Below are 56,841 nucleotides of genomic sequence, written 5' to 3'. Positions count from 1 at the left end.
TCAAGTCCGTGGCCGTCAAGGCCCCCGGCTTCGGCGACCGCCGCAAGGCGATGCTGCAGGACATGGCGATCCTCACCGGCGGCACGGTCATCTCCGAGACCGTCGGCCTCAAGCTGGAGAACGCCGACCTGTCCCTGCTCGGCCGCGCCCGCAAGGTCGTCGTGACCAAGGACGAGACCACCATCGTTGAGGGTGCCGGCGACGCCGACATGATCGAGGGTCGCGTCCAGCAGATCCGCAAGGAGATCGAGAACTCCGACTCCGACTACGACCGCGAGAAGCTCCAGGAGCGCCTCGCCAAGCTGGCCGGCGGCGTCGCCGTCATCAAGGCCGGCGCGGCGACCGAGGTCGAGCTCAAGGAGCGCAAGCACCGCATCGAGGACGCCGTGCGCAACGCCAAGGCCGCCGTCGAGGAGGGCATCGTCGCCGGTGGTGGCGTGGCCCTCATCCAGGCCGCCAAGGACGCGTTCGTCAACCTCTCCCTCGAGGGCGACGAGGCGACCGGCGCGAACATCGTGCGCGTCGCGGTGGACGCCCCGCTCAAGCAGATCGCCATCAACGCGGGCCTCGAGGGTGGGGTCGTCGCCGAGAAGGTGCGCTCCCTCCCCGCGGGCCAGGGCCTCAACGCCGCCACCGGCGAGTACGAGGACCTGCTGGCCGCCGGCGTCAACGACCCGGTGAAGGTCACCCGCTCTGCCCTGCAGAACGCGGCCTCCATCGCCGGCCTGTTCCTCACCACCGAGGCCATCGTGGCCGACAAGCCGGAGAAGGCCGCTGCGCCGGCCGGCGGTGGCGAGCCCGACATGGGCGGCATGGGCTTCTGAGCCCAGCCCCTGGCGCCAGCCGCCAGGACTGATCACAGACGAGGGGCGGCATCCCGGACGGGGTGCCGCCTCTCGGCGTCCCCGGGCCCCTTGGCGTCCCCCCAGATTTTCATCAGGTGAGACGGTGCCGGATTCGCGACATCTGTCGCCCTGGTCGGGTCATAGTGGAGGCGGCCGGCGGGAGAGAGCCGGCCGCGCGACTGGGGGGTTGCAGATGGGCCACACGGCAATGCGCGTGGTGGACGAGCGGAGGGACCTGCTCGAGGTCGGCCAGCGGCTCGTGCAGGAGTTCCGGGGACGGCGCTGTGCAGGGGCGGTGCTGTCCGAGGTGACGATCTGCCGGGCGGTGCTCGTGCGGTCCGGTGTGCGCGCCGGCCTCGCCGCCGCCACCGAGGCCATGGCGCGGTGTCGGCTGCAGCGCCGCGCCGAGGCCGACGCGGCCGAGGAGCTGGCGCGCCGCCGGGCGGCGCGGGTCGGCTGACCGGCGTCGTCGCCCGGGCTTGAACTCCAGCGACCCACGTGTTCACCGGGCGTCGTCACGGTGCGGCGGGCCCGCCGACCTCTCGGACGGGAGCCTGCGGCGCGCGGCGTGGCTCCGCGTCGCGCAGCCGCTCTCGACGGCGAGGGGTCAGTTCGGGCTGGCGTCCCCGGCGCCGGTGAGCGCCCGGCGCGCGTGCCGGGACGCCCGCAGCAGGTGCTCCGCCAGCGCGGTGGCGTCGACGGTGGCGAAGCGCGCGGTCGGCAGGGCGACGGTCAGGGCGGCGTGCTCGCCGTCGATCACGCCGAGCGAGGCGCCGATCGCCGTCACCCCCGGCTCGCTCTCGTCGTGGTTGAGGCCGTAGCCGTGGGCGCGCACCACCGCGAGCTCGCGGTGCAGTGCCGGCAGGTCGTCGATCTGCTCCCCGGGCCAGGGCGTGAGGCCGCCGGCGTGGAGGGCGTCGACCGCGGCGTCGTCGAGGTCGGCGAGCATCGCCTTGCCGCCGGAGGTGCAGTACGCCGGCATGTGCGCGCCGGTGCGCAGGCCCACCCGCAGCGGCTGGGTGCCCTCGATGCCGTCGGCGAAGCGGACCTCCGTGCCGTCGCGAACCATGAGGTGCACCGTCTCGCCCACCTCGGCGTAGAGGTGCTCCAGGTAGGGGCGGGCCCGTTCGGGCAGCGGGGGAGCCGCCGTCGTCCGGCCCAGCCCGAGCAGCTCAGGGCCGGGGTGGTACAGGCGCCGGTCGCCCTGGACCGCGAACCCGCGGTGCGCGAGCGTGGAGAGCAGGCGGTGCGCGGTCGACGCCGCGACGTCGAGCTCGCGACCGGCCTCGGTGACGCTCAGGGTGCCGCGCTCGGCGAGGAGCGTCAGCAGCGTCAGGGCGCGGTCGACCGCCTCGATGCGGTACGGATCACTTTTCTGCTGCACGGAACGAAGGTAGCGGCTTATTGCGTTCAGTGGAAGCCTGTGCCTAAAGTCCTACCAACCTTGTGGCGGCCGTCACGACGTCTGCCCGGTCGACCACCCCGCGCTCTCGAGGAGGAGGCACTCATGTCGACAGACCAGGTCATCATGGCCGGTGGAGGAATCGGTGGCCTCGGCGCGGCCCTCATGCTCGCGCGCCGCGGCGTGAAGGTGCGCGTGCTCGAGCGTGCGCCGGAGTTCGGTGAGGTGGGCGCCGGCCTGCAGCTCGCCCCGAACATCACGCGCATGCTCAAGGAGGTCGGGGTCTTCGACAAGATCGCGCCGCTCTCCGTCTTCCCCAAGCGCCTGGTGTTCATGAACGCCAAGACCGGCGAGGAGCTGACCCACCTCGACCTCGCCGACGCGGAGAAGCGCTACGGCGCGCCCTACATCGTCCTGCACCGCTCCGACCTGCTCAACGCCCTCCTCGAGGCCGCGCAGGCCGAGGAGAACATCACCCTGCAGACCAGCGCCAAGGTCGAGGACGTCGAGGACCACGGCGACCGGGTCGTCGTGCGCACCGCCGACGGCGCCGAGCACACCGGCGAGCTGCTGCTGGGCGCCGACGGCCTGCACTCGCGGGTGCGCCGCGAGATCGTCCAGGACGAGCCGATCTGCTCCGGCTACGTCGCCTACCGCGGTGCCGTGCCCGTCGAGGACGTCGACCGGCGCATGTCCATGGACGAGGTCGTCGTCTGGATGGGCCCGGGCATGCACCTGGTCCAGTACCCGGTGCGCGCGGGCAAGCTGTACAACCAGGTCGCCGTCTTCCGCAGCCAGGAGTACCTCGAGGGCAAGGAGGACTGGGGCACGCCCGAGGAGCTCGACCGCACCTACTCCGAGATGTGCGAGTCGGTCCGCGTGGCCATCCCGTCCCTGCACCGCAACAACCGCTGGCCCATGTTCGACCGCGAGCCGATCTCCACGTGGACCAAGGGCCGCGTCTCGCTCCTGGGCGACGCCGCGCACGCCATGCTCCAGTACCTCGCCCAGGGCGCCGGGCAGTCCCTGCTCGACGGCGCCGCCCTCGCCACCGCCCTCCCCGCCCTCGGCGAGGGCAGCTGGGACGGCGAGGCGCTCGCCGGCGCCCTGCGCCAGTACGAGGACGAGCGCGTGGCCTTCGCCGGCCACGTCCAGTCCACCGCCCGCGTCTGGGGCGACATCTGGCACGTCGACAGCTACGTGCCGATGATCCTGCGCGACGAGGTCTTCCGCAGCCGCGACGTCCACGACTACTCCTTCGTGGACTGGCTGTACGGTCCCGTGCAGGACGACGCCGCGGCCGCCGCCGAGCCGGTCGCGGAGCCGGCCGTCGTCGCGGAGCCGGCCGCCGCCGTCGAGCCGGCTCCCGCCGCGCCCGCCCCGGCGACCCCCGCCGCCGCCCCGGCGGACCAGACCACCCGCACCCCCGCCCACGCCTGAGGAGGAGATCAACGATGACCACCACCGACGAGCCGATCGACCACGCGTCGGTCCAGAACCAGATGACCCAGGGCGACAGCCCCGAGCTGGCGCAGCTGTACCGGGACTTCGAGGCCGAGAACCTCATCCCGCTGTGGACCCAGATCGACGACCTCATGCCCATGCACCCCCAGCCCAAGGCGGTGCCGCACGTGTGGCGCTGGTCCACGCTGTACCCGCTGGCCCAGCGCTCCGGGGACCTGGTGCCGGTCGGCCGCGGCGGCGAGCGGCGCGCCATCGCGCTGGCCAACCCGGGGCTGCCCGGCCGGGCCTACGTCTCCCCGACCCTGTGGGCGGCGATCCAGTACCTCGGCCCGAAGGAGACGGCGCCGGAGCACCGCCACTCCCAGAACGCGTTCCGCTTCGTGGTCGAGGGCGAGGGCGTGTGGACGGTCGTCAACGGCGACCCGGTGCGCATGTCCCGCGGGGACTTCCTGCTCACCCCGGGCTGGAACTTCCACGGCCACCACAACGAGACCGACCAGCCGATGGCCTGGATCGACGGCCTCGACATCCCCTTCTCCTACGCCAACGACGTCGGCTTCTTCGAGTTCGGCTCCGAGCGGGTCACCGACTACGCCACCCCGAACTTCTCCCGCGGCGAGCGGCTGTGGTGCCACCCGGGCCTGCGCCCGCTCTCCGGCCTGCAGAACACCGTGTCCTCCCCGATCGGGGCCTACCGGTGGGAGCACACCGACCGGGCCCTGACCGAGCAGCTGCTGCTCGAGGACGAGGGCCAGCCGGCCACGGTCGAGCAGGGCCACGCCGCGGTCCGCTACGTCAACCCGACCACCGGCGGCGACGTCATGCCGACGATCCGGGCGGAGTTCCACCGCCTGCGCGCCGGCACCGCCACGCCGACCCGCCGCGAGGTGGGCTCGAGCGTGTTCCAGGTCTTCGAGGGCCACGGTTCCGTGGTGCTCGACGGCACCGAGCACAAGCTCGACAAGGGCGACCTGTTCGTCATCCCGTCGTGGGTGCCGTGGTCGCTCCAGGCCGAGGAGCAGTTCGACCTGTTCCGATTCTCGGACGCCCCGATCATGGAGCGTCTGCACTTCGACCGCGTCCACGTCGACGGAGGAGACCGATGAAGCTTGCCACCCTGCGCCTGTCCGAGGGCCGTACCGTAGCCGTCCGCGTGGACGGTGACACCGCCGTCGAGACCGGGCACGCCGACGTCGGCGAGCTGCTGCGCGCCGGCGGGCTGGAGGCCGCGGCGTCCGCGGACGGGCCCCGCCACGACCTCGCCGGCGCCGACCTGGCCTCGGTGGTGCCGGCGCCGGGCAAGATCGTGTGCGTCGGGCTGAACTACCGCAACCACATCCTCGAGATGGGGCGCGAGCTGCCCGAGTACCCCACGCTGTTCACGAAGTTCCCCGAGGCCCTCATCGGCCCGCGCGATGAGATCCAGATCCCGCCGGAGTCGGACAAGATCGACTGGGAGGGCGAGCTCGCCGTCGTCATCGGCAAGACGGTGCGGCGGGCCTCCGCCGAGGAGGCCGAGGCCGCGATCGCCGGCTACGCCGTCCTCAACGACGTGACCATGCGGGACTGGCAGTACCGGTCCCCGCAATGGTTCCAGGGCAAGGCGTGGGAGAACAGCACCCCGTTCGGCCCGGTGCTGGCCACCGCCGAGGAGATCCCGGCCGACGCACAGATGGTCACCCGGCTCGACGGCGAGGAGCTCCAGCGCACCCCGATCGACGACCTGGTGTTCAACGCGGTGGACCTGGTGCGCTACATCTCCACGATCTTCACGCTCAACCCCGGTGACGTCATCGCCACCGGCACCCCCGGCGGGGTGGGCCACGCCCGCAAGCCCGCCCGCTACATCAGCGCGGGGCAGACGCTGACGACGACGATCGACGGGATCGGCGAGCTGGTCAACGTCGCGGTCGCCGAGCAGGTCGACGCGGTCGCGGCGGCGGGGGAGGCGGCCCGGGCATGAGCGTGACCTCGGAGGAGGCCGCCCGGGAGGCCCTGCGCCAGCGCCAGGGCGCCGGGGCGCGGTACGACTCCCCGGCCGCCCCGGCCCGCGAGCTGGCCTGGGCCCGGCGCGGGACGGCGTACTTCGCCCGCAAGCTCAACGAGCTGACCGACGCCGAGCTGTACGAGCCGAGCCTGCTGCCCGGCTGGACCCGGGCGCACCTGGTGGCCCACGTGGGCTACAACGCCCGGGCGCTGACCCGGCTGGTCGAGTGGGCGCGCACCGGGGTGGAGACGCCCATGTACGCCTCCACCGAGCAGCGCAACGCCGAGATCGAGCGGGGGGCCACCCTGCCCGCGCGGGCGCTGCGCAACCTCTTCGCCCACGCCGAGGTGCACCTGAACGTCGAGTGGCGCGACCTGACCGACGCCGGGTGGGACGCCCAGGTGCGCACCGCCCAGGGCCGGCTGGTCCCGGCGCGGGAGACGGCGTGGATGCGCACTCGTGAGGTGTGGGTGCACGCCGTCGACCTGGACAACGGCGGGAGCTTCCACGACTTCCCGCCCGACCTGCTGGCCGAGCTGCTCGCGGACGTCCAGCGCTCCTGGGCCCGGCGGGAGGAGCGCGTCGACCTCACGCTCGCGCCCACCGGGGGCGAGCCGGTGGTCATCGGCGACGGCGGCCCCACCGTGTCCGGCGCCCTGCCGGACCTCGTGCGATGGCTGACCGGCCGCGGCGCGCGGCGGCTGACCGGCTCGGACGGGGAGATCCCGGACATCCCGCGCTGGTTCTGACCGGAGCGGAAGGGGACGGCCGGGCGGGTCTGCGGACCTGCCCGGCCGTCCCGCGTCCGGGGTCGCTGCCCGGTGCCGGCAGGCCTCGCGCCGGGAGCCATGGGGATGCCCCGCACGCGCCGGCCGGTCGCTGCGGGCCGAGACCCCTGGGCGGTGTCGGTGGCCTTGGTTAGCCTGGGCGACAGGTGTCCCCGTCCGGGCGCCGGACCCGTCGACGGCGAAAGGTCCCACCGTGCAGCCGACCCGCCCGCCCCGCCCGTCCGCCCTGGCCCGTCTGCGGGGCGCGCTCCTGGCCATCCCGCTCCTCGCCCTCGCCGCGTGCACCGAGAGCACCCGCAGCGCCCCCGAACCGAGCCGGACGCCGGACGCCCTCACCTCGACCGACCCGGAGGGCTTCGTCCGGGCCGAGGGACGCCACCTCGTCCTGGGCGAGGAACGCGTGCGCCTGAAGGCGGTGAACTTCTCGAACTTCTACCACCGCGATCTCGCCGGCGCGGACCTGCTCTCCTCGGCCCACCACTCCGCGGCCGACTTCGCCCGGGTGCGGGAGCTGGGCTTCAACAGCATCCGCTTCGCCATCGACGGCGACTGGCACGCCGACGCCCCGGATCTCTTCTGGGACTGGCTGGACCAGAACGTCGCCTGGGCGCGCGAGCACGGGCTGCGGCTCATCCTCGACCTGCACACCCCCGTCGACAGCTTCTGGCTCGACCCGACCAGCGACCGGGTGAGCTTCGACCTGTGGACGGACCCCGACGCGCGCCGCCGCAACGTCGACCTGTGGCGCGAGGTCGCCACGCGCTACGCCGACGAGCCGGCCATCGCCGCCTACGACCTCCTCAACGAGCCGGTCACCGTCGACGAGACCGGGCAGCAGTGGCGCGACCTCGCCCGCGATCTCGTCGCCGCCGTGCGCGCGGTCGACGACAACCACCTGCTCATCGTCGGCGGGCTCTACGGGGTGGCGGGCCGTTACGGCATCGATCCCGCCGAGGCACACTTCCTCGTCGACGACGACAACGTCGCCTACGACTTCCACTTCTACGAGCCGGTCGCCTACACCCACCAGTACGCCACCTGGGTCGAGGGCCCGGTCCAGGACGGCGGCGCCTACCCCGACCCGCAGGCCATCGTGGCCACCGGCCCGCGGCAGCTGCTCCTCGACAGCCGGATCGTCACGCCCTCGCTACCGAGCGGGACCACCGGGTGGCAGGTCTACGACAGCGGGCCCGTCGAGGTGGCGGACGAGGCCGCCGTCGCCGCGATGCCGATGGTCGTGGCCCAGGGCGGCATGCGCGGCACCGCGTACGTCGACGGCGTGCGCGTCATCGAGTACGGCCCCGACGGCACCGAGCTGCGCCAGATCGTCGACGACCCCCTGGACGCCGACGGCACGGTGGCCTGGTACAGCTGGCAGAGCGGCGGCGTGCCGGCCCGGTTCGCCCGCGAGACCGGCGTGGGCCTCGACGACGGCGCCAGCCTGTCCGTCGGCGACGCCGGGGGCGACGACGCCGTCGCCGGGTGGAGCAACGACCGCCACCTGTTCCCCGTGGTGCCGGGCAACCGGTACCGGATCCTCGGGCACATGCGCGGGGAGGGGGTGAAGCTCGACGGCGACGGCGTCCCGGGCACGGTGGGCCTGCGGCTGGACGTCTACGCCGCGTCCCCGGGGGCGGCGGGGGACGGCTTCCTGCCGCGGGACAAGGCCCTCCTCGAGCACGAGCTGATGAAGCACGTGCGGTTCGGCGCCGAGCACGACGTGCCGATGTCGGTGATGGAGCTCGGGGTCGTCCGCCAGGCCTTCGAGATGGAGGGCAAGGGCGGCGACGGGTGGGTGGCCGATGTCCTCGCCCTGCTCGACGAGCACGACCTCAGCTTCGCCTACTGGGAGTACCACGGCGCCCAGATGGGCCTGTACCTCGGCGCCGACGCGCCGCCCGCCGAGCCCAACGAGCCGCTGCACCGGGTGCTCGGGCGCGAGCTGCGGCGCCGGGCCGCGGGGCTGGTCGGCGCCCGCTGACCCGCCGGTGCACCTCCGGCTACGGGTGGAGGTGGACCTTGTGGTGCTCGATGGCGGCCAGGTCGTCCGAGGTGGTGCGGAGCAGCCGGTCGGCCAGGTCGCGCAGCGCCCGGGCGGCGGCCAGCTCCTCCCCGATCTCGGGGACGTCCTGGTCGTCGGGGTTGAGGCGGGCCCGGCCGTAGCCGTCCAGCGTGCCGCCCGCGGAGGTCGTGAGGACGGCGTGGGCCGTGGTGATCGGCTCGTCCGAACGGACCTCCTCGGCGGTGAAGAGCTGGATCCGGACGTTCCACGTGTGAGCCATGACGGGTCTCCTCTCGCGGGCGACGGCCTTGTCGCCCTTCCATCGTCGGGCACCGGGTTCGACGGCGTCCAGAGACCTTGGTCGGTCGTTCCCGCTCGGATCGCCGACCGGGTTGCTGGCTCGGCTGGCCCCTGCTCGGCCGGGCACGCCCGCGTCGGGAGCGCCTGGCTGGCCGTGCTCCCGCGGTTAGCGGGCCAGCCGGATCTTCTGGTGCTCGATCCGCGACAGGTCGTCGGAGGTGGCCTTGAGCAGCCGGTCGGCGAGGTCGCGCAGGGCCCGGGCCGTGGCCAGCTCCTGGCCGACCTCCGGGTGCGGCTCGTCGTCGGGGTTGCGGCGGGCGCGGCCGTAGCCCTCGACGCGCTGGCCGTCCTCCTTGGTCAGCACCGCGTGGGCGGTGCCGTTGTCGCCGGTGATGACGACGTCGATCGCGATGCTCCAGGTCTCGTTGCTCGTCTCGCTCATCACGCACGCTCCTTCGCCGGTTCCCACCATGGTCCGGCGCGTGCGGGACGGCGTCCATACCCGCCGGCACCCACCGGCGCGGCCCAAGGACGGACGCGCCGTCGTGGCCGCGGCCCAAGGACGCACGCGCCGTCGTGGCGATAGCCCCCGGGCGTCCGGTCAGCCCGGCTCGCCGGTGAGCCGGACGAGCTCGGCGGCGACGTTGCGCCGCGCCGCGTCCTCCCACCGGCTCCGGCCCTGCGGCGTGGCGAAGAGCGGGTCGTGGGCCAGCAGGGCGTGCAGCACCTCGGCGCGGCCGGCGCGGAACAGAGGCTCGGGCACGTGGTCGTACTCCGCCCGGACGGCCGCGGCGTAGCGCCGGTACCGGGTCGGCGAGGCCGCGAGGATCGCCAGGTCGGCGTCGCACAGGGCGGCCCCCGCGGCGTCGTCGGCCGCCGGGGCGTGGCTCGCGGTCAGCCGGACGAGCCGGACGACCTCCGCGCGCTCGTCGGCCGGCAGGTGATCGGCCAGCCAGGCGTCGGCCAGCCGCGCCGAGCCCTCCTCGTCCGCGCCCGGCGCGCCGTCGTAGACGGCGTCGTGAAACCAGGCGGCGAGCACGACCGCGCGGGTGACCGTCGCCCCGGCCGCGGCGAGCACGTCGAGGTGCTCGAGGACGTCGGTCAGGTGGGCGTCGTCGTGGTAGCGCCGGTGCGGCTCGGTCCACCGCGCCAGCAGCGAGGCCCCGAGCGCGTCCCACGTGGCCGCGTCGGCCTCGTGCGGGATGGACGTCCAGCGGCGGGGCAGGTCGTCACGGCGGTGACGCGCCCGCTCGCCCGGCCGGTCGGCCCCGCGCACCCGCAGCCCGGAGCGCCGCAGCCGGGCGAGCAGCTCCCGCCCGCTGACCGGCTCCGCGCCCGCCGCCACGAGCTCGGGAACCCGCTCGACCGGCACGTCGTAGTGGTCGAGGTCGAAGGCCCGCGGCGGGACGGCCGCGGCCCGGGCGAAGGCGTGCAGCTCCTCGAGCGAGGCGTCGGAGACGAGGTGCGCCCACACGGTCCCGTGTGCGGGCCAGCGTGGTGGGTCGACGAGGATGGCCACGGCGCGATGCTACGGCGCACCGCCGGGGCTGCCGAGGCGGCACCGCCGCGGCGTGCCGGCAGCTCTGCTCAGCGTGCGGTCCGCACCACGGCGACCGGGCACTCGGCGGTGCTGAGCACCCCCTGGCTCACCGACCCGAGCATCAGCCCCGTGAACCCGCCGAGGCCGCGGTTGCCCACCACGATCAGGGCCGCGTCAGGCGCCGCCCGGAGCAGCGCCTCGACCGGGTGCTCGCGTGGGCTGTTGAGGGTGACCCTGACGTCGGGGTAACGCTCCGCCGCCCGGTCGACGACGGCCGCGGTGGCCTCCGACTCCTCCTCCAGTGCGGCGGCCTCCGACCGGACCCAGAAGCCCGGGGGCACGTTGAGCGGCAGGCCCGGCTCCTCGTAGGCCGCGTGCACCGCCAGGACGGGTGCCCCGCTCCGGGCGGCGTGCGCGAGGGCGAAGTCGAGGGCCGTCGCGGCGCCGGGGGAGGTGTCGACCCCCACCACCACCGGGCCGGTGCGGTGCTCGCCGCCGCGCACCACCACGACGGAGCTGTGGGCGTGGGCCGCCACCTGCTGGGAGACGGACCCGAGCAGCTTGCCGGTGAGGCGGCCGTGCCCGTGGGCGCCGACGACCACCAGGGCGGCGCCGAGCGAGGCCCGCACCAGCTCGCGCGCAGGACGCCCGAGGAGGAACTCCGACGTGACGGCGAGTCCCTCGTGTGCCGCTCGGATCTGCTCCGCCGCCTGCGCCACGTCGGAGTCCCCGGTCGGGCGCGGCTGCTCCTCGGCGAAGAGCCCGTAGGCGGCGCTCAGCGACAGGTCGGGGAGCACCTGGACGACGTGGAGGCCCGCGGCTCGCCGCACCGCCTCCTGTGCCGCCCACGCCAGGGCCTGCTGGGCCAGGTCGGACCCGTCGAACCCGACGATCACGCCGCTCGCCGAGTGGGGGGTGGCGGCCGGCCGCGGGGCGGGGGCGGGGATGGACGAGGACGACATGGCGGGACCCCTCTCGCGAGGACGGCGGCCCACCGGTGGGCGGCGACCGTGTCGCCGCCGGCGGTCGCCGTCGACCGTCTGTGCCGACAGTCTCCCGCGCGGCCCCGGCCCTGGAAAGGGGCGAAGGTCCAGAGCCCTATCCCGAGAACAGGCTGTGGGCGCTGGCCTCCGCGTCGGCGTACGTCCGCGCCGCCGCGTCCAGCGCGCCGGTGATCTGCTCGAGCGCGGCCTCCACCTGCGCCTGGGCCACCCGCCACTGGTCGGCGCAGGCGCCGAACGCGGCGGACGCGCCGCCCGTCCAGCTGCCCTGCAGCTGGCCGAGGTGCCCGAGCATCGCGGCGACCTCCGCCCGGATCGTGCCCGCGGTGGCGCGCGTCTGCGCCGCCGCCTGGGCGACCTCGGCGCTGTCGACCTGGTAGCGCACCATGGCTGCCTCCTTCGCTCGCACGCACCTCCCGCGGTGCGCTCTCGTCGGCGAGGCTAGGGGTGCACCGGGACGGCGCGCCCCGAGGCGGGGCACGGCTGTGGACCCGCCAGCAGCACGACGCCGCGGCGGCGCCACCGGCGCCCGGGCCCCCGGGTCAGCGCGGGCGCTTGTCCCGCTTGCGGCGCGGCTCGAGCAGCTCGGGCTCACGCTCCATGCCGTGCTGGGGCGGCACCGCCACGGGCGGCGCGGCCGGGCGGTCGCCGTCCGGCTCGGCCGTGTCGGGCGAGGGTGCGGAGCGGGCCTGGCGGCGCTCGCGGAAGGCTGCCTGGGCCTCCTCGCGCTCGGCCCGCATGCCGGCCAGCCGGTCGCGCTGGCTCCGCTCGCGCTCGGCGCGCGCCTGGCGCACCGCCTCCTCGATCCGGTCGCGGGAGCTCTGCGCGACGGCGCGGCGCGCGGCCGGGGCGTCGTCGAGCTGGCGGGGCGCCAGCTGGTCGAGATCGTCCGGCATGGCCTCGAGGGAGGACACCGGCTCCGCCGGCGTCCGGCCCGTCTCGGCCGGGGTGGCGGCGCGAGCGGGCGTCACGGCGCTCGGCACGACCCGGGCGGGGACGACGGCGGCGCCGGCGCCGGGGACCGGGGTGCCCGCGGCCGGGGCGGCCTCGGGCCCGCGCCCGGCGGTCGAGGCCGGTGTGGCCGCGGAGAGCGGGCCGAGGTCGTGGGGGCGGACCACCAGCGGGTGGGCCTCCGCCGTCACCCGCTTGCCCGGGCCCGCCTCGGCGGCGACCAGCCCGTGCGCCGCCTCAGCCTCGGTGACGGAGTCGCCGGGCGCCGGGGTGCCGAGCACGGCGAGCTCGCCGCGCAGGCGCTCGAGCTCGGCGTGGAGGTTCTCCCGGGCGCTGTCCTCCCACTGCTCCCCGAGGGGGCTGAGGAAGATCTGCCGCCGGGCGAGGAGCTTGGTGACGATCGCCATCCGCGCCTCGAGGTAGTGCCGCAGCGGCAGGTGGGCGTACTCCTCGCGCACGGCCTTGCGGTAGGAGCGGTAGTGCTGCGGGTCGGCGGCCAGCACAGCGAGGTCGGCGTCGCACAGGGCGAGGGCGTCGATGTCGCGTGGGTCGGCGTCGTGCCGCTTGAGGTTGAGGATGAGGTAGGCGACCCGGGCGGTGACCTTCTCGGGCACGCCCAGCGCGGCGAGCTCGGTAGTGGCGAGCTCGGCGGAGGCCACCTCGTCCTCGCCGCCGCTGCGGGAGTAGGCCTTGGAGGGCGTCGAGCTGAACACGGCGCCGTGGTACCAGGTCGCGAGCCGGACGACGTCGGGGTGGTGGGTCTCCTCGGCGAGCTCGTCGACGCGCGCGAGGACGTCGACGAGGTGCTTGAGGTTGTGGAAGTGGCGGTCCGGCTCCTGCCAGCGCGCGAGAAGCCTGCTGCAGGTTTCCTCGATCTCCTCGCGGGGCGCGGTGGCACCGACGGCGAGGACGCTGCGGACGAAGGCGGAGGGCAACCATTGTGGTACGTCGGTGACGCCCATGGCTCCGTTCCCTTGACGGTTCGTGTCCAGAGCCCCGAGCGTAGACCGACCCCGCAGGGAATCAAATACGGATGGGGACGGCGTCGTGCGGGGTGGCGGGTCTCACGGGGGAGGGGCCCGGCGAGGCAGGACGGCGATGCTGAGGGCCCGGCGGCCCGAACCCCGACGGCGATGCCGGCACCCGGCAGCGGGACCGGACGGCGACGCCGGCGTGCGACGGCGATCGCGGCCCGGCCCACGGAAGGGTGTCGGGTACGGGCACCGATCCCCGGTATTGTCAGCGGAATGTCATCATCCTTGGACGGGGCGCATGTGCTCCTGACGGGCGCCACGGGATTCGTCGGCCAGGCCGTCCTCGAGAAGATCCTCTCCGCCTACCCGAGCACCCGCGTGAGCGTGCTCGTCCGCCCCCGCGGCGACCTCACCGCGCAGATGCGCATCGACAAGCTCCTCCGCAAGCCCGCGTTCCGCACCTGGCGGGAGGCGGTGGGCGAGGAGGCGGCCGCGGAGGCGGTCCGCGAGCGCGTCACCGTGCTCGAGGGCGACCTGGGCGACCTGCCCCCGCTGCCCGACGACGTCGACGTCGTCATCCACTCCGCCTCGACGGTCTCCTTCGACCTGCCCATCGACGAGGCGTTCACCGCCAACGTCGGCGGCCCGCTGTCGCTGTACCAGGCGCTGCTCGCCACCGGGGCGGACCCGCACGTCGTCCACGTCTCCACCTGCTACGTCGCCGGGCTGCGCAAGGGCGTGGTCGAGGAGCGCGCCCTGGACCACGAGGTGGACCGCGAGCGCGAGTTCGCCTACGCGCTGACCGCCCGGGAGGAGGCCGAGGCCGCCTCGCGCCGCCCCGAGGTGCTGCGCCAGCTGCTGGCGGAGGCCCAGACCGCCCACCGCCGGGCCGGCGCCCGCGCCGTGGCCGAGGCTGCCGAGGAGGCCCGCCAGGAGTGGGTGCGCCACGAGCTCGTCGAGGCCGGCCGCACCCGCGCGAACACCCTGGGCTGGACCGACGTCTACACCTTCACCAAGGCGCTCGGCGAGCGGGTGGCCGAGGACCTGTGGGCCGGCGCCGGCCACCGGCTGTCCGTGGTGCGCCCGACGATCATCGAGTCGGCCCTCAAGCACCCCTACCCGGGCTGGATCGACGGGTTCAAGGTCGCCGACCCCCTCATCGCGGCCTACGGGCGCGGCATGCTGCCGGAGTTCCCGGCGCTCGCGGACACGGTCCTCGACGTCATCCCGGTCGACTTCGTCGTCAACGCCATCCTCGCCGCGGCCGCCGCGCCGCCGGCGCCGGGCGGGGCGAACTACTTTCAGGTCTCCTCCGGGCTGACCAACCCGCTGCCGCTGGGGCAGCTGGTCCGGCTCGTGCGCGAGTACTTCAAGGCCAACCCGCTCACCGACGCCGAGGGCGCCCACGTGGCGGTGCCGGCCTGGTCCTTCCCGCACACCGGCGCCGTCGAGCGGGCGCTGCGCCGCCGGGAGAAGGCCGTCGAGCTCGCCGACCGCGCGGTCGGCCGCCTGCCCGCCACCCCCCGCACCCGCAAGTGGATCTCCGGGCTGCACCGGGCGCGGCGCGACCTGGGCACGCTGCGCAAGTTCACCAACCTCTACCAGCCCTACACCCAGACCGAGGTGATCTTCGACGACGCCCGGCTGCGCGAGCTGCACGCCGCGCTGCCGGCGGAGCGGCAGGACGCCCACGGTTTCGACGTCACCGAGATCGACTGGCGTCGGTACCTGCAGGAGATCCACATCCCCAACGTCCCCGGGCTCATGCGCAGCCGGGGCGGGGCGTCCTCGCCGACGGCGCCGGCGGAGCTGACCGAGCGCACCGACGTCGTGGCCGTCTTCGACCTGCAGCGCACCGTGGCCGCCGCCACGCTGGTGGAGCAGTACCTGTGGGTCGAGCTGGCCGCCAAGCCGGCGACGAGCTGGCCCGCCTCCCTGGCCAACCTCGTCGCGCTGGGCCCGCGCTACCTCCAGGCCGAGCGCCGCGACCGCGGCGACTTCATCCGCCAGTTCATGCGCCGCTACGAGGGCGTCAGCGAGGCCGAGCTGCGCGAGGTGGTCACCAAGCGGGTGACGCCGTCGCTGCGGCGCGGGCTGCTGCAGGAGGCGCTGCGCCGGGTCGCGGCCCACCGGGCCGCCGGGCACCGCACCGTGCTGCTGACCGGGGAGATCGACGTCTTCGTCGAGCCCCTCGCCCCGCTGTTCGACCACATCGAGGCGGGGAAGATGGAGGTCGGCCCGGACGGGCGCTGGACCGGGCACCTGGCCGCCTCGCCGCTGGTGGGCGAGGCCCGCGCGGCGTGGCTGCGCCGCTACGCCCGCGAGGAGGGCCTGGACCTCAGCGCCTCCTACGCCTACGGCGACAGCTATGCCGATCGGTCCTGGCTGGAGGTCGTCGGGCACCCGCACGCGGTGAACCCGGACGCCAGCCTCTACCGTTATGCCAAGTCGCGGCGCTGGCCCGTTCTGACCTGGACCACCACCGCGGAGGGCCGGCTCTCCCCGGTCCTGCGAAGCATCAAGGGGGCGCAGAGGCGATGAGCACGGGAACCGGACAGCGAGGTCCGACGGTGGGGGCGCGCCGCGCCGTGCCGCCGGGCGACTCGGTGCTGCGCGGGCGGGCGCTCATCACCGGCGGCACCTCGGGCATCGGGCTGTCCTTCGCCCACGCCCTGGCCGCCCGGGGCTGCGACCTCGTGCTCGTCGCCCGGGACGCGGCCCGCCTGGACAAGACCGCCGAGCAGCTGCGCTGGCGCTACGGCGTCGACGTCGAGACGCTGCGCGCGGACCTGGCCGACCGCGGCGACGTCGCCGCCGTCGCCGCCCGCCTCGAGGACGCCGACAGCCCCGTGGAGGTCCTGGTCAACAACGCCGGCAGGGGCGTGCACGTGCGCCTCCTCGACCCCGACACCACCGAGCACGAGAGCGCCCTGGACCTCATGGTCCGCGCCGTCCTCGTGCTCGGCGGCGCGGCGGGCCGGGCGATGCGCGCCCGCGGCCACGGCGTCATCATCAACGTCTCCTCCGTGGCCGGGCTGATCCCCATGGGGATGTACTCCGCGATCAAGTCCTGGGTGCGCACCTACTCCGAGAGCCTGGCGCTGGAGCTGGCCGGCACCGGGGTGCGGGTGACCACGCTGCTGCCCGGCTGGGTGCGCACCGAGTTCCACGAGCGGGCCGGCATCCGGGCGAGCTCGATCCCCAGCGGGCTGTGGCTGGAGGCCGACGACGTCGTCGCCGAGTGCCTCCAGGACGTCGAGAAGGGCCGGCTGCGCTCGGTGCCGTCCAAGCGGTTCGCGGTGCTGGCGTTCCTCGCCGAGCACGGCCCGCGCCCGGCCGTGCGCCGGGTCACCGCCCAGCTCTCGCGGAGCCGGCGATGAGCGCCCCGATGAGCCTGCGCCGCTACCGGGCGCGCTGGCACCGGTGGGCCCGGTTCCTCGCCCAGCGCCTCGTGCTGCGCTCGGTGGTGCGCACCACCACCGACGTCCGCGTCGAGGGCACCGACAACCTCGACGGGCTGGCCGGCGGACCGTTCGTCGTCGTCGCCAACCACACCAGCCACCTGGACGCCACCCTGATCGTCACCGGGCTGCCGCGCCGGCTGACCGCGCACCTGGCCGTGGCCGCCGCGGCCGACTACTTCTACAAGCAGTGGTGGGTGAAGGCGCCCACCTCGCTGTTCTTCAACTCCTACCCGGTGCACCGCACCGGCGGCGGGCGCGGCAAGGGCATGTCCGCCCGGCTGCTCGCCGCCGGGGTGCCGATCCTGATCTTCCCCGAGGGCACCCGCTCCCGGGACGGGCAGATGAAGCGCTTCACCCCCGGTGCCGCCGCCCTGTGCGTGGGGCAGAACGTCCCGTGCGTGCCCGTGGCGCTCCTCGGCACCGCCGAGGCCATGCCGGTGGGCCGGTCCTGGCCGGTGCCCGGCCGCCCGCCGGTGCGGATGCTCATCGGCCGGCCCATGCGGCCCCACCCCGGCGAGAAGGCCCGCGACTTCAACGCCCGCGTGCAGGCCCGCGTCGCCACGATGCTCACCATGCAGACCCCCTACGTGCTCGCCGACGGGCCGCAGGGCGGATCGAACCATCCCCAGAACAAGCGGCAGGAGGAGGCTTCGTGAACGGTGTCACGCACCAGAAGTGGTGGGGCTGGGGGGTGGAGGGCGTCGCCTTCCACCACGAGGACAAGCCCAAGCTGGCGCCGTTCGTGCTGGACAAGGTCGGCATCGACCTGCACGCCCCGGGCACGCCGCCGCCGGCCTTCGACGACATCGCCGTGCCCGCCACCCGGCTGGGGGACGAGCTGGCCACCACGCTGCGCCGCGCCGTCGGCGAGGACTACCTCGTCACCGACGACCTCGACCGGGTGGTCCACACCTACGGCAAGGGCCTGGCCGACCTGGTCAAGATCCGCGCCGGCCACCTGCCCCGGGTGCCCGACGTCGTCGTCTACCCCGGCGACGAGGACGAGGTCCGGGCGGTGGTCGACGCCGTCGTCGCCGCCGACGCCGTCCTCATCCCCTTCGGCGGCGGGTCGAACATCTCCGGCTCCCTCACCCCGCCGGCCGACGAGGAGCGCGTCGTCGTCTCCCTCGACCTGGGCCGGATGAACCGGGTGCTCGAGGTCGACGAGGCCGCCGGGCTGGCCCGGGTACAGGCCGGCGTGCTCGGCCCGGACCTGGAGGACCAGCTCGGCGCGCGCGGGTGGACCATGGGCCACCAGCCCGACAGCTTCCGCCACTCCACCCTCGGCGGGTGGATCGCCACCCGCTCCTCGGGCATGCAGTCGGACAAGTACGGCGACATCGCCGACATCACCCGCGGCCTGCGCATGGTCCAGCCCGGCAAGGTCGTCGTGCTGCGCCCGCTGCCCTCGACCTCCTCCGGCCCCAGCGTGCGCGAGATGATCCTCGGCTCCGAGGGACGGCTCGGCGTCATCACCGAGGCGTGGGTCAACGTCCACCGCCTGCCGGAGAACCGCGAGATCATCGCCTACCTGTTCCCGACCTGGGCGGCCGGGCTGGCCGCGATGGCCGAGATCGCGGCCTCCGACGCCGCCCCGTCGGTCACCCGCGTCTCCGACGCCAACGAGACCCAGTTCTCCCTCGCGACGCAGAAGAAGAGCCGCGGGATCAAGGGCAAGGTCTCCAAGGCCCTGTTCGCCGTCCTCGAGCGGCGTGGCTGGGACCTGGAGCAGGCGTGCCTGTCCTACATCGGCTACGAGGGCGGCAAGGAGCGCGTGGCCCGCGAGAAGGCGATCGTCGGCAAGATCGTCAAGGCGCACGGCGGCATCAAGCTCGGCACCGGCCCCGGCGCCCTGTACGACCAGAAGAAGTTCGACACCCCCTACATCCGCGACTTCCTGCTCGACGTCGGCGGCCTCGCAGACGTCTCCGAGACGGCGATGCCGTGGTCGAGGCTCATGGACGTCTACTCCGGCACCGTGCGCGCGGCCCGCGAGGCGTTCGACCGGCTCGGGGTCAAGGGCTTCATCATGTGCCACCTCTCGCACAGCTATCACTCCGGTGCGTGCCTGTACTTCACGTTCGCCTTCCCGCCCGGCACGGACGACGTCGAGGAGCAGCTCGCGCGCTACTGGGAGGTCAAGAGCGCGGTCCAGCAGTCCTTCGTCGACACCGGCGCCACCATCTCCCACCACCACGGGGTGGGCACCGACCACGCGCACTGGCTCGAGGAGGACATCTCCGAGGCGGGCACGGACGTCATGGTCGCGCTGCTGCGCGGGGTGGACCCGGGCCGCAACCTCAACCCGGGCACGCTCATCCCCGCCCAGCGGGAGTGGTGAGCGGGCCGCCGGTGCTGCGGCGCCGGCGGTGAGCTCGGTCGGAACGGCCGGGCGTCCCTTGGTGGGGCGCCCGGCCGTTCGACATTCGCGGCGGCCGCCCGGCCCGTCTTAGTCGGCGTCCGGGGTGCGCGCCGGCGTCGTCCGGGACGACGGCGCGGCCTGGCCCGGTCCGCCCTCCGCGGCGGGCGCCGGGGTGTCGGGCCCTTCGCGGCGCGTGGCCTCGTGGGCGGGCGCCGGCGGGTCACGGAGGACCGCGGCGGCCTCGCCGGTGGCCGGCGGTGCCGGCGCCGGGGCGTCCGGGGGAGCGGGCGCCGGAGCGGGCGGCTTCTCCCGGGGCCCGGCGATCGGCATGGCGACCTGCACGGTGGTGCCGCCGCCGGGGGTGGGCACGATCCGCACGCCGCCGTCGTGGGTGCCCATGATTGCGGCGACGATGGCCAGGCCGAGGCCCGAGCCGCCGGAGCTGCGGGTGCGCGAGAGGTCGACGCGGAAGAACCGCTCGAAGACCCGGTCGGCGTCCTCCCGGGCGATGCCGGGCCCGTGGTCGCGGACCTCGAGCAGCGCCCAGCCGTCCTCGGGCAGTCCGACCGCGATCTCCACCGGGGTGCCGGCCGGGGTGTGCTGGAGCACGTTGCCGACGAGGTTGGCGACGACCTGGCGGATCTTGTTCTCGTCCGCCCGCACCGTCAGCGGCGCCGGCGCGCCGTCGCCGGTCAGCGCGACGACCCGGGCGGCGCGGTCGGGGGCCACGGCGCGCAGGTCGGCGACGGCGTCGGCCGCCACCGCCGTCAGGTCCACCGGGCGCAGGTCCAGCGGGCGGCCCTCGTCCAGGCGGGCGAGCTGGAGGAGGTCTTCCACGAGCGCGCCCATCCGCTTGGCCTCGGCCTCGATGCGGCTCATCGCCTGCCCGACGTCCGCGACCCCGCCCATGCGGTACAGCTCGCCGTAGCCGCGGATGGTCGACAGCGGGGTGCGCAGCTCGTGGGAGGCGTCGGAGACGAACCGGCGCATCCGCTGCTCCGAGGCCCGCTGCGCGGCGAAGGACTGCTCGATCTGGGCGAGCATGACGTTGAGGGAGTGGGCCAGCGAGCCGACCTCCGTCGTCGGCGGCTGGGCCGGGACGCGGCGGGACAGGTCGCCCGCGGCGATCGCGCCGGCGGTGGCCTCGATCTCGCGCAGCGGGCGCAGCGAGCGGCGCACCGCCGCCCAGGCGGCCAGGGCGCCCAGGGCCGCGATGAGCAGCCCGGAGACGACCAGCAGCTTGCCGGTGCTCGCCATGGTGGCGTCCACGGACACCAGGGGCAGGGCCACCGTGACCGCGCCGACTGTGGGGCCGCCGGCGCTGAGCGGGTAGGTCACCGCTCGCCAGTGGATGTGGGAGCCGTTCCCGTCCAGCGTGACCGGCGTGGGGGTGCGGTCGAGGTCGTCGAGGTCGACGGAGGGCAGCCGGGGCGTGCCGAGCTGCTGCTGCAGGTGCGGGTTGGGGATCTCGACGGTGTGCCCGCCCTGGAGCTGGATCGCCAGGTAGTAGTTCGACGGCAGGATCGCCTGCTGGGCGCGGCCCGCGACGAGCTGGTCGACGGTGCGCTCGGCGAGCTCCTCCCCGCGCGAGGTCAGCTCGTCGTCGACCTGCTGGACGAGGTGGGCGTGGAGGACGGTCAGGGTGGTGATCCCCGCGCTGGCCAGCCCGACGAGCAGCAGCACCGTGATGATCGTGACGAGCCGAGCGCTGAGCGGCACGGCGCGCCACCGCTCGCGGGCGGGGTGCCGCTCGCGGGGGTGGTGCCCCTCGCGCGGGTGGCGCCGCATCAGCTCTGCTGGCGGAGCACGTAGCCGACGCCGCGGCGGGTGTGGATCAGGGGGCGGATGTCGGCGTCCGGGCCCAGTCCCAGCGCGGCCGCGGAGTCGAGCTTGCGGCGCAGGTAGGAGATGTAGGACTCCACGATCGCGGCGTCGCCGGCGAAGTCGTAGTCCCACACGTGGTCGAGGATCTGCGTCTTGGACACCACCCGCTCGGCGTTGATCATCAGGTAGCGCAGCAGCTTGAACTCGGTGGGGGAGAGCTCGACGAGCCGGCCGGCCCGGCGCACCTCGTGAGCGTCCTCGTCCAGCTCGAGGTCGGCGTAGCGCAGCACGGCGTCGTCGTCCTCCTCCGCCGGGCGGGTGCGCCGCAGGATCGCCCGGATGCGCGCGACGACCTCTTCGAGGCTGAACGGCTTGGTGACGTAGTCGTCCCCGCCGACGGTCAGGCCCTGGACCTTGTCGGTCATGTCGTCGCGGGCGGTGAGGAACAGCACCGGGATGGTGTCGCCGTGGGCGCGCAGGCGCCGCAGCACGGTGAAGCCGTCCATGTCCGGGAGCATGACGTCGAGGACGACGAGGTCGGGACGTTGCTGGGCCGCCGCGCGCACGGCGGCGTTGCCGTCCTCGGCGGTGACGACGTCGAAGCCGGCGAAGCGCAGCGAGGCGGAGAGCAGCTCGCGGATGCTCGGCTCGTCGTCGACCACCAGCAGCTGGGCCTCGGCCGGCTTCTCCCCGGCGGGGCGGCGCGGGGAGCGGGAGGTGGTGGTGGCGTCCATGGCTCCCAGTGTGGCGCCGGTCGCTGGAGGTTGCCTGGGAGCACGCTGGTGCGAGGCTGGGACGACCCTCGGATCCGGCCGCTCAGATCCGCACGGTGCCCTCGACGACGGTCGCGGTGTCCCCGCCCACCCAGATCTCGCCGTCCTCGGCCGCCACGTGCACCCGCCCGGCCCGGCCCAGCACGGTGCCCTGGGCGGCCAGGTAGGCCGCCGGGGCCTCGCCGGTGTCCATGAGCCAGCGGGCGACGCCGGCGTTGAGGCTGCCGGTGACCGGGTCCTCGGTGCCGGTGCCCATGAGCGCGCGGACCTCCAGGTCGGGGCGCTCGTCCCCGCCGGCGGCGCCGTCGTCCTCGGGGTAGGGGCCGACGACGCCGACGAACAGGTCGCCGAGCCGGCCGAAGTCCGGGCGGATGGCGAGCACCTGCTCCGCGGAGGCCAGACGCAGCCCGATCCACACGGGCCCGTTGACCAGCCAGGAGCTGTCGAGCACGTCCGCCGGGTCCAGCCGCAGCCCCGCGACGGCCCGGGCCAGGGTGGCCTCGTCGACCGGCTCGTACCGCGTCAGCGGCGGCCCGGCGAAGGCCCACCGCCCGTCGCGCTCGCGCAGCTCGACCAGGCCCGCGGCGCACTCCTGGACGAGCCGGCCGGGCGTGCGCGGGGTGCCGCCGGCGGCGCGCCAGGCGTGGGCCGAGCCGAGCGTGGGGTGCCCGGCGAAGGGCAGCTCCTCGTCGGTGGTGAAGATCCGCACCCGGTAGTCCGCCTCCGGCGTGGTCGGCGGCAGCAGGAAGGTGGTCTCGGACAGGTTCGTCCAGCGGGCGAACGCCTGCATGTCGTGGTCGCTGATGCCCTCGCCGTCGACGACGACGGCGACCGGGTTGCCGCGGAAGGGCTCGGCGGAGAAGACGTCGACCTGGGCGAAGCGGCGCGGGTTCATGGTGCTCACGGTAGCGGGGGCCGTCCCGGGCTCAGCGCGCGTCGTGGGTGACGCGCCCGCCCAGCACCGTCGCGGCCACCGGCATCGCCCGCAGGCGGGCGGCGGCCTCCGCCGTCGTCGCCGCCGGGGCGAGGGGGTCGGCGTCGAGGAGGACGACGTCGCCGCGGGAGCCGGCGCCCAGCGTGCCCTGCCCGTCGGTGCTCGCGGCCAGCGCCTCGGCGACCCCCAGCTGCTGCTCGGGGTGCCAGGGGGCGCGCTCGTCGGCGCTGCGGTGCACGGCGGCGGCCATGGCCAGCCACGGGTCCAGCGGGGCCACCGGCGCGTCGGAGCCGAAGGCCAGGGGGACGCCGGCGTCCAGCAGGGTGCGGAAGGGGAAGGCGTCCCCGGTGCGCCCGGCCCAGACCCGTTCGGCGACGTCGCGGTCGTCGAGCAGGTGCGCCGGCTGGACGCTGGCGACCACGCCGAGGCGGGCCATCCGGGCGGCGTCGGCGGCGGTGAGCAGCTGGGCGTGCTCGATGCTGCCGCGCGCACCGGTGGCGGCGAAGGCGTCCAGGGCCAGCCCCACGGCGGCGTCGCCGATGGCGTGCAGGGCGACCGTGAGCCCGCCCGTCCGGGCGCGGCGCAGCAGCCGGGCGAGCTCGTCCGGTCCGACGGACTGCACCCCGTGCGGGTGCCCGGCGTCGCCGGGGACGGGGTAGGCGTCGCGGCAGTGGGCGGTGCGGGTGTTGAGGGCGCCGTCGGAGATGATCTTCAGCGGGCCCATGGTGGCCAGCCCGGCCCCGCCGGGCAGCGGGTCGCCGGTGCGCAGCCCGGCCGCGAGGACCGCCTCGAGCCGGTCGGGGTAGACCCCGGCGCGCACCCGCAGCAGGTCCAGGCCCTGGCCGATCCGCTCGGGCCACTCGCGCTCGTTCGCGGCGAACTCCACGTCCACGACGCCGACGACGCCGCGGGCTGCGGCCTCGGCGAGCGCCTGGCGGTAGCCGGCCGCCGCGTCGGCGCCGGGCAGCGACGGGACCCTGGCGAGGGCAGCGAACCACGGGCCCTCGCGCACCAGCCCGTCGTCGCCGGGAGCGCCGGCCGGCAGGCCGAGCAGGGCGCGCGCGGCGGAGCTGAGCCAGCCGCTGTGGACGTCGCCGGAGCTGAGCACGACCGGGGTGGCCCCGGCGACGGCGTCGAGCGCGCCGAGGGTGGGGGCGTCGGGCCACAGGGCGTCGCGGAAGCCGAACCCGAGCAGGGGGCGCCCGGGCGGGTGGCCGGCGAGGCGGGCGCGGACGAGGTCGAGGACGGCGGCGGCGCTGTCCGCCGTCGAAAGGTCGAGGCGCCCGAACGTGCCGGCCCACTGGCCCAGGTGCACGTGGCGGTCCCACAGCCCCGGGGCGGCCCACCGGCCGGCGGCGTCGAGCACCGGCTCGTCGGGCCGCGGGTCCAGGCGCGGGGCGACGGCGGTGACCACGCCGCCGGCGATGCGCAGGTCGACCGGGGCGTCGGGGGCCGCCGGGGCGGGGGTGTGGCCGGCGCGCGGGGCGACCGGGACGAGCCGCACCCGCCGGAGCAGCAGCGGGGCGGTGCGGGCAGGCGTGCCGGGTGGGACGGTGCCGGGCCGGGCGGCCGCGGCGGGGGAGGACATGGGGCCTACAGGTAGCGGTTGGGGTCGAAGGAGGCGAGCGGGATGATCCGCACGCGCGGCAGGACGGCGTTGAAGGCGCCCAGGTCGTCCTCGAGGTCGTAGATCTTCAGGCCGCGGTCGGTGAGCCCGGCCAGCTCGGAGTTGAGGAACTCGCGGAAGCACAGCACGCCGACCCGGCGGCCGTCGTCGAGGAGGCGTTCGACCTGGGGGATGTAGTCGCCGTCGTGCGAGGCGAGCAGGACGTCCCCGGTGCCCTGGGCGAGGATGGCCTCCATCGTGCGCTGGATGCCGATGTCGACGACCTTCTCGGTGCCGGTGCCCGCCAGCGGGATGGGGCGGAAGTCCATCGCCAGCAGCGCCTGGACGAAGCTCATCGGCATCTGCCCGCTGGTGGCGTTGAGGAAGAACAGCCCGCGGGCGTCCTCGTGCCAGACCTCCTGGGTGAAGTGGAGGATGCGGTCCCAGCGCGGCCGCTCCGCGGGCTCGGGCCGGCGGCCGAGCACGCTCATCCCCAGGGTCGCGTCGATGTTCTCGCCGTCGACGAGGAGGTACGTGGTGCGGTCAGCGCTCTCGGACATGCGCTCAGCGTAGTTGGCGACGTGGCGCGTCCGGCACCATTGCCCGCGGCGAGGCCCCGCATCCGGCGCTGCGGCCGGAGGCGGGGCCTCGATGTCTCACGCCGGTGCGGGGCACCGCACGGCGTCAGTACGTGGTCTTGTCCTCCGCCGGGTCGTTGACCGCGGCGGAGCCCTCGTCGGCCCCGGTGGAGCCGGCAGCGGTGGCGCCGATCTGCTGGGGCGCGCTCGTGCCGCCCTTGAGGGCGGCCAGCCGCGCCTCGATCTCGGCGTTGCGGCCGTAGTCCTCGAGCTCGGCGAACTGGTCCTCGAGCGAGGAGCCCTGCAGCTCGGCCTGGCCGGCGACGTACGCCTCCTCGCGGCGCACCTGCTCCTCGAACCGGGCGATCTCGCTCGTGGGGTCCATGATGTTGATGGAGGCGATGGCGCCCTGGACCTGCTTCTGCGCCTGGGCGCTCTTGGCGCGGGCGACGAGCTGGTCGCGCTTGGACTTCAGCTCGTCGAGCTTGACCCGCATGTCCTGCAGGCCGACCTTGAGCTTTTCCACCACCTCGTTCTGCGAGGCGATCATCGGCTCGGCGGCCTTGGCCTCGTTCTCCGCGGCGATCTGCTTGCCGATGGCGACCTTGGCGAGGTTGTCGAAGCGAGCGGCCTCGGACTCGTTGCCCTGCGCCCGGACCTGCTCGGCCTTCTGCGCGGCGGCCAGCGCCTTCTGCCCCCAGTCGCGTGCCTCGGCGACGTCGGCGGCGTGGTCCTGCTCCGCCAGGCGCAGGTTGCCGATGGTCACCGCCACGGCGTCCTCGGCCTCGGCGATGGAGGAGGTGTAGTCGCGCACGAGCTGGTCGAGCATCTTCTGCGGGTCCTCGGCCCGGTCGAGGATCGCGTTGATGTTGGCCCGGGTGAGCTGGGCGATGCGGCCCAGGATGCTCTGCTTCTCTGCCATGGTGGTGCCCTTCTTGGTTGTCGTTAGCGCTGAGCTGGTGCGGCCGCGCCGCCTGCCAAAAATCACTGCCTGCTCGCTCTCCTCAGAAGCCGCCGCCCCCGCCTCCGCCGCCGAAGCCGCCACCTCCGCCGCCGAAGCCGCCACCTCCGCCGCCGAAGCCGCCGCCGCCACCCCAGCCGCCGCCCCAGCCGCCGTGGCCGCCGCCGAGGAGGATGCCGCCGAGGATGAGGGAGCCGACGTCGATGCCGCCGCGGCGCCCGCCGCCGTAGCCGCCGCCCCAGCCGCCGAAGCCGCTGTAGTCGTCGAACCGGTTGGCGTCGCGCTCTGCGAGCTGCTGGGCGGTGGTGGCCATCTGCTCGGCCTGGATGACGGTCTGCAGCGCGGCGGCCGGGTCGGAGCCGGACAGCCGGGCGGCCTCCGCCGCCAGGCGGCTCGCCTCCGACAGGCGGGTGCGGGCCTCGGAGCCGACCGAGCCGCGGCGGGTGGCGATGAAGTCCGACACGGCCTGGATCTGGGAGTTGACCCGGCCCAGCCGGTCGGCGAGCTGGGCGGCGGCGCGCCGGTTGTTCTCGTCCGCCGCGCGGGCCGGCGCGAGGGCGGCGTCGATGGCGGCCTCCGCGGCGGCCAGGCGCTGCAGCGCGGCGAGCGGGTCGCCGGCGCCGCCGCGGGCCTGGTTGCCCTGCGCGATGGCCGCCTCGGCCTCCTTGCGCCGGGCCCCGACCACGGGGTCGGTGGGGGCGAGCCGGTTGGCGTCGCGCACGTCGGCGGTGATCGAGGCCAGCGCCGTGTCGAGGCGGGCGCCGGCCTCGGCCAGCGCGGCGCCGGCGCCGTGGACGTTCTTGAGCAGGGTGTCCGCCTGCCCGATCGCCTGCTCGGCCACCCGGGCGTGGGTGACGGCGGTGGCCCGGTCGCCCTCCTGGACCTTCGCCCGGCCGTCGGCCACCGACTGCCGCGCCGAGGCCAGCAGCGCCTTGGCCTGGTCGGGGTTCTTCGCGATGGAGGCGAGCGTCGCCGCCGGGTAGCGGGTCGCCAGCTCGGCCAGCTCCACGCGCGCGCTCTCGATCTGCTGGGCCACCTCGGTGGCCCGCTGGTCGAGCTCGTCGAGCACCTGCGGGGCGCGGGCCTGCATGTTGCGCAGCTTGGCGAACTGCTCGGTCTGGGCCCGCAGCGTCTGGTCGATCTCGGTGGTGAGCTGGAGGATCTCGGCGTACATCTGCCGCTGCTGCGGCTCGGTCTCGGGGATGTCGTCGTCGAGCTGCTGGCGCAGCTGGAACGCCCGCTGCGCCCGGGTCTTCGCCTCCGCGAGCGCGGCGGTGAACTGGTCGGTCGCCTGGAGCCCGAACTGGGCCTTGGCGAAGCCGAGCTCCTCCTCGGAGCTGCGGATGGCGTCGTCGGCGCCCACCAGGGCGGTGCCGGCGCGCTTGGCGAGCTCCTCGGTGGGCAGGTTGAGCGGGTGGTCCTTGGGCAGGGCCCGCCCGGCCGGGCGGCGCGCCCCGGTCTCGCGCCGGCGCTTGAGGATGAGGAAGGCGCCCACGGCCAGGATGACGATGAGGCCGACGACGACGACGGTGCCGAAGGCGCCCATCCCGCCGCCCCCGCCGCTCGCGCCGGGGGTCTTGCCCTGGGAGAGGTCGCCCACGCCCTGGGCGAAGGTGATGGCAGCGCCCGCCCAGTCGCCGTTGCCGAGCTTGGGCGCGACCTCGGAGTCCGTGAAGGACTGCAGCTCCTGCTGGTCCACCGGCGAGGCGGTGTGGCGGCCGATGCCGTACTTCCGGATGTCCACGCCCACGGCCAACAGGATGTTGTTCGGGCCCAGCCCGGAGACGGTGGCCGTGTCCGCTGCCCACTGCTCCCCGGTCTCGCCCGAGAAGTCGGGGACGAAGGTGACGTAGACGAGCTGGCCGGTGTCTGACTGGACCTGCTTGATGGCCTGCTGGACCTCCTGCTCCTCGGCGCTGGTGAGCACGTCGGCGGTGTCGGTCACCTGCGTGGTGAGGTTCTGCGGGGGCTCGGCGGCGGCCGGACCCGCGAGGGTGAGCAGGGGCAGCCCGGCGAGGGCGACGGCGGCCAGGGTCCGCAGGGCGGTGACGGGTCTCACGCGGCGATCCTCGCGGTCCTTGCGAGTGGGCGCAATAAGCACCGCGCGGCGTTCGCGGTGGGAGGAGCGGGGGAACTTCCTGGTCGGGCCGGTCGTCCAGGTGCCGTCGGTCCGGAACGAGGGAGGCGGGCCGGCGTGAGCGCCGCCCGGACGTCCGCGACAGATGTGGCGCAGGCCCTACACAACGGGGGCAGACGCGTTTTACCGTGGATCAATGTTCGAGACCCTCCCCGTCCTTACCGTCCTGCAGCACGATCCGGACGTCCCCCTCGACAGGTTCGCCGCCTGGCTCGAGGGCGTCGAGACCCGGGTGGTCCGGCTGGACGACGGCGCGCCCGTGCCCGCCGTCGACGAGCTCGGCGCCGGGCTCCTCGTGCTCGGCGGCAGCCAGAACGCCTACGACGACGAGCGGGCGCCGTGGCTGCCCGCCACCCGCCGCCTCCTGACCGACGCCGTCGCGGCCGACGTGCCCGTGCTGGGCATCTGCCTGGGCCACCAGCTCCTCGCCGCCGCGCTCGGCGGCCGCGTCGAGGTCGCCCCGCCGCCCGGGCGCGAGAGCGGCGTCGTGCCGGTGATGTGGCGCCCCGAGGCCGGCGAGGACCCCGTCCTCGGTCGCGCGATGGCGGCCGCGGCCCCCGACGTCGCCCCGGCGGGCGAGCTCGGTGGCGCGCTGGTGCCCTCCATGCACGGTGACGCCGTCGTCGAGCTGCCCGCCGACGGCCGGTGGCTGGCCTTCTCCGCCATGTACCCGTTCCAGGCCATGCGCGTCGGCTCCGCCCTGGGCGTGCAGTTCCACCCCGAGGCCTCGCCCGAGCTGCTGGCCCGCTGGGCCGCGTCCGAGGGCGAGGACGCCGCCGCCGTCCTCGCCCAGGCCCGCGCGCAGGACGCCCACGTCGCCCCGGTCGGCCGGGCCATCGCGCAGGCGTTCGCCGCCCAGGTGCGCGTCGCCGCGGAGACCACGCTCGCCGCGTAACGCCGCCCCACCCCGTGACCAGAACGCCATTCCGGCTGCAGCCGGAATGGCGTTCTGGTCACTGGCCCCGGGGCGTCGGCGTCGCGGTCAGGCCGTGGCGAGGTCCTCGGCGTCGACGATCGTGTACGCGTAGCCCTGCTCGGCCAGGAAGCGCTGGCGGTGGGCGGCGAAGTCCTGGTCCACCGTGTCCCGGGCGACGACGGCGTAGAAGTGCGCCGTCTTCCCGTCCGCCTTGGGCCGCATGAGCCGGCCCAGGCGCTGGGCCTCCTCCTGCCGGGAGCCGAAGGACCCCGACACCTGCACGGCCACCGACGCCTCGGGCAGGTCGATGGAGAAGTTGGCGACCTTGGAGACCACGAGCATGGGGATCTCCCCGCGGCGGAAGCCGTCGAAGAGGCGCTGGCGCTCGGTCACGGTGGTCTGCCCGGTGATGAGCGGGGCGTCGAGGTCCTCGGCGAGCTCCTCGAGCTGGTCGAGATACTGGCCGATGACCAGCGTCTGCTCCCCGGGGTGGCGGGCGAGGATCTGCTCGACCACCCGCACCTTGCCCGGCGCGCTGGCCGCCAGGCGGTACTTCTCCTCCGGCTCGGCGGTGGCGTAGACCATCCGGTCGTGGTCGGGCAGCGTCAGGCGCACCTCGATGCACTCGGCCGGGGCGATGTAGCCCTGGGCCTCGATGTCCTTCCACGGCGCGTCGTAGCGCTTGGGGCCGATGAGGGAGAAGACCTCGTCCTCCCGGCCGTCCTCGCGCACCAGCGTCGCGGTCAGCCCCAGGCGGCGACGCGCCTGCAGGTCCGCCGTCATCCGGAAGATCGGCGCGGGCAGCAGGTGCACCTCGTCGTAGACGATCAGCCCCCAGTCGTGGGCGTCGAGCAGCTCCAGATGGGTGTAGACGCCCTTCCGCTTCGTGGTGAGCACCTGGTAGGTGGCGATGGTGACCGGCCGGACCTCCTTTCGGGCGCCGGAGTACTCCCCGATCTCGTCCTCGGTCAGGGTGGTGCGCCGCACCAGCTCCTCGCGCCACTGGCGGGCCGAGACGGTGTTGGTCACCAGGATCAGCGTCGTCGTCCGCGACCGCGCCATCGCGCCGGCGCCGACGATCGTCTTGCCCGCGCCGCAGGGCAGCACGACGACGCCGGAGCCGCCGTGCCAGAAGGTGTCCACCGCCTCCTCCTGGTAGGGGCGCAGGTGCCAGCCGTCCTGGGCCAGGTCGATGGGGTGGGCCTCGCCGTCGACGTAGCCGGCCAGGTCCTCCGCGGGCCAGCCGAGCTTGACGAGCACCTGCTTGAGGTGGCCGCGCTCGGAGGGGTGGACGACGACGTCCTGGTCGTCCAGCCGCTCGCCCAGCAGGCCCTTGACCCGCTTGGAGCGCAGCACCTCGGCCAGGACCGGCTTGTCCAGGGCGTGCAGCACCAGCCCGTGGGTGGGGTGCTGGACCAGCTGGAGCCGGCCGTAGCGGTCCATCGTCTCAGCGACGTCGATGAGCAGCGCGTGCGGGACCGGGTAGCGGGAGTACTCGATCAGCGCGGCGACCACCTGCTCGGCGTCGTGGCCGGCGGCGCGCGCGTTCCACAGGCCCAGCGGGGTCAGGCGGTAGGTGTGCACGTGCTCGGGGGCCCGCTCGAGCTCGGCGAAGGGCGCGATGGCGCGCCGCGCCTCGGTGGCGCGCGGGTGGTCGACCTCGAGCAGGATCGACTTGTCGGACTGGACGATCAGGGGGCCGTCGGGCATCTGGTCATTCTCCCTCGCGGGGCCGCGCCCGCGGTGCGTGGTTGGTCACGGGACCCTAGCCCTCGCCGTCCGTGCCCTCCCGCGACAGCCCGACGAGCACCGCCGGGACCAGGCTGCGCAGCGCCTCGCGCGGTCGCAGCGTGTCGTCCTCGATCGTCTCCGCCGTCAGGGAGCTGACGTAGATGGCGGCCAGCGCCTCGGCGATCTGCTCCACCGGCACCACCGGCCGGCGGCCCATGGCGGCCAGGGCCTCGCGGGTCACCTCGAGGAACTCGGCGCTGAAGCGGCTGCGGAACGCCCGGTAGGCCGCCCGCGCCTCGGGCTTGCGCATCGCCAGCAGGCTGAACTCCGCCTGCAGGATGTGCCAGCGCCGGCCGGCGGGCTCGATCGCGTCGATGACCCGGCCGACGGAGTCGGGGGAGAGCTCCTCGCGCGGGATGGCGGCCAGCGCCTGGCGCACCGCCTCGAGCATCTCCGAGGAGCGGGCCTCGAACAGGGCGTAGAAGACCTCGTCCATGCTCGAGAAGTTCGAGTAGAAGGCCCCGCGGGTGTAGCCGGCGGCGGCGACGAGGTCGTCGACCGTGGTGCTCGCCACCCCGTTGCGGGCGAAGACATCCACCGCGGCCTCCAGCAGGCGGGCGCGGGTGTTCGCGCGCCGCCGCGGCGGGGAGGCCTGCTCGTCGTCCACGGGCAAACACCCTAGCGGCGAACGCCACATCCCTCGGGCATCTCGATGCATTGCTGTATCCGATACGCAAATGTATCGTTCCCGCTCGTGCCCCACCCGGGGCCCGCCGGCTCGCCCCTCGAACACCGAGGCGCGCCCGGACGGGTGCGCCCGGGACTCACCTTCGGAAGGCCATGCGTGTCCTCCTCGCTCTACCGTCTCGGCCGGGCCGTCGCCCGGCGCCGCCGCCTGGTCCTGGTCGCCTGGCTGCTCCTGCTCGCCGTCCTCGGCGCCGGCGTGCCCCTCGTCGGCGGGACGCTCAACGACAACTTCTCCATCCCGGGCACCGAGTCCCAGGACGGCCTCGACGTCCTGGCCACCCGCTTCCCCCAGGTCTCCGGCGCCAGCGGGCAGCTGCTGTTCACCGTCCCCGAGGGCGAGCGCATCGCCGACCGGGCCGACGACGTCGAGGCGGTCCTCGCCGACGCCCGCGAGGTCACCGACGTCGTCGCGGTCACCGACCCGTTCGCCGCCGGGGCGGAGCGCTACCTCGCCGCCGACGGGCGCCACGCCCTGGCGCAGGTCCAGCTGTCCGTGCCGCTGGGGGCCATCGACGACGCCACCCGCGACGGGCTCGTCGCGCTCGCGGCCGACGACCCGGCCGGGCTGCGCATCGACCTGGGCGGCCAGGTGCTGCAGACGACCGGCGTGCACGTCAGCGCCACCGAGGCCGCCGGCGTCGTCGTCGCCGGCGCGGTCCTCGCCCTGACCTTCGGCTCCGCCGTCGCCGCCGGGGTGCCGGTGCTGACCGCGCTGCTCGGCGTGGGCGTGGCCCTGGCCGGGATCGTCCTGGCCGCGGGCCTGACCGACATCTCCAGCACCACCCCGACCCTGGCCCTGATGATCGGGCTGGCGGTGGGGATCGACTACGCCCTGTTCGTCCTGTCCCGCCACCGCGCGCAGCTGGCCGGCGGCATGGCGGTGGAGGAGTCCCTCGCCCGGGCGACGGCGACGGCGGGCAGCGCCGTGATCTTCGCCGGCACCACCGTCGTCATCGCCCTGTGCGGGCTGGCGGTGGCCGGCATCCCGTTCCTCACCGTCATGGGGGTGGCCGCCGCGGCCGCCGTCGCGGTCGCCGTCGCCGTCGCGCTGACCGCCCTGCCCGCCGTCCTCGCCATGCTCGGCGAGCGCCTGCGCCCGCGGCCGGGCTCGCGCGCCGCCGCCCGCGAGCTCGCCACCGCCGGGCAGGGCCGGTCCCTGGGACGGCGCTGGGTCGCCCTGGTCACCAGGGTGCCGGCGCTGACCGTCGTGGTCGTCGTCGCCGGCCTGCTCGTCATGGCCGTGCCGGCCAAGGACCTGCGCCTGGCCCTGCCCGACAACGGCGCCCGCGACCCGGGCGACCCCGCCCGCGTCACCTACGACCTCATCGCCGACGCCTACGGCCCCGGCTTCAACGCCCCGCTGGTGCTCACCGCCGACCTCATCCGCACCACCGACCCCGTCGCGGTCATGCGGCACGTCGCCGACGACGTCGCCGGGCTCGACGACGTCGCCTCGGTGCCGCTGGCCACCCCCAACCCCACCGGCGACCTCGGCGTCGTCCAGATCGTCCCGCGCGAGGGGCAGACGGCGGCCTCGACCGCCGACCTCGTGCGGGCGCTGCGCGACCTGGCCCCGCGGCTGGAGGACCGCTACGACCTCACCGACGTGCGGGTCACCGGCCACACCGCGGTCACCATCGACATCTCCGACCGGCTCGGCGCCGCGCTGGTGCCCTTCGGGATCGTCGTCGTCGGGCTCTCCCTCGTGCTGCTCACGGTCGTCTTCCGCTCGATCGCCGTGCCCATCAAGGCCACCGCCGGCTACCTGCTCTCCGTCCTCGCCGCCTTCGGGGCCCTGTCGGCGGTGTTCGAGTGGGGCTGGTTCGCCGACGCCCTCGACGTCCAGCGGGTCGGCCCGGTCATCAGCTTCCTGCCGATCATCCTCATGGGCGTCCTGTTCGGCCTGGCCATGGACTACGAGGTGTTCCTCGTCTCGCGCATGCGCGAGCACTACGTGCACACCGGTGACGCCGCCGAGGCCATCACCGCCGGCTTCGCCGCCAGCGCCCGGGTGGTGGCCGCCGCGGCGGTGATCATGTTCGCCGTCTTCGCCGCGTTCGTCCCGGCCGGGGACCCCATCGTCAAGCCCATCGCCTTCGGCCTCGCGGTCGGGGTGTTCGTCGACGCCTTCGTCGTGCGCATGACCCTCGTTCCCGCCGTCCTCGCGCTGCTCGGCCGGCACGCCTGGACCCTGCCGGACTGGCTCGAGCGGCGCCTGCCCACCCTCGACGTCGAGGGCGTCGGCCTCGAGCGGCACCTCGAGCACGAGGCGTGGCAGGCCGCCCACGGCCCGGCCGCGGTGCGGGCGGAGCGGGTGACCGTGCGCGACGAGGCCGGCGCCCCGCTGGTGGCCGGCGCGGACCTCGCCGTGCGCCCGGGCGAGCTGGTCGCCGTCGGCGCGGCCGACCCGCTGGTCCGCCAGGCCTTCCTGGCCGCCGTCGCCGGGCGGCTGTACCCCGAGGATGGCACCCTCGTCGTCCTCGGCCGGGTGCTGCCCGACGAGGCCGGCGCCGTGCGCGCCCGCGCCGCCTTCTTCCCGGTCTTCCCCTCCGCGGCGGACCTGGCCCGCTGCGCCGGGCCCGGCCGGCTCGTCCTCGTCGACGGCGCCGACGCCGACCCCGCCCGCGCGGCCCGGCGGTGGGCGGCCCTCGCCGAGCTGACCGAGTCCGGCACCACCGTCCTGGCCGGGCGCGACCCGGCCGTGCCCTGGCCGGCGCCCGCCCCGCGGCAGGTGTGCCTGGACCGTCCCACCGTCCCCGCCCTCGAGGAGGCCGCGCTGTGAGCCGCCGTGCCCTGAGCCTGATCCTGGCGGTCCTGGTGCCGCTGCTGTGCGGCGCCGCCGCCCTGGCGTCCCTGTCCGGGCGGGTGGACCACCTCGACCGGCTGGCCACCGCCGTGGTCAACCTCGACGAGATGGTCACCGGCGCGGACGGCCGGCCGGTCGCCGCCGGCCGCCTGCTCGCCGCCGGCCTCACCGCACCCGACCGGCCCGCCGACGCCGCCCTCGACTGGCGGCTCACCGACGCGGCCGACGCCCGCGACGGGCTGGCCGACGGCACCTACGCCGCCGTCGTCACCATCCCGAAGGACTTCTCCGCCACCATCGCCGCCCTCGGCGACGGCACGCCCGGGCAGGCCCGGGTGCTGGTGACCGGCAACGACGCCTCGAGCGCCCTGACGAGCCTGCTCGCCGAGCAGGTCACCGCCACCGCCGCGGCGACGGTCGGGCACACGGTGACGACAAGCTACGTCGCCGGACTGCTCGGCGGGGTCGACGACGTCGGCAGCGCGCTGGGCGGGGCCGCCGACGGCGCCGACCAGCTGGCCGAGGGCGCGGCGGCCGCCGCCGACGGCGCCGCGAAGGTTGACGGCGGCGCCCGCGACCTCGCCGCCGGGATCGGCTCGCTCGCCGGCGGCGCGACCGCCCTGGCCGACGGTGCCGCCAGCGCCTCCGCCGGGGCCGCGAACCTCGCCACGGGCCTCGGGACCCTGCGTGACAAGACCGCCACGCTGCCGGATCAGACCGCCGCTCTCGCCGACGGCGCCGCGGCCCTCGACACCGGGCTGGGGTCGCTCAAGGAGGGGGCGGCGGCCCTGCCCGGGCAGACCAGGACGCTCGCCGACGGCGCTTCCCAGGTCTCCGCCGGCGCGGGCACCCTCGCCACCTCCCTGTCGGGTCTGTCGGAGCAGTGCGCCGCGGCCGGCGGGTCGGCCGAGTTCTGCGCGGCCCTCGGCCAGGCCGCCACCGCCGCCGGCACCCTCGACGCCGGCGCCGGCCGGGTCGCCACCGGCGCCGGCGCCCTCGCCGACGCCGCCCCTACGCTGCACCAGGGCGTCGCCTCGGCCGCCGAGGGCGCCGGGTCGCTCGCGGACGGCACCCGCCGGCTCGCCGACGCCACGCCCGCGCTGCGGGACGGCATCGCCTCCGCGGCGTCCGGGGCCGCGACGCTCAGCGAGGGCGCCGGACGGCTGCAGGCCGGCGCCGGGACGCTCGAGCAGGGCACCGGGCGGCTGTCCGCGGGCGCGGACGAGCTCACGAAGGGCACCGACGCGCTGGCGAGCGGCACCAGCGGGCTCTCCGACGGCTCGGCCCAGCTCGCCGACGGCCTCGGCGCCGGTGCCGAGCAGGTCCCGGCGCTGCAGGGCGCCGCGGACGACCTGGCCGCCAACATCGCGACCCCGGTGACCTCCGAGGCGAAGCGGCTCCACCCGGCGGACGGGCCCAGCGCGTTGGCCCCCGGCGTCGTCGCGCTGGCGCTGTGGCTGGGCGGCCTGGTCGCCTTCGTGGCGCTGCCGGCCCTGCCGCGCCGGGTGCTGCGGGCCCCGGCGACCGCGCGCCGCGCCGCCGCCGCGGGCCTGCTGCCCGGGGTGCTCCTGGCGCTCGTGCAGGCCGTCGCCCTCGGCGCGGCACTGCCCGCCCTCGGCGTCGAGCCGGTCCAGCCGGTGGCGGCGGTCGGGCTGACGCTGCTCGCCGCGGCGGTGCTCGCCGTCGTCAACCACGCCCTCGTCGCGGCGCTGGGCCGCCGCGGCGGCGTAATGGTCTCCCTGCTGCTGCTCGTGGTGCAGGGCGCGGCGCTGGGCGGGCTGTTGCCGATCGACACCGCCCCGGCGGTGTTCCGCACGCTGCACGACGTCCTGCCGGTCTCGCTCGCCGCCCAGGGGCTGGCCCACCTGGTGCTCGGCGGGCAGGTCAGCTCCGTGGCCGGGTCCGTGGCCGGGCTGCTCGCGTGGGCGGCGGCCGGCCTCGGCGCCGGGGTGCTGGCCGCCCGGCGCGGGCAGCGGACCTCGGTGGCCCGGCTGCGCGCGGGGCTCGCGACGGCCTGAGGGTCAGCCGCCCAGGGCCTCGCGCAGCCGCGCCGCGAAGCCGGCCGCCTCGGCGTCGTCGGCGTACTTGGTGCGCGGCCAGAAGAAGCCGCGCAGCCCGTCGCCCTTGGTGCGCGGGACGACGTGGGCGTGCAGGTGCGGCACGCTCTGGCTGACCACGTTGTTCACCGCCACGAAGGACCCCTGGGCGCCCAGGGCGGTGGTCATCGCCGCGGCGAGGCGCTGGGTGCCGGTGAGGAACGGCACGGCGAGGTCGGCCGGCAGGTCCGGCAGCGTGGCGACGTGCCGGCGCGGCACCAGCAGGGTGTGGCCCTTGAAGACCGGGCGGGCGTCGAGGAAGGCGAGGGTCTCGTCGGTCTCCAGCACGAGGTGCGCCTTGGTCTGCCCGGCCACGATGCCGCAGAAGACGCACCCGGGCGCGGCGCCGCTCACTCGAGGACCCGCGGGTCGTCGGGCACGTCGACGGCGTGCTGCTGGAGCACCTCCAGCGGGACCACCTCGAGGGCCCGCTCGTGCGTGCAGGCCAGCACCACCGGCGCGGCGACGCCGTCCTCGTAGGCCTGCAGCCAGCGCACCGCCACGACGCACCAACGGTCGCCCGGGCGCAGGCCGGGGAAGAGCCACTCCGGGCGGGGCGTGAGCAGGTCGTTGCCGTGCTGCTGCTGGTGCTCGAGGAACTCGGCGGTCATCACCGCGCAGATGCTGTGGTTGCCCAGGTCCGCCTCGTCGGCGATGCAGCGGCCGGTGCGGTAGTAGCCGGTGACCGGGTCCGTCCCGCACTCGCCGAGCTCGCCGCCCAGGACGTTGCGCTCCGCCATGCCGCGATCATGGCAGCCGGGGCACCGGCGCGCCTCGACGACGCGCGTGGCGGCGGCATGGTCGCGCGCGGGTGCCGCCGGGCCCGCGCAGCGCCCCGGGACCGGCGGGCGGCCGGGCTGTGACACCCTGGCCGGGAAAGGGGGACGCGATGATCAAGGTTGCGGGCCGGGCGGCGGTGCCGCCGTTCGCGGTGATGGACATCCTGGACCGGGTGGCCCAGCTGCGCGCCGCCGGGCGCGACGTCATCTCGCTGTGCGCGGGCGAGCCCTCCGGCGGGGCCCCGGACGACGTCCAGCGCCTGGCCGCCCAGGCCCACGCCGACCGCCTCGAGCTGGGCTACACCAGCGCCCTGGGCCTGCGGACGTTGCGCGAGGCCGTCGCCGAGCACTACCGCGCCTGGTACGGCCTCGGGGTCCCGGCCGAGCACGTCGCCATCACCACCGGCTCCTCCGGCGCGTTCGTGCTCGCCTTCCTCGCCGCGTTCGACGTGGGCGACCGCGTCGCGCTGGCGCGCCCCGGCTACCCCGCCTACCGCAACATCCTCCGGGCGCTCGGCTGCGAGGTGGTGGATATCGACTGCGGCCCCGCCGACCGGTTCCAGCCCACGCCCGCCGCCCTCGACGCCGTCGTCGCGGACTCCGGGCCGCTGGACGGCCTCGTGCTCGCCTCGCCCGCCAACCCCACCGGCACCATGGTCACCCGCGCCGAGCTCGACGCCCTGACCCGCTGGTGCGCGGCCCAGGGGGTCCGGCTGGTCAGCGACGAGATCTACCACGGCATCACCTACCCGGCCGACCCCGCGGCGCCCGACGCCCGCGGCGTGTGCGCCTGGGAGCTGGACCGCACCGCCGTCGTCGTCTCCTCGTTCTCCAAGTACTGGGGCATGACCGGCTGGCGCCTCGGCTGGGCCCTTATGCCCGCCGACCTCGCCCCGGCCATGGACGCCCTCGCCGGCAACGTCGCGCTGTGCCCGCCGGCGCCCGCGCAGCTGGCCGCGCTCGGCGCGTTCACCCCGGCCGCCTACGCCCAGGCGGAGGAGCGGGTGGCCGACTTCGCCCGCACCCGGTCCGTCCTGCTCGGCCGGCTGGACCGGCTCGGCTGGGGCCCGGTGGCTCCCGCCGACGGCGCGTTCTACCTCTACGCCGACCTGGGTGAGCAGCTGGGCCACTTCCCCGACTCCACGGCCTGGTGCGCCGCCCTGCTCGAGGAGGCCGGCGTCGCCGTCGTCCCCGGCAGCGACTTCGACGGCGCCAACGGGCACCGCTTCGTCCGGCTCTCCTTCGCCGCCGGCGCGGCGGCGGTGGCCGAGGCGGTCGAGCGCATCCTCGCCTTCCAGGCCGCGCACGCCTGACCGCGGGCACGGCCGGCCGACCGGGCTAGGAGACCGCCCGCACCGCCGAGATCCGGTGGATCGCCACCGTCAGCTCGGACTCGCGGTCCAGGTCCAGCACGCGCACCCGCCCGCCGTCGACGTGCACCGGGCGCACCCGGCGTCGCTCCGCCCGGCCGGTCGCCCCGACGAGCACCATCTCCACCGCGCCGCCGGCCTCGGCCGCCTCGCGCAGCACCACCAGGGCGTGCACCGGGTCGGTGGCCGCCGGCGTGCCGGCGCCGCGGCGGGCGGCGTCCCGCCGGGCCTGCTCCTCCCCGGCCTGCATCCGGGCGACGACCCCGCCGAGGTCGCCCGCGTCCAGCCGGCGGCTGTAGGTGCTGCTGGCCGCGCCGGGGAAGGTGGGCAGGCCGCGCACGCGGCCGTTGCGGCCCCGCGGCCCGGGGCGCGGGCCGCCCGCGCCCAGTCCGGTGACCACGACCGTGCCGTCGGGGCCCTCGAGCACCGGCGCCAGCCCGGCGGCGTGCAGCGCGTCGAGCACCTCGGCGGGGTCGGCCGGGGAGACCAGCACCGTCGGGGCGATGCTGCGCAGCCCCAGCTCGGCCAGCGCCGGGGCGGCCTGCAGCGTGGCGCCCGCGGCGGCGTCCTCGACCCGCAGGTAGGCGCCGGCCGTGCCGACCCGCACCTGACCGTGGCGGCGGGCGACGTCGCGGACGAGGTACTCCAGCGGCTGGGGCAGCGGGGTGCGCGAGCGCGCGGCGAGCGCGTCGAGCAGCTCGGTGGCGCCCAGGCCGGCGTCGAGGGCGCGGCGCACGGACCCGGCGGTGAACCGCACGGTCAGCGCGGCGCCGCGGGACTCGACGTCGGCGCACGCCGCGAGCAGCTCCGCGAGCTCCGGCTCGGGGCGGCCCGGCACGACGGCGGTCAGGTCGCCCTGGACGAACAGCTCACCCACCGGCGCGGGCAGCGAGGCCTCCAGCGCGGCAGCGACGGCGTCGACGTCGTCCCCGGCGAGGACCGCCCGCCCGGCCGGGGACAGCGCCCCCGCCCCGGTCAGCCCGAGCAGCTCGGCCTCGGCGAGCACCGCCGCGACCGTGCGCTCGGGCGCCGTGGCGCGCGGGCGGTGCCAGGTGAGCCGGGCGTGCACCTGGGCGGCGTCCGGCGCCGCCCCGGCCGGCAGCTCGGCCAGGACGCCCAGCGCCCGGGTGCGCAGCTCCACCGCCCAGCCGCGCTCGAGGGTGGGCTCGAGCGCGGCCCGCAAGGTGCCGGGGTCGGACCGGGTGCCGACGAGCCAGGGGGTCCGGGCCGACCGCAGCCAAGCCCTCGCCAGCCGGGCCCAGCGCACCGGCACGGGATCCTCGCGCCAGTCGAGGGCCTCGCGCGACGGGGCCCACGCCACGCCCTCGTCCCCCTCCTGGGCGAGCAGCCCCGCCATGGCGGCGAGCTCGGCGACGAGCGCGGCCTCGGCGTCGCCGACCTCCAGCGCCCCGGCGGTCCGGCGCAGCTCCCGGACCCCGATGCCGCCGGTGCGCAGCACGGTCGCCGGCTGGGCGTGCCAGGTCTGGAGCAGCAGGCCCACCAGCCGCACGATCTCCTCGGCCGCCCGGGCGCTCTCGGCCTCGACGACCGGCGCGGGGTAGCTGCGCACCGCATCGGCCGGCGGGCCGGGCGGCTCGCGGTGGGTGCGTCCGCCTCGGACGGCGAGGGCGACCTCGCGGGGAAGCACGACCTGGGTGGGGGACAGGCGCCGCAGGAGGCCGTGGTCGAGCAGCCAGGCGGCGCCCTCGGGCAGGTGGTCGGCGGCCACGGTGCCCACCGGCGGGCCCCAGGTCAGGGCGTCCAGGGTCCCGACCGCGCTCGCGGGCGCCTCGCGCACGGCCGCCTTGAGCGCGGCGGCGGTGGTTGGCGCGGCTGGGGCGGCGCCGTCGTGCGTCGCCGGCGCGGGGCCGGTGTTGTCGAGCTCGGTCAGCGTCGGCCCGAGGCCCGCCGGGTGCGGGCCCAGCGCCTCGGCGAGGGCGGGGACCGGCAGGTCCTTGACCAGCAGGGCGAGCTCGGTGAGGCGCCGGTGCGCGGGCGTGGCGTCGAGGCCGACGGCCTTGGTGAGCGCGGCCGGGGTGGGGCGGTGCAGCGGCGCGAGGGCGACGGCCGCCTCGGCGACGGCGAGCTCGACGGTGTCGAGCCCGGTCAGCGCGCGCTCCACGCTGGGCCGGGACCCGGAGCGCGCGGCGAGGGCGGTGAGGGACGACGGCGGCGGGGTGGCCAGGTCGGGCCGGGCGACGAGCAGCGCCGCCAGCCGGTCGTCGTCGCGCCCGGCCAGCTCGGCCACCAGCGCGGTGCCGGTCGCGACCGCGGCGCGCCTCCTCGAAGTAGCCATCCGCACCACACTACGGCGAGGGCGCCGGCGGGCGGTGACGACGGCCGGGATCCGTGGCGTCGCCGCGTGGCTCGCCGCCGCCAGCTGAGGCGGTTCACCGCCGGCAGCTGACCGGCTCAGCCGCCCCGGTGCGGGACCTCGAGCAGGCCCCGTACCGGCGTGAGGTTGTCGAGCATCGAGGGCGGGAAGCCCTGACAGAGCCGCGCGAAGAGTGCGTCGAGGTCGCGGAAGTGCTGCCTGACGAACCGGTGCACGACCGCGCCCGCGGCACGGAGGGCGTCCTCCCGCACCTTCTCGGCGTACAGCGCCGCGCCCGGCGCCGTGCCGTTCGCGGCGCGGTACTTCTGGAGGCCGTCGTACTCGGCCAGGACGAGGCGAGTCTTGGGGGCCTTCACCGACCAGCCGAGGTCGCTGAAGAAGACGCCCTCTGTCGTCTCCACGGCGAGCTGCGCGACCGGCCGGGGCAGCCCCCGCGAGACGGCGACCCACCGCAGGTCCGTCTCGCCGGCCGACTCGGAGAACGCGTCGGCGGACTCGACCACCGCACGCGCCCTCACCACGCCACGGTCTCCACGCCGCTGGGCCAGTCTCGCTCGCAGCGACTCCCGGACCGCCTCCACCCGGCGCGCGGAGCTCACCCGGTCGAAGCGGTCGGGGCGGGCGAGGATCCGCATGGCGCTGTCCGCGATGGCGAGTGCCTCCCGCGGGCGCATCGTCCGGGCGCAGTCGACCACGGTGCGTTCCAGGGACGTCACGCGTACCCCGCTGACGATGACGATGTCGGTCTCGGGCAGATCGGCGATGAGATGCCGGCGCAGGGCCGAGCCTCCCTCTTGTGGCGGCCTGACCCATTGGCTGATGTGCGTGGTCGCGTCGTTCCAGTAGACCCAGCATCCGTGGATGAGGGCGGCTGTGCGGTGGCTGAAGATGAATTCGCACGACAGCTGACGGGCGAGCGCGGCGCAGCGGGAGAGGGCGAGGTGCTCGAGCTGGCGCCACTGCTCCGGTGCCTCGAGGGGAGGGGCATAAGCGCCCCTGCGCACCTTGACGAGCTCACCGGCCCGGACGGCTGGCCGAATGGCGTCGTAGCCGACGTCGCGAACGAGCACGATCTGCGGCAACGGGCGCGACCGGGGCAAGGCGATGGACATGGCCCCGACAGTCCCAGCGCGTGCCGTCCTCGCGCTGGGGGCGCCCCTTCCTCTGTGGATGCGCTCGCGGCGCCGGCGGCTCGAGCGGCTCCGGGGTGGCGCGTCGGGGGTTCTGGCCCAGCGCGGGCGACGTGCGTACGAGCGTTGGTGGTGAGTGCGAGCTCCAGGGAGCTCGCACTCACCACCAACGCTCGACTTCAGCGAGAGGGGACTGTGGGGACACCCGGCACGGGCGGCTGGGCACGGTTGGGAAGGGATTCGAGCAGGCCCCGCACCGGCGCGCGGCGGGCGGGCACGGCGCGCCCTACGCCGTCGCCTCCTGCCACGTCCCGAGGAACCGGCGCACCTGCAGCGCCGACACGGTCGCTGACGGCCCGCCGGGGTTGAGCAGCAGGCCCTGAGCGCCCAGCTCCAGCACCAGCTCGAGCACCCCGCCGACGCTCAGCCGGTGGAAGCGCATGGTCCGGTCCCACGCCGCCGCCTCGACCGCGGAGGTGAAGGCGAGCAGCTTCTCGCTGCCGCCCGTGTCCACCACCAGGGGCTGGATGTCCTCTCCCTGGCCGCGGTCACCGACGAAGAGGATGCCGCCCGGCACCCGCAGGGCGTCGAAGAGATCCTGCATGGTCAGGTCCGGCCGGGTCAGCGCGTTCTTCACCGGCGCGTTGTGCCCGGCCTGCAGGGCGAACTCGACCTGGTCGCGGCGGATGCCCAGCGGTGGTCCCGCCGGGTCGATGTACAGCCACCGCGCCTCCGGGTCTCGCACGAAGAAGGCCAGCACCCGGTCTGCCGGCTGGACCAGCGAGCGCGGCCCCTCCTCGTCCTCCTCGCGGAACTTCACCAGCTCGGCGTGCCCGGTGAAGGCGGGCAACGCCTTGCTGCCGTCGGGGGCGCGGATGAAGTTGATGACCAGGCGGGTGACGCCCCCACGGGCCTCGTCGCCGAAGGTCGAGCCGGTGGCGTCGAGCACCAGCTGGCCGCCGAAGGCCTGGCGCAGCACGTCGAGGGCGTTCTCCGCGGTCTGGTCGGCGGCGTAGGTCTCCAGCGCCGTGCGCACTGGCGCGTTGTCGGCGGGCTGCCCCTCGGCGGCCGGGCGGGAGTAGGAGTCCCCGCGGTGCGCGGCCGCGACCACCTCGCGCGGCGGCCCCGGCAGGGAGCGGAAGTGCAGGTCGACCACGCCGTCGTCGGCCAGCTGCGCGGGCGGGACGTGGGAGACCATGTGCACCGTCCACCGCGGCGGTCCCTCAGGAGCCGGGATCTGCTCGACGACGGCGAGGATGTGCACGCCGTCCTCCGCCTCCTGGCCGCGCATCAGCGCCCACACGCCCCGGTCGTCGGTGAACGCCAGCGGCAGCCCGAGCAGCTCGACCAGCTCGGTCAGGGTGGCCTCGCCGTCGATCGTGAGCTCGCGCTGCCAGGGCCGGCGGCCGTCGTCGCGGGCCACGGCGTCCCGGTCCACGCGTACCCGGAGACGGGGCGACGGGACGGACATCGACGGCTCCCTCCGCGTGGCCGGCATGGTTTTCCAGGCTGACCCACCCGCGCGCGAGGCGCGACCCGGGGGCGGGTGCAGGTTTCGGCCCGGCGATCCACCCGGGACGAAAAGGGCGCGGTGACCCCCTGGGCCGAAAGGGGGAGTGCTCGCGGCCGCCCGCCCGGTATCCTTGACCCCAGGAAGCGGCGCCAGCACGGCTGGCGCCTTCGTCGCGTATGAGGAAGAAGTGAGGTCGCCCCGTGCCTACCGGCAAGGTCAAGTGGTACGACGCCGCCAAGGGCTTCGGATTCATCGCCGCCGACGACGGCGGTGAGGTCTTCTTGCACGCCTCCGCGCTGCCCGCGGGGGCCAGCCCCAAGCCCGGCGCGCGCGTCGACTTCGGCGTGGCCGAGGGCCGCCGCGGCCCGCAGGCGCTGTCGGTGACGGTGCTCGAGGAGCCGCCGTCGGTCGTGCGCGCCCACCGCAAGCCGGCCGAGGACATGGTGCCCATCGTCGAGGACCTCATCAAGGCGCTCGACCGTACCTCCAACTCCCTCCACCGCGGCCGCTACCCGGAGAACAGCAAGAAGCTTGCCCAGCTGCTCCGGGCCGTCGCCGACCAGTTCGACGCCTGAGCCCGGCGGCGGATCCGTCCCGAGAGCAGCACCTACACTGAGCGACGTGTCAGCAGCAACCAAGACGCCCCGCATCACCTCGCGCGCCGGCAAGGAGACCGTGCTGGCGGCCCCCGCGGCCGTCGAGCTCGCCCGCCAGGCCGCCGAGGAGCTCGCGCGCCCGGGGGAGGTAGGGGACCACCTCGGCATGGTCGTCGAGGGGGACCGGCTGATCACGCACGTCTTCGAGGCCCGGGTGCCCGGCTACCGCGGCTGGCACTGGGCGATCACGCTCGCCCGCCCACCCCGCGGCCGGGTGGCCACGGTGTGCGAGGCCGAGCTGCTGCCCGGCGAGGGCGCGCTCCTGGCCCCCGAGTGGGTGCCGTGGTCGGACCGGCTGCGCCCCGGCGACGTCGGCCCCACCGACGCCCTGCCCTACCTGGCCGACGACCCGCGCCTCGAGCAGGGCTACGAGGCCACCGGGGAGGAGGACGCCGACCGGCTGGCCATCTACGAGCTCGGCCTGGGCCGCCCGCGCGTGCTCTCCCCCGAGGGCCGGCGCGAGGCGCTGACCCGCTGGTACGACGGCGACCGCGGCCCGCAGGCCGCCAGCGCCAAGGCCGCCAAGGGCCAGTGCTCCACCTGCGGCTTCCTCATGAAGCTCGACGGCTCCCCGCGCACGGTGTTCGGCGTCTGCGCCAACGAGTGGTCGCCCGACGACGGTCGCGTGGTCTCCATGGACCACGGCTGTGGCGCGCACTCCGAGACCGACGCCCCGCACCCCGCCTCGCTGTGGAACCCCTCCGCCCCGGTCATCGACGAGCGCGACCTCGAGGTCCTCGCCACCCACCCGGTCGCGCCGGAGGTCGTCGAGACCGTCGAGGCCGACGCCGAGGGCGAGACCGAGGCCGCCGCGCCGGTGTCCGAGCCCGACCAGGAAACGGCCGGTGAACCGGTCGCCGCGGCCGAGACGCCGTCCGGCGAGCAGACCACCGCGGCCGAGACGCCGACGGACGAGCCCCTCGTCGACCGGGACGTGCCGGCCGAGATCGCCCAGGAGGAGGCGGCCGAGTCCGCCGCCGACGCCGTGCCCGAGTTCGGCGAGCCGGAGCCGGCCCAGGACGACGCCGCGACCGACCGTAAGGGTCTCGACCAGGCCTGAGCGGCCCGCCTCCGGGCCGGTGGGATGATGCGGCGGTGCCCGACGCACCGGACCCCTTCGACACCACCGCCCTGCGCGACGCCGCCGTCGCGACCTGGCTGCGCGACCCCTCCCGCCTGCGGCAGGACGCCAACCTCGAGGAGGACCACGCCCGCGGCTACTACCGCGACCGCGTCGTCGTCGAGCTCACCCAGAACGCCGCCGACGCGGCCGCGGCCGGCGGGGCACCGGGCCGGCTCCTGCTGCGCCTGACCACCGGCGACGACGGCGCCCGGCTGCTCGCTGCCAACACCGGCGCCCCGCTCACCGCCGACGGCGTGGCCGCCCTGGCGAGCATGCGTGCCTCGGCCAAGCGCGCCGGCGCCATGGTCGGCCGCTTCGGCGTCGGGTTCGCCGCCGTGCGGTCGGTCAGCGACGAGGTCACGATCGCCACCCGCACCCCCGCCGGCGTCGCCGGGGTCGCCTTCTCGCTCGGCCGCACCCGCGAGGTCCTCGCCGGCGCCGGCGCCCAGCTGCCCACGCTCGGGGAGGAGGTCGCGCGCCGCCACGGCGACCTGCCCGCGCTGCGCCTGCCCTTCCCCCACCTCCATCCACGGGTACCCGACGGCTACGTCACCGCCGTGACGCTGGCGCTGCGCGGCCCCGACGAGGTCGCGGCGGTGCGCGCCGCCCTCGCCGAGGTCTCCGACGTGACCGTGCTCGCCCTGCCGGCGCTGATCGAGATCGTCGTCGAGGCCGACGGCGCCACGCGGCGGATCGCCGACGTCGCCGGCCGCTGGCTCACCGTGCGGGCCACGGGCACGCTCGACCCGGTGCTGCTCGCCGCCCGGCCCGTGGAGGAGCGCGAGCGCGCCGGCTGGAGCCTCACCTGGGCGCTGCCACGCCGCCGCAACACGGACGACGCCGCCCGGCCGGCCGCCGGGCACGGTGCCGGCCCCGCGCACGTCGCCGTGCAGGACCGTCCCGCCCACCTGGGTGAGCGGGACGGCGACGGCGTCGCCCACCCCGGCGTCGTGCACGCCCCCACCCCCACCGACGAGCCGTGCACCCTGCCCGCGCTGCTCGTCGCCAGCCTGCCGCTGGACCCCTCGCGCCGGCACGTCGCCGCCGGCCCGCTGACCGACGCGCTGGTCGCCCGGGCGGGCGAGCTCTACGCCGACCTCGCCGCGGTCGCGGCCGAGGCCGGGGAGGACCCCCTCGCGCTGGTGCCCACCGGCCTGCCCGCCGGCCCCCTCGACGCCGCCCTGCACGCCGCGGTCCTGCCGGCGCTGCGCCGCGCGCCGCTGCTCGCCGAGGTCGGCGGCGGCGACCGGCTCCCCGCCCGCGCCGCCCAGGCCCTCGCCGGCCCGCTCGGGCAGGACGCCGCCGTGCTCGGCGCGCTCGCCCGGATGGTCGGCGGCCTGGTGCACGTGCCGCCCGGGCACCACGGCCAGGCCAGGGTGCTCGGCGTGGCGCTGCGCGAGCTCACCGACGTCGTCGACGCGCTCCCCGCGGCCGGCCCGCCGCGGCGGTGGCACGAGCTCTACGTCGCCCTCGCCCCGCACGCCGCCGCACATCGCGAGGCCCTGGCCGGGCTGCCCGTGCCGCTGGCCGACGGGCGCACCGTCCGCGGCGCCCGCGGCGTGCTGCTGCCCACGGCCGGCCTCGCCCGCTTCTGGGCCGAGACCCCGTCCGCCGCGGCCGCCTTCCCCGGGTTGCGGGTCGTCCACCCCGAGGCCGCCCACCCCGTGCTGCACACCCTGGGCGCCGTCGAGGCCGACGCCGCCGCCGTGCTCGCCGAGGAGGCGGTCCGCGCGGCCGTCGCGGCCGGGGGCGACCTGCCCGGCGCCGACCTCGAGCACGCTGCCACCGCCGACGGCGCCCTCCCGCCCGCCGTCGCCGCGGTCCTGGACCTGGCCCAGCACGCCCGTCGCGAGCGTCCGGACGCGGCCCTGCCGGGCTGGCTCGCCGACCTGCCGCTGCCGGGCGAGGAGGGGACGTGGTGCCGCGCCGCCGAGCTCGTGCTGCCGGGCAGCTGGGCGGCCGGCGTGCTCGACGCCCTCGACCGGCTCGCCCCCGCCGTCGCCGCGCGGTGGGACGCCGCCACGCTGCGCGCCGTCGGGGTCCGCGAAGACCTCGTCGTGACCACGGTGCGCGACGTCGTCGCCGAGCCGGCGGGCGCGGAGGAGCCGGTGGAGGGGTGGGCGGACTACCTCGTCCACCTCGGCGCCGTCCTCGGCCCCGGCGCCTACGTCGGCGACCTGCCCGCCGTCGCCGATCTCGATGCCGTCGCCGAGGACGCCTGGCCGGACCTGCTGGCCCGCCTGGCGGAGGACCGCGACGCGCGCGCCGCGCTGCTCACCGAGGTGCGCGCCGTCTCCGGCGGGCGGGCGCCGGGCCGGCGGGCGCCGTCCTACACCGCCTGGTGGCTGCGCGAGGAGCTCGGCGCCCCGTTCGTGCACCCGCGCGCCGGCGCCCGGGCCCGGGTCCCCTTCCTGCCCGACACCCCCGCGGGCCTGGACCGGCTCGACGACGCCGTGCTCGCCGCCCTCGGCGCCGTGCGCGACCTCGACGAGCTCGAGGGGCCCGGGTGGGAGGCGTACGTCGCCGCCTGGCCGGCGGAGGGCAGTCTCGCCATGCCGGACGCGGTGGCCCTGTGGCGCGGCCTGGCCCGCGCCGCCGACGGCGGGCTCGAGCTGGCGCCGGCGGCCGTGCCCGTGCTCGACGCCGGGACGGCGCGGATGGTGCCGGCCGACGACGCGCTGGTCGGCGCCCCGATGTGGGCCCAGGTCGGCCCGGTGCTGCCGGCGCCGCCCGCCCTGGTCGAGCCGGTGGCGGACCTGCTCGACCTCGACGCGGCCGCCGAGGCGGCCCCGGAGGCCGCCGGCGCCGTCCTGCAGCCCACCCCGCCCGCCGCGCTGGCCGTGCTGCCCGGCGCGCCGGCGCAGTGGTGGGAGTGCGAGGAGCTGCGCGTCGAGGGCGTCGAGGTCGAGTGGTGGGCGGCCGACGGCGCCGCCTGGGCCACCACCACCGCCGGCCTGGCGCGGGCGCTCGCCCAAGCGGCGGCGGCGTGGCCGGCACGGCACGTGGTCGAGGCCGCGCTGGCCGAGCCCGCCCGGGTCGACGAGCTGCTCGCCGAGCAGGCGGGGGACTGACGCCGGCCGCTCGAGATGTCACCCCGCCGGATGTCGGGAATCATGCAGGAAACTCACAGGATTCTCGCCAAGGGGGGCAGAGAGAATGTCTGAGACGTCCGATCGCGCCGGGTCGCCGCCGCCACGCCGGGCCGGCGTGCGGACCCTGGAGGGCCCGGGAACCTACCGCACCTTCGACGAGGTGCAGGAGATCCTCAGCCCGGCCGAGCAGCGCCTGGAACGGATGCGCCGCACCGTGGGCCTCTTCCTGGGCCCGGTCGCCGGCGTCGTCGTCTACCTGCTCACCGGGAGCTTGGACGCCCCGGCCCAGAAGCTCGCCGGCATCCTCACCTTCGTCATCGTCTACTGGATCACCGAGGCCATCCCGATCCCCGTCACGGCGGTCCTGGCCATGGCGCTGGTCGTGATCGTGGACGTTGCGCCGGCCGCCGACGTCTTCGCCCTGTTCGGCAACTCCACGCTGTTCGTCTTCGTCGGCGGCTTCATCATCGCCGAGTCGATGCGCAAGCACGGGCTGGACCGCCGCTTCGCCTTCGCCGTGCTCAGCGTGCCGGGCGTGGGCACCTCCACCGTGAAGGTCATCGTCGCCTTCGGCGCGATCACCGCGCTGCTCAGCGCGTTCGTCTCCAACACCGCGACGGCGGCGATGATGATGCCCATCGCCGCCGGGATCGTCGCCTTCCTCGCCGGGATCATGGCCGCGCAGTCGGGCGAGGAGGTCGACCCCCGGCGGCTGCGCTTCGCCACCGCGCTGATGCTCATGGTCGCCTACGGGGCCAGCGTCGGGGGGCTGCTCACCCCGGTGGGGAGCCCGCCCAACCTCATCGGGCGGGGCCTCATCGAGGAGGCTACCGGGCAGACCATCCCGTTCTTCACCTGGATGGTGCTCGCCTTCCCCATCGTGCTGGTGATGTTCGTGGCGCTGTGCGTCATCCTCGTCGGGCTCAACCGCCCGGAGGCGAGCCGCATCGACGGGGTCGAGGAGTACGTGCGCCAGGAGCGGGCCGCGCTCGGGCCGATGGGCCGGGGCGGGCGCAACACGCTCATCGCCTTCGCCGTCGCCGTGGTGCTGTGGGTGACCCCGGGCGCCGTCGCGCTGGTGACCGGCGGCGAGGGGCCGGTCTACGAGACCGTCACCGCCCGCCTCAACGAGGGCGCGGTGGCCATCGTGGCCGCCAGCCTGCTGTTCCTCCTGCCCATCGACTTCAGCCGCCGCCAGTTCACCATCAGCTGGAACGACGCCGCCCGAATCGACTGGGGGACGATCCTGCTGTTCGGCGCCGGCATCACCCTGGGGAGCCTGCTCGGCTCCACCGGGCTGGCCAAGACGATCGGCGGCGCGCTGAGCGACACCCTCGGGGTGAGCTCGCTGCTCGGGCTGACGCTGCTGGCGACGGTCGTGGCGGTGATCATCAGCGAGACCACGTCGAACACCGCCAGCGTCGGCGTCGTCGTGCCGATCGTCATCCCGCTCGCCGAGGCCGCCGGGGTCAACCCCGTCATCCCGGCCGTGGCCGCGATCTTCGGGGCGTCCTTCGGATTCATGCTGCCGGTCTCGACCCCGCCGAACGCCATCGTCTACGGCACCGGCATGGTGCCCATCATGAAGATGGTCCGCTCGGGCGTGGTCTTCGACGTCATCGGCATCGTGCTCATCGTCGCCGGCGTGATGGCCATGGGGTCGCTGCTGGGGCTGGGGTAGCCCTCGGGCGCGGGCAGGCGGAGGCGGACCCCGGAAGCACCGGCGGCCCGGCGTGGCTCACTCGCAGCCGACGCCGTCGCCGCTCACTCGCAGCCGACGCCGTCGCCGTCGCGGTCCAGGTGCGCGCCGTACCCCGGATCGCCGCGGTGCACCGGGGCCGCGCCCGCGGCGCGGGCCGCCGCGCAGTTCGCGTAGGGCTCGGCCGCCGGCGCGGGGGCCGGAGCCGGGGCCGGCGCCGGTGCGGGTGCCGGGCCGGCCGCCCCGGCCGGTGCCGAGCCGGCCGCGCCGAACCCCTCGGGCAGCGGCTGGTCCGGGCACGTCGAGAGCACCCGCACCATGGCGTCCTGCTCCGCCTGGGTCACCCACAGCCCGTAGGTGGCCTTGACCCCCACCTGCCGCGCGACGTACGCGCAGCGGTAGGCCTTGTTCGGCGGGAGCCAGGTGGCGGCGTCGGCGTCGCCCTTCTGCCCGTTGAGCGGGCCGTCGACGGCGAGGAGGTTGCGCGGGTCGTTGGCGAAGGCCACCCGCGTGCCCCCGTCCCACCCCTGTGCGCCCTTCTGCCAGGCGTCGCTGAGGGCCACCACGTGGTCGATCTGCACGTCGTTGGACGTGCCGTTGCCGCGCACGAACGCGATCGTCGCGCCCGAGTAGGGGTCGGCCAGGGTGCCGGTGAGCACGACGCAGTCGCGCGTGCCGGGCTTGAAGGTCTCACCCTCGAGGTCGCGGGCGAGGATGTCGTTGCGGGTGTCGCAGCCGTTGTGGTCGACGTCGACCCATCCGCTGCCGAACAGGTCCCGCTCGTAGCCGGTCTTGGGGGCGCGCCCCTTGACCTCGAGCTGCTGGGCCGCGGCCATCGCCGACCCGGCCACCGCGGCCGGCGGCGTGGGCGCTGCCGCGGGGTCCGTCGGGGCCGAGGTGCGGGGGGCGGGAGCGGGCGCGGTGGTGGACGCGGGCGCGCTGGTCGCCGTTGCGCTGCCCGGGTCGGCCTGCTGGGCGGTGGCCCCGCCGCCGCAGCCGCCGAGCGACACCGCCGCAGCGAGCACGAGGCCGACCAGGCCGGCACGGGGGGAGAAGGAGGAACGGCGCACCACGGTCAAATTATGGACCCGGGCCTCGTGAAAAACGGCGGCTTCGGACGCCCGGCGCAAGGGTGTGAGCAGCGACTCGGTCCGCCCGGCCCGGCCGATGGACGCGCGGAGACGCGGCTCGGGCTCAGTGTGCCCGGCGGGTGGCCAGCAGGCGCGCCTCGAGGGCATCGGCCGCGGTGGCCCCGCCGCCGGCGGCCGCGAAGGCGGCGGCGACGACGGTCGCCTCGCGACGGCGGCGCGCCGCCTCGCGGACCGCCGCGCGCAGGCGCGGGGCCGTCAGCCGGCCGGACCGCACGGCGGTGCCCGCGCCGGACGTCACCACCCGCCGCGCGACCTCGAGCTGGTCCCGGCCGAACGGCACCACGCAGACCGGCACCCCGTGCGCCAGCGCCTTCTGCGTGGCGCCCATGCCGCCGTGGGTGAGGGCGCACGCCGCCCGCTCCAGCAGCGGCCCGTGCGGCACGAAGCGTTCGACGCGCGCGTTGGGCGGGACGGCGAAGTCGGCCGGGTCGCCCGCGGGCACCGTGGCGACGACGGTGACCGGCTCGTCCGCCAGGGCCTCGAGCGCGACGCGGACCAGCGCGCCGTCGTCCTGGAACTCCGAGGACGTGGTGACGAGCACGAGCGGGCGGCGGACCTCCGCGAGCCAGGCCGGCGCCGCGGCGGGTGGGTCCCAGTCGCACGGGCCGACCAGCACGACGCCGGAGGGCCAGTCGCGCCGCGGGTACTCGAACGGCTCGGCGGTCATGGCCAGCAGCAGGGGCGGGGCGAGGTAGATGTCGTCCGCCGAGGCCAGCGGGGGCACGCCGACGCCGGCCCGCACCGCGTTCAGCGGGGGCAGGGTGGTGCGCGCGATGGTGCCCATGACGAGCGGCCGGACGAGCCGGTCGCGCAGCCGGCCGAGCGGCCCGCGGGCGGGCGGCAGCCCGGGCCCGAACGGCGGGGCGTCCGCCGAGCTCAGCGGCAACGGGAAGGGGCAGTAGGCCGCCCACGCACCGCCCCAGGCCTCGGCGGCCGCCATGGCACCCCAGGCGTTGATGTCGACGAGCACGGCGTCGGGACGGTCCCGGTCGATCGCGGCGCCCAGGTCGGCGGCGTCGAGCGGGGCCCGGCCGGCGAAGGTGCCCACGCTGCGGCGCAGGCTGTCGCGCGCACCCCGCCCGCGCCAGTCGCTCAGCGCCATGGCCTCGACGGCCGGGCCGAGCGCCGTGGCCGCCATGCCGCGGGCGCGCAGCGCGTCGACCTCCGCCGCCAGGGTGCGGACGGAGACGGTGTGGCCGCGGCGCCGGAGCTCGTCGAGCACGGGGACGAGCGGGAAGAGGTGCCCGCGGGCGGGCGAGGTGTACGCGAGGACGTGGGCCATGGCCATCACTCCAGGAGGGGCTCGAGCAGCTCCACGACGGCGAGCTGGGCCTGGCGGCGGCTCAGCCCCGCGTCGCGGCGCAACAGCTTCCACACGTAGACGTCGCACACGGCGACGAGCTGGGCCAGCCGCCGGTCGCGGTCGGTCCCGTGCCGGCCGGTCAGGGCCGGGGCGAACACCCGCGCGCACCAGGCGCGGTGATAACAGCGTCCCTCCTCGACGACGGCACGCAGCCCGGGGACGCGCGGTGCCTCCTCGAGCAGGCGCAGGACCTTGTCGCCGACGTCCTCGTAGTGGTCGAACAGGACCTCGACCGCCCGGACCAGGTCTCCGGCCGGGGCCTCGTCGCGCTGGGCGACGATGCGCCGGCGCTCCCGCTCGGCCACCGCGGCGAACAGCCCCTCCTTGCCGCCGAAGCGGCGGATGACCGTCTGCACGCTGACCCCGGCGCGCGCGGCGACGTCGACGAGGGAGATCTGGTCGGTCGGGCGCTCCCAGAACAGCTCCAGGGAAGCGGCGAGGATGCGCTCGCCAGTGGCCGCCGTCGACTCGGCGCGGGCGGCCATGCGGTAGGCCCGGGACGGACCACCTTTCATGTCAACGAGACTAACGCGAAAGTGGGCGCCGCGACAGGGCTCCGCCGCCGCGGATGCGCCCTACGCTGGGCCGGAGGAGGCCCCGATGACGCAGCCGACCCTGATCAACTCCGTGGTCCGCGCGCTGACCCTGCTCGACGCCGTCGGCGCGTGCGGCACCCCCGTGCCGGCCAAGCGGCTCGCCCACCTCACCGGCCTGCCGCTGGGCACCACCTACCACCTGCTGCGCACCCTGGTGCACGAGGGCTACCTCGAGCGCACCGGCGAGGGCTACGTGCTCGGGGACCACCTGGACGCGCTCGCCGCGACGCCCCGGCCCGCGCCGAGCCCGCACCGGACCCGCCGGGTGCTGCGGCAGCTCCACGACGACCTGGGGGCCGCGGCCTATCTCGCCGTCCTGGACGACGGCGAGATCCACGTCGTCGACATCGTCGACAGCCCCGCCGCGCCCCGCACCGACCTGTGGGTCGGCGTCCACGAGGCGGCGCACGCCACCGCCGTCGGCAAGGCCGTGCTCGCCGCGCTGCCAGAGGCGGACCGGCGCGACTACCTCCACGCCCACCCGCTGCTCGACCTCACCCCGCACACCGTCACCGACCGGCGCGCGCTGCGCGAGCTGACGGCGGGCGGTGAGCTCGTGCTGGACCGCGAGGAGTACGCCCTGGGCACCGTGTGCGCCGCCATGCCGCTGCCCACCGGCGCCGTGACCGGCGCCGTCGCCGTCTCCGTCCCCGCCGCCCGCGCGCGAGCGGTCCTCGGGCGCCCCGACGCGCTGCGCCGGGCCGCCCGGCTGCTGGCGCTGGCCGGGACCACCTGATTCTCACCATCTGAAAACTTCGCCGTTGCCGGGCGCCGCGGCCCCGGCCGACAGTGGCCGCACGGACATCAAGCCAATGGAGGCACCGTGTCGACCTCACTCTCCCAACCCGCACCCGTCCCCGAACCGACCGAGGCCCAGGCGCCCGGTCAGCACCTGCCCGACGACGTCCGCCGCAACCTGTTCGCCACCATGGTCCTCAGCCGCACCTTCGAGGAGGCCATCCTCCGGGAGTACCACGCGGACAAGGGCCCCGGCTTCGACATCGGCAAGGGCCTGATCCCCGGCGAGATGCACCTGTCCGCCGGCCAGGAGCCGGTGGCCGCCGGCGTGTGCGCCCACCTCACCGCCGACGACGCCGTCACCGCCACCCACCGCCCGCACCACTTCGCCGTCGCCCACGGCGTGGACATGCGCAAGATGACCGCCGAGATCTTCGGCCGCGCCACCGGCCTGGGGCGCGGACGCGGCGGCCACATGCACCTGTTCGACCCGGCGGTGCACTTCTCCTGCTCGGGCATCATCGCCGAGGGCTACCCGCCCGCGCTGGGCGCGGCCCTCGCCTTCAGGCGCGCCGGCACCGACGCCGTCGCCGTGGCGGTCACCGGCGAGGGCGCCGCCAACCAGGGCGCCTTCCACGAGTCGCTCAACCTGGCGGCGCTGTGGAAGCTGCCGGTGGTCTTCGTCGTGGAGGACAACGAGTGGGGCATCTCCGTGCCGCGGTCGGCCTCCACCGCCGTCACCTCCAACGCCGCGCGCGCCGCCGGCTACGGCATGCCCGGCGAGCGGGTGGAGGACAACGACGTCGAGGCCGTCTACGCGGCCGCCGAGCGTGCCGTGCGCCGCGCCCGGGCCGGCGAGGGGCCCACCCTCATCGAGGTGCGCACCCTGCGCATGTGGGGCCACTTCGAGGGCGACGCCCAGGGCTACCGCCCCGAGCTGGCCACCGTCGCGACCCTGGACCCGTTGCCCCGGTACGAGGCCCGCCTGCGGGAGGCCGGGATCGTCGACGACGCCGCGGTCGAGCGCATCCGCGCGGAGGCCTCCGAGCGCGTCGAGGACGCCGTCCGCTTCGCCAAGGACAGCCCGCTCCCGGACCCCGCGGAGGTCCTCCACCACGTGTTCGCCGAGGAGGCAGGACGATGACCCAGACCGACACCCGCAACCAGGCGCCCGAGACCGGACGGCGCCTCAACACCTCCAAGGCGATGGTCGAGGCCATCGCGCAGGAGATGGAGCGTGACCCTGCCGTCATCTACCTGGGGGAGGACGTAGGCCCCTACGGCGGGATCTTCTCCTCCACCACCGGCCTGCAGGAGCGCTTCGGCAAGGACCGGGTCATCGACACCCCGATCTCCGAGACGGCGTTCATCGGCATGGCCGTCGGCGCCGCCACCGAGGGGATGCGTCCCATCGCGGAGCTCATGTTCGCCGACTTCATGGGCGTGTGCCTGGACCAGATCTACAACCACATGGCGAAGATCCACTACTTCTCCGGCGGCAACGTCACTGTGCCGATGGTGCTCACCACCGCGGTCGGCGGCGGCTACTCCGACGGCGGCCAGCACTCCCAGACCCTGTGGGGCACCTTCGCCCACCTGCCCGGCATGAAGGTCGTCGTGCCCGCCACGCCCGCCGACGCCAAGGGGCTGATGACCGCGGCCATCCGCGACGACTCCCCGGTGGTCTACATGTTCCACAAGGGCGTCATGGGCCTGCCGTGGATGGCCAAGAACCGCCGCTCCGTTGACGTCGTGCCCGAGGGGGAGTACCTCGTGCCCATCGGCAAGGCCCGCACCGCGCGGGCGGGCACGGACGTCTCGGTCGTGACCCTTTCGCTCTCGGTCCACCACGCGCTCGACGTCGCCGACAAGCTGGCGGGCGAAGGGATCGACGCCGAGGTCATCGACCTGCGCTCGCTCGTGCCACTGGACCGGGCGGCGATCCTGGAGTCGGTCGGCAAGACCGGCCGGCTGGTCGTCGTGGACGAGGACTACCACTCCTTCGGGCTCTCCGGGGAGGTCGCGGCCACCGTCGTGGACGAGGACCCGACGCTCCTGCGGGCGCCCGTCCAGCGCGTCACGATGCCCGACGTCCCCATCCCGTACGCGCACAACCTCGAGTACGCCGTCCTGCCCCGCCACGACCGCATCGAGGCCGCCATCAGGAAGGTCCTAGAATGACGGAGGTGCCCTTCCCGGCGCTCGACGAGACCCGGCCCGACGTCGAGGGCCTCTTGGCCACCTGGTACGTCGCCGACGGCGAGACCGTCGCGGCCGGCCAGCTCCTCGCCGACGTCCAGGTGGACAAGGTGGATGCCGAGGTGACGGCGCCCGGCGGGGGCACCATCCACCTCCTCGTCGGCGAGGGAGACGAGATCCGGCAGGGGTCGCCCATCGCCCGCATCGAGTAGACGCCGAGGCTGCCGGGGCGTGCGGCCGACCCCGGCAGCCCTCTGGCGGTGCCCCCCCCTGGCAGCCCCAGGCCGGGGCCAGATGTGCTGTGACGCAGGCCATGCGTCGGTGGTTTGACCGTCGGTTCGGGGTCTGCCTAATATTTCGGAGTCCCGCCAGGGAGGCACGGACACCGAGATGGTGGCCGGTCCCGCGGGAAGCCCCCGGATTCAGTGGTCATGGCGTTGCCGTGCCTGCTGGTGGGGTGGCCAGTTCGGAACCAGTGCGTGATGGTTCGCCACTCAGAGTGGCGGGTTGACAGGCCGGGCCGGGTTGGTTAAGATTGAGAGGTTGCCCCGGAGGGGTTGGGAACTGGGTTCCTGGCTGCTGATGGTGTGTGTCTGTTCTTTGAGAACTCAACAGTGTGCCAAGTTTTTGATGCCATATGGATTCGTGGGCGTCGTCGTGCCGGCCGGTTTGGTTTGGTGTGGTGGTGTTCGCGGGTTTTGTTTTGTTTTGGTTACACGCTCCCTTGCCTGCCTCGTCGGGTGGGGGGTGTGATGCCATGGATTGGCCCCGCGTTCTCGTGGGGTTTGTCTTCGTATGGTTTGTCGCCGGTTCTTCGGGGCCGGTTTGGCAGCATTTTTTTACGGAGAGTTTGATCCTGGCTCAGGACGAACGCTGGCGGCGTGCTTAACACATGCAAGTCGAACGAT

General features: G+C 75.5%; 47 protein-coding genes and 1 rRNA gene (1 of these 48 only partly in view). 24 read left to right on the top strand and 24 right to left on the bottom strand.

Going from position 1 to position 56,841, the window contains the following annotated elements:
* Together groL and GD970_RS12540 are read left to right on the top strand one after the other, a co-directional pair.
* A protein-coding gene (groL, locus tag GD970_RS12545) for a chaperonin GroEL (protein ID WP_152203243.1) crosses the window boundary here: on the top strand, positions 1-824 show its 3' portion. 805 nt of this gene lie to the left of the window's left edge; the window shows 824 of its 1,629 coding nt (coding positions 806-1,629); its start codon lies off the left edge, out of view; it ends in the stop codon at positions 822-824.
* A 214-nt stretch (positions 825-1,038) separates the two neighbouring features.
* Complete coding sequence (locus tag GD970_RS12540; RefSeq protein ID WP_152203242.1) at positions 1,039-1,305, top strand: hypothetical protein; 267 nt, start codon at positions 1,039-1,041, stop codon at positions 1,303-1,305.
* Positions 1,306-1,452: 147 nt separating this feature from the next.
* On the opposite strand, the gene GD970_RS12535 is transcribed toward GD970_RS12540, so the two are convergent.
* Entirely contained in the window at positions 1,453-2,229 is a 777-nt protein-coding gene (locus tag GD970_RS12535; RefSeq protein ID WP_152203241.1) for an IclR family transcriptional regulator, read from the bottom strand.
* A 123-nt stretch (positions 2,230-2,352) separates the two neighbouring features.
* On the opposite strand from GD970_RS12535, the gene GD970_RS12530 reads away from it, so the two are divergent.
* From GD970_RS12530 to GD970_RS12510, 5 genes are all read left to right on the top strand, one after another.
* Complete coding sequence (locus tag GD970_RS12530) at positions 2,353-3,687, top strand: FAD-dependent monooxygenase (RefSeq protein WP_152203240.1); 1,335 nt, start codon at positions 2,353-2,355, stop codon at positions 3,685-3,687.
* Between the two features lie 14 nt (positions 3,688-3,701).
* Entirely contained in the window at positions 3,702-4,817 is a 1,116-nt protein-coding gene (locus GD970_RS12525; RefSeq protein WP_152203239.1) for a cupin domain-containing protein, read from the top strand.
* Positions 4,814-5,674 (top strand): fumarylacetoacetate hydrolase family protein, encoded by an 861-nt coding sequence (locus GD970_RS12520; RefSeq protein ID WP_152203238.1) that lies wholly within the window; start codon positions 4,814-4,816, stop codon positions 5,672-5,674. Before GD970_RS12525 ends, GD970_RS12520 begins: the two co-directional genes overlap by 4 nt.
* Entirely contained in the window at positions 5,671-6,447 is a 777-nt protein-coding gene (locus GD970_RS12515; protein WP_152203237.1) for a maleylpyruvate isomerase family mycothiol-dependent enzyme, read from the top strand. The genes GD970_RS12520 and GD970_RS12515 overlap by 4 nt, the downstream gene beginning before the upstream one ends.
* A gap of 232 nt (positions 6,448-6,679) precedes the next feature.
* Positions 6,680-8,467 (top strand): cellulase family glycosylhydrolase, encoded by a 1,788-nt coding sequence (locus GD970_RS12510; RefSeq protein ID WP_152203236.1) that lies wholly within the window; start codon positions 6,680-6,682, stop codon positions 8,465-8,467.
* Positions 8,468-8,486: 19 nt separating this feature from the next.
* Here the strand turns inward: GD970_RS12510 and GD970_RS12505 are convergent, their stop codons facing one another.
* From GD970_RS12505 to GD970_RS22595, 6 genes are all read right to left on the bottom strand, one after another.
* Positions 8,487-8,768 (bottom strand): dsRBD fold-containing protein, encoded by a 282-nt coding sequence (locus tag GD970_RS12505; RefSeq protein WP_152203235.1) that lies wholly within the window; start codon positions 8,766-8,768, stop codon positions 8,487-8,489.
* A 186-nt stretch (positions 8,769-8,954) separates the two neighbouring features.
* A complete protein-coding gene (locus GD970_RS12500; RefSeq protein ID WP_152203234.1) occupies positions 8,955-9,230 on the bottom strand; it encodes a dsRBD fold-containing protein in 276 nt (91 codons plus the stop codon).
* 159 nt (positions 9,231-9,389) lie between these two features.
* Positions 9,390-10,307, bottom strand: a complete 918-nt coding sequence (locus tag GD970_RS12495; RefSeq protein ID WP_152203233.1) for a DUF4031 domain-containing protein — start codon at positions 10,305-10,307, stop codon at positions 9,390-9,392.
* Between the two features lie 68 nt (positions 10,308-10,375).
* Positions 10,376-11,290 (bottom strand): universal stress protein, encoded by a 915-nt coding sequence (locus GD970_RS12490; protein ID WP_152203232.1) that lies wholly within the window; start codon positions 11,288-11,290, stop codon positions 10,376-10,378.
* Between the two features lie 136 nt (positions 11,291-11,426).
* Positions 11,427-11,717, bottom strand: coding sequence for a WXG100 family type VII secretion target (locus tag GD970_RS12485; protein ID WP_152203231.1), 291 nt, complete (start codon positions 11,715-11,717; stop codon positions 11,427-11,429).
* 154 nt (positions 11,718-11,871) lie between these two features.
* Positions 11,872-13,242: a hypothetical protein gene (locus GD970_RS22595; protein WP_152203230.1), complete on the bottom strand. Its 1,371-nt coding sequence runs from the start codon at positions 13,240-13,242 to the stop codon at positions 11,872-11,874.
* Positions 13,243-13,527: 285 nt separating this feature from the next.
* Here GD970_RS22595 and GD970_RS12475 point away from each other — a divergent pair, with 285 nt between their 5' ends.
* The 4 genes from GD970_RS12475 to GD970_RS12460 are packed head-to-tail and all read left to right on the top strand — an operon-like array spanning position 13,528 to position 19,059.
* On the top strand, positions 13,528-15,795 hold the full coding sequence (locus GD970_RS12475; protein WP_152203229.1) for an HAD-IB family hydrolase: 2,268 nt from the start codon (positions 13,528-13,530) through the stop codon (positions 15,793-15,795).
* Entirely contained in the window at positions 15,792-16,634 is an 843-nt protein-coding gene (locus tag GD970_RS12470) for an SDR family NAD(P)-dependent oxidoreductase (RefSeq protein ID WP_152203228.1), read from the top strand. The genes GD970_RS12475 and GD970_RS12470 overlap by 4 nt, the downstream gene beginning before the upstream one ends.
* Entirely contained in the window at positions 16,631-17,374 is a 744-nt protein-coding gene (locus tag GD970_RS12465; protein WP_152203227.1) for a lysophospholipid acyltransferase family protein, read from the top strand. Before GD970_RS12470 ends, GD970_RS12465 begins: the two co-directional genes overlap by 4 nt.
* Positions 17,371-19,059, top strand: a complete 1,689-nt coding sequence (locus tag GD970_RS12460; protein WP_152203226.1) for an FAD-binding oxidoreductase — start codon at positions 17,371-17,373, stop codon at positions 19,057-19,059. The genes GD970_RS12465 and GD970_RS12460 overlap by 4 nt, the downstream gene beginning before the upstream one ends.
* A gap of 108 nt (positions 19,060-19,167) precedes the next feature.
* Here GD970_RS12460 and GD970_RS12455 read toward each other — a convergent pair whose 3' ends face one another.
* The 7 genes from GD970_RS12455 to GD970_RS12425 all read right to left on the bottom strand — a co-directional run bounded on the left by GD970_RS12455 (position 19,168) and on the right by GD970_RS12425 (position 27,815).
* Positions 19,168-20,868, bottom strand: coding sequence for a sensor histidine kinase (locus GD970_RS12455; protein WP_152203225.1), 1,701 nt, complete (start codon positions 20,866-20,868; stop codon positions 19,168-19,170).
* The gene (locus tag GD970_RS12450) at positions 20,868-21,638 is read right to left on the bottom strand and encodes a response regulator transcription factor (protein ID WP_152203224.1); all 771 of its coding nucleotides are present in this window, start codon (positions 21,636-21,638) and stop codon (positions 20,868-20,870) included. Before GD970_RS12450 ends, GD970_RS12455 begins: the two co-directional genes overlap by 1 nt.
* Before the next feature lie 82 nt (positions 21,639-21,720).
* Complete coding sequence (locus GD970_RS12445) at positions 21,721-22,572, bottom strand: PhzF family phenazine biosynthesis protein (RefSeq protein WP_152203223.1); 852 nt, start codon at positions 22,570-22,572, stop codon at positions 21,721-21,723.
* 31 nt (positions 22,573-22,603) lie between these two features.
* Complete coding sequence (locus GD970_RS12440; RefSeq protein WP_152203222.1) at positions 22,604-24,199, bottom strand: amidohydrolase; 1,596 nt, start codon at positions 24,197-24,199, stop codon at positions 22,604-22,606.
* A 5-nt stretch (positions 24,200-24,204) separates the two neighbouring features.
* Positions 24,205-24,777 (bottom strand): NYN domain-containing protein, encoded by a 573-nt coding sequence (locus GD970_RS12435; protein ID WP_152203221.1) that lies wholly within the window; start codon positions 24,775-24,777, stop codon positions 24,205-24,207.
* Between the two features lie 124 nt (positions 24,778-24,901).
* On the bottom strand, positions 24,902-25,717 hold the full coding sequence (locus GD970_RS12430; protein ID WP_152203220.1) for a PspA/IM30 family protein: 816 nt from the start codon (positions 25,715-25,717) through the stop codon (positions 24,902-24,904).
* 82 nt (positions 25,718-25,799) lie between these two features.
* Complete coding sequence (locus GD970_RS12425) at positions 25,800-27,815, bottom strand: TPM domain-containing protein (protein WP_152203219.1); 2,016 nt, start codon at positions 27,813-27,815, stop codon at positions 25,800-25,802.
* Positions 27,816-28,029: 214 nt separating this feature from the next.
* On the opposite strand from GD970_RS12425, the gene GD970_RS12420 reads away from it, so the two are divergent.
* Complete coding sequence (locus tag GD970_RS12420; protein ID WP_152203218.1) at positions 28,030-28,788, top strand: type 1 glutamine amidotransferase; 759 nt, start codon at positions 28,030-28,032, stop codon at positions 28,786-28,788.
* Between the two features lie 87 nt (positions 28,789-28,875).
* Here GD970_RS12420 and GD970_RS12415 read toward each other — a convergent pair whose 3' ends face one another.
* Together GD970_RS12415 and GD970_RS12410 are read right to left on the bottom strand one after the other, a co-directional pair.
* Entirely contained in the window at positions 28,876-30,519 is a 1,644-nt protein-coding gene (locus tag GD970_RS12415) for a DNA repair helicase XPB (protein WP_152203217.1), read from the bottom strand.
* 55 nt (positions 30,520-30,574) lie between these two features.
* Positions 30,575-31,207: a TetR/AcrR family transcriptional regulator gene (locus GD970_RS12410; RefSeq protein WP_170297307.1), complete on the bottom strand. Its 633-nt coding sequence runs from the start codon at positions 31,205-31,207 to the stop codon at positions 30,575-30,577.
* Positions 31,208-31,384: 177 nt separating this feature from the next.
* Here GD970_RS12410 and GD970_RS12405 point away from each other — a divergent pair, with 177 nt between their 5' ends.
* Together GD970_RS12405 and GD970_RS12400 are read left to right on the top strand one after the other, a co-directional pair.
* Complete coding sequence (locus tag GD970_RS12405; protein ID WP_152203215.1) at positions 31,385-34,069, top strand: MMPL family transporter; 2,685 nt, start codon at positions 31,385-31,387, stop codon at positions 34,067-34,069.
* Positions 34,066-36,111 (top strand): YhgE/Pip family protein, encoded by a 2,046-nt coding sequence (locus GD970_RS12400; RefSeq protein ID WP_193314928.1) that lies wholly within the window; start codon positions 34,066-34,068, stop codon positions 36,109-36,111. Before GD970_RS12405 ends, GD970_RS12400 begins: the two co-directional genes overlap by 4 nt.
* Before the next feature lie 3 nt (positions 36,112-36,114).
* Here GD970_RS12400 and GD970_RS12395 read toward each other — a convergent pair whose 3' ends face one another.
* Both GD970_RS12395 and GD970_RS12390 read right to left on the bottom strand, forming a co-directional pair.
* A complete protein-coding gene (locus tag GD970_RS12395; RefSeq protein WP_152203213.1) occupies positions 36,115-36,543 on the bottom strand; it encodes an HIT family protein in 429 nt (142 codons plus the stop codon).
* Positions 36,540-36,929: a DUF2237 family protein gene (locus GD970_RS12390; protein ID WP_152203212.1), complete on the bottom strand. Its 390-nt coding sequence runs from the start codon at positions 36,927-36,929 to the stop codon at positions 36,540-36,542. The genes GD970_RS12395 and GD970_RS12390 overlap by 4 nt, the downstream gene beginning before the upstream one ends.
* 149 nt (positions 36,930-37,078) lie before the next feature.
* On the opposite strand from GD970_RS12390, the gene GD970_RS12385 reads away from it, so the two are divergent.
* Positions 37,079-38,281 carry an aminotransferase class I/II-fold pyridoxal phosphate-dependent enzyme gene (locus GD970_RS12385; RefSeq protein WP_152203211.1) on the top strand — a complete coding sequence of 401 codons (1,203 nt, stop codon included), beginning with the start codon at positions 37,079-37,081 and terminating at the stop codon, positions 38,279-38,281.
* A gap of 25 nt (positions 38,282-38,306) precedes the next feature.
* Here the strand turns inward: GD970_RS12385 and GD970_RS12380 are convergent, their stop codons facing one another.
* The 3 genes from GD970_RS12380 to GD970_RS12370 form a co-directional block, all read right to left on the bottom strand.
* Positions 38,307-40,634, bottom strand: coding sequence for a helicase-associated domain-containing protein (locus GD970_RS12380; RefSeq protein ID WP_152203210.1), 2,328 nt, complete (start codon positions 40,632-40,634; stop codon positions 38,307-38,309).
* Positions 40,635-40,750: 116 nt separating this feature from the next.
* Positions 40,751-41,785 (bottom strand): hypothetical protein, encoded by a 1,035-nt coding sequence (locus tag GD970_RS12375; RefSeq protein WP_152203209.1) that lies wholly within the window; start codon positions 41,783-41,785, stop codon positions 40,751-40,753.
* A gap of 304 nt (positions 41,786-42,089) precedes the next feature.
* Positions 42,090-43,274, bottom strand: coding sequence for an SseB family protein (locus tag GD970_RS12370; RefSeq protein WP_152203208.1), 1,185 nt, complete (start codon positions 43,272-43,274; stop codon positions 42,090-42,092).
* Positions 43,275-43,516: 242 nt separating this feature from the next.
* On the opposite strand from GD970_RS12370, the gene GD970_RS12365 reads away from it, so the two are divergent.
* The 4 genes from GD970_RS12365 to GD970_RS12350 all read left to right on the top strand — a co-directional run bounded on the left by GD970_RS12365 (position 43,517) and on the right by GD970_RS12350 (position 49,868).
* Positions 43,517-43,891, top strand: coding sequence for a cold-shock protein (locus tag GD970_RS12365; protein ID WP_152203207.1), 375 nt, complete (start codon positions 43,517-43,519; stop codon positions 43,889-43,891).
* Positions 43,892-43,937: 46 nt separating this feature from the next.
* Positions 43,938-45,032, top strand: a complete 1,095-nt coding sequence (locus tag GD970_RS12360) for a DUF3027 domain-containing protein (protein WP_152203206.1) — start codon at positions 43,938-43,940, stop codon at positions 45,030-45,032.
* 35 nt (positions 45,033-45,067) lie between these two features.
* Entirely contained in the window at positions 45,068-48,166 is a 3,099-nt protein-coding gene (locus GD970_RS12355; protein ID WP_152203205.1) for a sacsin N-terminal ATP-binding-like domain-containing protein, read from the top strand.
* A gap of 85 nt (positions 48,167-48,251) precedes the next feature.
* The gene (locus tag GD970_RS12350; protein WP_152203204.1) at positions 48,252-49,868 is read left to right on the top strand and encodes an SLC13 family permease; all 1,617 of its coding nucleotides are present in this window, start codon (positions 48,252-48,254) and stop codon (positions 49,866-49,868) included.
* Positions 49,869-49,951: 83 nt separating this feature from the next.
* On the opposite strand, the gene GD970_RS12345 is transcribed toward GD970_RS12350, so the two are convergent.
* The 3 genes from GD970_RS12345 to GD970_RS12335 all read right to left on the bottom strand — a co-directional run bounded on the left by GD970_RS12345 (position 49,952) and on the right by GD970_RS12335 (position 52,915).
* Positions 49,952-50,959: a GmrSD restriction endonuclease domain-containing protein gene (locus GD970_RS12345; RefSeq protein ID WP_226925321.1), complete on the bottom strand. Its 1,008-nt coding sequence runs from the start codon at positions 50,957-50,959 to the stop codon at positions 49,952-49,954.
* 121 nt (positions 50,960-51,080) lie between these two features.
* A complete protein-coding gene (locus tag GD970_RS12340; protein ID WP_152203202.1) occupies positions 51,081-52,319 on the bottom strand; it encodes a nucleotide disphospho-sugar-binding domain-containing protein in 1,239 nt (412 codons plus the stop codon).
* A gap of 5 nt (positions 52,320-52,324) precedes the next feature.
* A complete protein-coding gene (locus GD970_RS12335) occupies positions 52,325-52,915 on the bottom strand; it encodes a TetR/AcrR family transcriptional regulator (protein ID WP_152203201.1) in 591 nt (196 codons plus the stop codon).
* 85 nt (positions 52,916-53,000) lie between these two features.
* Here GD970_RS12335 and GD970_RS12330 point away from each other — a divergent pair, with 85 nt between their 5' ends.
* From GD970_RS12330 to GD970_RS12310, 5 genes are all read left to right on the top strand, one after another.
* A complete protein-coding gene (locus GD970_RS12330) occupies positions 53,001-53,732 on the top strand; it encodes an IclR family transcriptional regulator (RefSeq protein WP_152203200.1) in 732 nt (243 codons plus the stop codon).
* A 192-nt stretch (positions 53,733-53,924) separates the two neighbouring features.
* Positions 53,925-54,878 (top strand): thiamine pyrophosphate-dependent dehydrogenase E1 component subunit alpha, encoded by a 954-nt coding sequence (locus tag GD970_RS12325; protein ID WP_152203254.1) that lies wholly within the window; start codon positions 53,925-53,927, stop codon positions 54,876-54,878.
* Positions 54,875-55,915, top strand: coding sequence for an alpha-ketoacid dehydrogenase subunit beta (locus tag GD970_RS12320; RefSeq protein ID WP_152203199.1), 1,041 nt, complete (start codon positions 54,875-54,877; stop codon positions 55,913-55,915). Before GD970_RS12325 ends, GD970_RS12320 begins: the two co-directional genes overlap by 4 nt.
* Positions 55,912-56,145, top strand: coding sequence for a lipoyl domain-containing protein (locus GD970_RS12315; protein WP_152203198.1), 234 nt, complete (start codon positions 55,912-55,914; stop codon positions 56,143-56,145). The genes GD970_RS12320 and GD970_RS12315 overlap by 4 nt, the downstream gene beginning before the upstream one ends.
* 626 nt (positions 56,146-56,771) lie before the next feature.
* Positions 56,772-56,841, top strand: a 16S ribosomal RNA gene (locus tag GD970_RS12310); the annotation flags it as partial.

This window comes from Georgenia thermotolerans (assembly GCF_009193185.1).
Classification (GTDB): Bacteria; Actinomycetota; Actinomycetes; order Actinomycetales; family Actinomycetaceae; genus Georgenia; species Georgenia thermotolerans.
Note: the sequence above shows the minus strand (reverse complement) of the source record. Positions and strands in the feature narration are given on the sequence as shown.

Coding starts and splice junctions, on each gene's coding strand:
- GD970_RS12475 (WP_152203229.1), top strand. CDS start 13,528: ATGTCATCATCCTTGGACGGGGCGCATGTGCTCCTGACGGGCGCCACG.
- GD970_RS12525 (WP_152203239.1), top strand. CDS start 3,702: ATGACCACCACCGACGAGCCGATCGACCACGCGTCGGTCCAGAACCAG.
- GD970_RS12435 (WP_152203221.1), bottom strand. CDS start 24,777: ATGTCCGAGAGCGCTGACCGCACCACGTACCTCCTCGTCGACGGCGAG.
- GD970_RS12530 (WP_152203240.1), top strand. CDS start 2,353: ATGTCGACAGACCAGGTCATCATGGCCGGTGGAGGAATCGGTGGCCTC.
- GD970_RS12505 (WP_152203235.1), bottom strand. CDS start 8,768: ATGGCTCACACGTGGAACGTCCGGATCCAGCTCTTCACCGCCGAGGAG.
- GD970_RS12500 (WP_152203234.1), bottom strand. CDS start 9,230: ATGAGCGAGACGAGCAACGAGACCTGGAGCATCGCGATCGACGTCGTC.
- GD970_RS12375 (WP_152203209.1), bottom strand. CDS start 41,785: ATGTCCATCGCCTTGCCCCGGTCGCGCCCGTTGCCGCAGATCGTGCTC.
- GD970_RS12470 (WP_152203228.1), top strand. CDS start 15,792: ATGAGCACGGGAACCGGACAGCGAGGTCCGACGGTGGGGGCGCGCCGC.
- GD970_RS12490 (WP_152203232.1), bottom strand. CDS start 11,290: ATGTCGTCCTCGTCCATCCCCGCCCCCGCCCCGCGGCCGGCCGCCACC.
- GD970_RS12335 (WP_152203201.1), bottom strand. CDS start 52,915: ATGAAAGGTGGTCCGTCCCGGGCCTACCGCATGGCCGCCCGCGCCGAG.
- GD970_RS12515 (WP_152203237.1), top strand. CDS start 5,671: ATGAGCGTGACCTCGGAGGAGGCCGCCCGGGAGGCCCTGCGCCAGCGC.
- GD970_RS12315 (WP_152203198.1), top strand. CDS start 55,912: ATGACGGAGGTGCCCTTCCCGGCGCTCGACGAGACCCGGCCCGACGTC.
- GD970_RS12485 (WP_152203231.1), bottom strand. CDS start 11,717: ATGGTGCGCTACCAGGTCGACAGCGCCGAGGTCGCCCAGGCGGCGGCG.
- GD970_RS12440 (WP_152203222.1), bottom strand. CDS start 24,199: ATGTCCTCCCCCGCCGCGGCCGCCCGGCCCGGCACCGTCCCACCCGGC.
- GD970_RS12430 (WP_152203220.1), bottom strand. CDS start 25,717: ATGGCAGAGAAGCAGAGCATCCTGGGCCGCATCGCCCAGCTCACCCGG.
- GD970_RS12330 (WP_152203200.1), top strand. CDS start 53,001: ATGACGCAGCCGACCCTGATCAACTCCGTGGTCCGCGCGCTGACCCTG.
- GD970_RS12370 (WP_152203208.1), bottom strand. CDS start 43,274: ATGTCCGTCCCGTCGCCCCGTCTCCGGGTACGCGTGGACCGGGACGCC.
- GD970_RS12380 (WP_152203210.1), bottom strand. CDS start 40,634: ATGGCTACTTCGAGGAGGCGCGCCGCGGTCGCGACCGGCACCGCGCTG.
- GD970_RS22595 (WP_152203230.1), bottom strand. CDS start 13,242: ATGGGCGTCACCGACGTACCACAATGGTTGCCCTCCGCCTTCGTCCGC.
- GD970_RS12465 (WP_152203227.1), top strand. CDS start 16,631: ATGAGCGCCCCGATGAGCCTGCGCCGCTACCGGGCGCGCTGGCACCGG.
- GD970_RS12385 (WP_152203211.1), top strand. CDS start 37,079: ATGATCAAGGTTGCGGGCCGGGCGGCGGTGCCGCCGTTCGCGGTGATG.
- GD970_RS12450 (WP_152203224.1), bottom strand. CDS start 21,638: ATGGACGCCACCACCACCTCCCGCTCCCCGCGCCGCCCCGCCGGGGAG.
- GD970_RS12420 (WP_152203218.1), top strand. CDS start 28,030: ATGTTCGAGACCCTCCCCGTCCTTACCGTCCTGCAGCACGATCCGGAC.
- GD970_RS12350 (WP_152203204.1), top strand. CDS start 48,252: ATGTCTGAGACGTCCGATCGCGCCGGGTCGCCGCCGCCACGCCGGGCC.
- GD970_RS12540 (WP_152203242.1), top strand. CDS start 1,039: ATGGGCCACACGGCAATGCGCGTGGTGGACGAGCGGAGGGACCTGCTC.
- GD970_RS12340 (WP_152203202.1), bottom strand. CDS start 52,319: ATGGCCCACGTCCTCGCGTACACCTCGCCCGCCCGCGGGCACCTCTTC.
- GD970_RS12520 (WP_152203238.1), top strand. CDS start 4,814: ATGAAGCTTGCCACCCTGCGCCTGTCCGAGGGCCGTACCGTAGCCGTC.
- GD970_RS12320 (WP_152203199.1), top strand. CDS start 54,875: ATGACCCAGACCGACACCCGCAACCAGGCGCCCGAGACCGGACGGCGC.
- GD970_RS12445 (WP_152203223.1), bottom strand. CDS start 22,572: ATGAACCCGCGCCGCTTCGCCCAGGTCGACGTCTTCTCCGCCGAGCCC.
- GD970_RS12325 (WP_152203254.1), top strand. CDS start 53,925: ATGGTCCTCAGCCGCACCTTCGAGGAGGCCATCCTCCGGGAGTACCAC.
- GD970_RS12390 (WP_152203212.1), bottom strand. CDS start 36,929: ATGGCGGAGCGCAACGTCCTGGGCGGCGAGCTCGGCGAGTGCGGGACG.
- GD970_RS12455 (WP_152203225.1), bottom strand. CDS start 20,868: ATGCGGCGCCACCCGCGCGAGGGGCACCACCCCCGCGAGCGGCACCCC.
- GD970_RS12415 (WP_152203217.1), bottom strand. CDS start 30,519: ATGCCCGACGGCCCCCTGATCGTCCAGTCCGACAAGTCGATCCTGCTC.